The 56213-nt window shown below is 60.9% G+C and carries 58 protein-coding genes (2 of these 58 cut by a window edge); 39 read left to right on the top strand and 19 right to left on the bottom strand.

What is annotated here, in order from left to right:
- On the bottom strand, positions 1-1198 hold the 5' portion of the coding sequence (locus X771_RS153380) for a phospholipase D family protein (RefSeq protein WP_023687833.1). It extends 203 nt beyond the left edge of the window; the window shows 1198 of its 1401 coding nt (coding positions 1-1198); its start codon is at positions 1196-1198; the stop codon falls past the left edge of the window.
- A gap of 424 nt (positions 1199-1622) precedes the next feature.
- On the opposite strand from X771_RS153380, the gene X771_RS153385 reads away from it, so the two are divergent.
- The 6 genes from X771_RS153385 (at position 1623) to X771_RS153400 (ending at position 4416) form a co-directional block, all read left to right on the top strand.
- Positions 1623-2150, top strand: a complete 528-nt coding sequence (locus X771_RS153385) for a ferritin-like domain-containing protein (RefSeq protein ID WP_023668043.1) — start codon at positions 1623-1625, stop codon at positions 2148-2150.
- 64 nt (positions 2151-2214) lie between these two features.
- Entirely contained in the window at positions 2215-2370 is a 156-nt protein-coding gene (locus X771_RS0133820; protein WP_155921618.1) for a hypothetical protein, read from the top strand.
- Positions 2371-2390: 20 nt separating this feature from the next.
- Positions 2391-2579 carry a hypothetical protein gene (locus X771_RS0133815; protein ID WP_023807298.1) on the top strand — a complete coding sequence of 63 codons (189 nt, stop codon included), beginning with the start codon at positions 2391-2393 and terminating at the stop codon, positions 2577-2579.
- 68 nt (positions 2580-2647) lie between these two features.
- Positions 2648-3424 (top strand): exodeoxyribonuclease III, encoded by a 777-nt coding sequence (xth, locus tag X771_RS153390; RefSeq protein WP_023687832.1) that lies wholly within the window; start codon positions 2648-2650, stop codon positions 3422-3424.
- Positions 3421-4104: a hypothetical protein gene (locus X771_RS153395; RefSeq protein ID WP_023714643.1), complete on the top strand. Its 684-nt coding sequence runs from the start codon at positions 3421-3423 to the stop codon at positions 4102-4104. Before xth ends, X771_RS153395 begins: the two co-directional genes overlap by 4 nt.
- 15 nt (positions 4105-4119) lie before the next feature.
- Positions 4120-4416, top strand: a complete 297-nt coding sequence (locus X771_RS153400) for a SemiSWEET transporter (protein ID WP_023687830.1) — start codon at positions 4120-4122, stop codon at positions 4414-4416.
- 1 nt (position 4417) lies between these two features.
- On the opposite strand, the gene X771_RS153405 is transcribed toward X771_RS153400, so the two are convergent.
- The gene (locus tag X771_RS153405) at positions 4418-5017 is read right to left on the bottom strand and encodes a cupin (protein WP_023687829.1); all 600 of its coding nucleotides are present in this window, start codon (positions 5015-5017) and stop codon (positions 4418-4420) included.
- Between the two features lie 40 nt (positions 5018-5057).
- Complete coding sequence (locus tag X771_RS153410; protein ID WP_023687828.1) at positions 5058-5567, bottom strand: pyridoxamine 5'-phosphate oxidase family protein; 510 nt, start codon at positions 5565-5567, stop codon at positions 5058-5060.
- Between the two features lie 140 nt (positions 5568-5707).
- Between X771_RS153410 and X771_RS153415 the strand changes: the two genes are divergently transcribed.
- Positions 5708-5884 (top strand): hypothetical protein, encoded by a 177-nt coding sequence (locus tag X771_RS153415; RefSeq protein WP_155923824.1) that lies wholly within the window; start codon positions 5708-5710, stop codon positions 5882-5884.
- Positions 5885-6164: 280 nt separating this feature from the next.
- Here X771_RS153415 and X771_RS153420 read toward each other — a convergent pair whose 3' ends face one another.
- Entirely contained in the window at positions 6165-7082 is a 918-nt protein-coding gene (locus tag X771_RS153420) for a hypothetical protein (protein ID WP_023687826.1), read from the bottom strand.
- Between the two features lie 353 nt (positions 7083-7435).
- On the opposite strand from X771_RS153420, the gene X771_RS153425 reads away from it, so the two are divergent.
- From X771_RS153425 to X771_RS153435, 3 genes are read left to right on the top strand one after another with little or no spacing between them, the layout of a single operon-like run.
- Positions 7436-8608: a glycosyltransferase gene (locus X771_RS153425; RefSeq protein WP_023687825.1), complete on the top strand. Its 1173-nt coding sequence runs from the start codon at positions 7436-7438 to the stop codon at positions 8606-8608.
- A gap of 2 nt (positions 8609-8610) precedes the next feature.
- A complete protein-coding gene (glf, locus tag X771_RS153430) occupies positions 8611-9753 on the top strand; it encodes a UDP-galactopyranose mutase (RefSeq protein WP_023668033.1) in 1143 nt (380 codons plus the stop codon).
- A gap of 47 nt (positions 9754-9800) precedes the next feature.
- Complete coding sequence (locus X771_RS153435; RefSeq protein WP_023687824.1) at positions 9801-10322, top strand: ferritin-like domain-containing protein; 522 nt, start codon at positions 9801-9803, stop codon at positions 10320-10322.
- A gap of 70 nt (positions 10323-10392) precedes the next feature.
- Here the strand turns inward: X771_RS153435 and X771_RS153440 are convergent, their stop codons facing one another.
- Positions 10393-11550: a hypothetical protein gene (locus X771_RS153440; RefSeq protein ID WP_023687823.1), complete on the bottom strand. Its 1158-nt coding sequence runs from the start codon at positions 11548-11550 to the stop codon at positions 10393-10395.
- 300 nt (positions 11551-11850) lie between these two features.
- Between X771_RS153440 and X771_RS153445 the strand changes: the two genes are divergently transcribed.
- The 5 genes from X771_RS153445 (at position 11851) to cyoD (ending at position 16997) form a co-directional block, all read left to right on the top strand.
- Positions 11851-12741: an MBL fold metallo-hydrolase gene (locus tag X771_RS153445; RefSeq protein ID WP_023668030.1), complete on the top strand. Its 891-nt coding sequence runs from the start codon at positions 11851-11853 to the stop codon at positions 12739-12741.
- 197 nt (positions 12742-12938) lie between these two features.
- Positions 12939-13904, top strand: a complete 966-nt coding sequence (gene cyoA, locus X771_RS17890) for a ubiquinol oxidase subunit II (protein WP_084627195.1) — start codon at positions 12939-12941, stop codon at positions 13902-13904.
- A 2-nt stretch (positions 13905-13906) separates the two neighbouring features.
- Positions 13907-15907: a cytochrome o ubiquinol oxidase subunit I gene (gene cyoB / locus X771_RS153450; protein WP_023681135.1), complete on the top strand. Its 2001-nt coding sequence runs from the start codon at positions 13907-13909 to the stop codon at positions 15905-15907.
- Positions 15904-16590 (top strand): cytochrome (ubi)quinol oxidase subunit III, encoded by a 687-nt coding sequence (locus X771_RS153455; RefSeq protein ID WP_023681134.1) that lies wholly within the window; start codon positions 15904-15906, stop codon positions 16588-16590. Before cyoB ends, X771_RS153455 begins: the two co-directional genes overlap by 4 nt.
- Positions 16587-16997 carry a cytochrome o ubiquinol oxidase subunit IV gene (gene cyoD / locus X771_RS153460; RefSeq protein WP_023687822.1) on the top strand — a complete coding sequence of 137 codons (411 nt, stop codon included), beginning with the start codon at positions 16587-16589 and terminating at the stop codon, positions 16995-16997. Before X771_RS153455 ends, cyoD begins: the two co-directional genes overlap by 4 nt.
- A 73-nt stretch (positions 16998-17070) precedes the next feature.
- On the opposite strand, the gene X771_RS153465 is transcribed toward cyoD, so the two are convergent.
- Positions 17071-20400: a DEAD/DEAH box helicase gene (locus X771_RS153465; protein WP_023687821.1), complete on the bottom strand. Its 3330-nt coding sequence runs from the start codon at positions 20398-20400 to the stop codon at positions 17071-17073.
- 306 nt (positions 20401-20706) lie between these two features.
- Between X771_RS153465 and X771_RS153470 the strand changes: the two genes are divergently transcribed.
- The 3 genes from X771_RS153470 (at position 20707) to X771_RS1000000168070 (ending at position 22171) form a co-directional block, all read left to right on the top strand.
- Positions 20707-21546: a Crp/Fnr family transcriptional regulator gene (locus X771_RS153470; protein ID WP_245259912.1), complete on the top strand. Its 840-nt coding sequence runs from the start codon at positions 20707-20709 to the stop codon at positions 21544-21546.
- A gap of 19 nt (positions 21547-21565) precedes the next feature.
- Positions 21566-21802, top strand: coding sequence for a hypothetical protein (locus X771_RS153475; protein ID WP_023668023.1), 237 nt, complete (start codon positions 21566-21568; stop codon positions 21800-21802).
- Between the two features lie 192 nt (positions 21803-21994).
- Entirely contained in the window at positions 21995-22171 is a 177-nt protein-coding gene (locus X771_RS1000000168070) for a hypothetical protein (protein WP_023687819.1), read from the top strand.
- 186 nt (positions 22172-22357) lie between these two features.
- Here X771_RS1000000168070 and X771_RS153480 read toward each other — a convergent pair whose 3' ends face one another.
- The 4 genes from X771_RS153480 to X771_RS153495 all read right to left on the bottom strand — a co-directional run bounded on the left by X771_RS153480 (position 22358) and on the right by X771_RS153495 (position 24985).
- Positions 22358-22750, bottom strand: coding sequence for a response regulator (locus X771_RS153480; protein WP_023687818.1), 393 nt, complete (start codon positions 22748-22750; stop codon positions 22358-22360).
- Positions 22751-22992: 242 nt separating this feature from the next.
- Complete coding sequence (locus tag X771_RS153485; RefSeq protein ID WP_023687817.1) at positions 22993-23523, bottom strand: DUF1003 domain-containing protein; 531 nt, start codon at positions 23521-23523, stop codon at positions 22993-22995.
- 19 nt (positions 23524-23542) lie between these two features.
- Positions 23543-24601: an alpha/beta hydrolase gene (locus tag X771_RS153490; RefSeq protein WP_023687816.1), complete on the bottom strand. Its 1059-nt coding sequence runs from the start codon at positions 24599-24601 to the stop codon at positions 23543-23545.
- A 129-nt stretch (positions 24602-24730) separates the two neighbouring features.
- Complete coding sequence (locus X771_RS153495) at positions 24731-24985, bottom strand: hypothetical protein (RefSeq protein WP_023687815.1); 255 nt, start codon at positions 24983-24985, stop codon at positions 24731-24733.
- A 220-nt stretch (positions 24986-25205) separates the two neighbouring features.
- Between X771_RS153495 and X771_RS153500 the strand changes: the two genes are divergently transcribed.
- From X771_RS153500 to X771_RS153560, 13 genes are all read left to right on the top strand, one after another.
- A complete protein-coding gene (locus X771_RS153500) occupies positions 25206-28358 on the top strand; it encodes a GAF domain-containing protein (protein ID WP_023687814.1) in 3153 nt (1050 codons plus the stop codon).
- A gap of 367 nt (positions 28359-28725) precedes the next feature.
- Positions 28726-29694: a manganese catalase family protein gene (locus X771_RS153505; RefSeq protein ID WP_023681124.1), complete on the top strand. Its 969-nt coding sequence runs from the start codon at positions 28726-28728 to the stop codon at positions 29692-29694.
- 135 nt (positions 29695-29829) lie between these two features.
- Positions 29830-30879 (top strand): chemotaxis protein CheB, encoded by a 1050-nt coding sequence (locus tag X771_RS153510; protein WP_023687813.1) that lies wholly within the window; start codon positions 29830-29832, stop codon positions 30877-30879.
- A 272-nt stretch (positions 30880-31151) separates the two neighbouring features.
- Positions 31152-31934 (top strand): heme-binding protein, encoded by a 783-nt coding sequence (locus X771_RS153515; protein WP_031202575.1) that lies wholly within the window; start codon positions 31152-31154, stop codon positions 31932-31934.
- On the top strand, positions 31931-33808 hold the full coding sequence (locus X771_RS153520) for a methanol/ethanol family PQQ-dependent dehydrogenase (protein ID WP_023687811.1): 1878 nt from the start codon (positions 31931-31933) through the stop codon (positions 33806-33808). The genes X771_RS153515 and X771_RS153520 overlap by 4 nt, the downstream gene beginning before the upstream one ends.
- Before the next feature lie 58 nt (positions 33809-33866).
- Positions 33867-34658 (top strand): substrate-binding domain-containing protein, encoded by a 792-nt coding sequence (locus tag X771_RS153525; protein WP_245262565.1) that lies wholly within the window; start codon positions 33867-33869, stop codon positions 34656-34658.
- Entirely contained in the window at positions 34655-35188 is a 534-nt protein-coding gene (locus X771_RS153530; RefSeq protein WP_023687809.1) for a c-type cytochrome, read from the top strand. The genes X771_RS153525 and X771_RS153530 overlap by 4 nt, the downstream gene beginning before the upstream one ends.
- Positions 35185-36198, top strand: a complete 1014-nt coding sequence (coxB, locus tag X771_RS153535) for a cytochrome c oxidase subunit II (RefSeq protein WP_023668010.1) — start codon at positions 35185-35187, stop codon at positions 36196-36198. Before X771_RS153530 ends, coxB begins: the two co-directional genes overlap by 4 nt.
- Entirely contained in the window at positions 36195-38165 is a 1971-nt protein-coding gene (gene ctaD / locus X771_RS153540; protein WP_023681117.1) for a cytochrome c oxidase subunit I, read from the top strand. Before coxB ends, ctaD begins: the two co-directional genes overlap by 4 nt.
- Entirely contained in the window at positions 38162-38767 is a 606-nt protein-coding gene (locus tag X771_RS153545; protein WP_023687808.1) for a cytochrome c oxidase subunit III, read from the top strand. Before ctaD ends, X771_RS153545 begins: the two co-directional genes overlap by 4 nt.
- Entirely contained in the window at positions 38767-39108 is a 342-nt protein-coding gene (locus X771_RS153550) for a hypothetical protein (protein ID WP_023687807.1), read from the top strand. The genes X771_RS153545 and X771_RS153550 overlap by 1 nt, the downstream gene beginning before the upstream one ends.
- A complete protein-coding gene (locus X771_RS153555; RefSeq protein ID WP_023681114.1) occupies positions 39105-39983 on the top strand; it encodes a cytochrome c oxidase assembly protein in 879 nt (292 codons plus the stop codon). Before X771_RS153550 ends, X771_RS153555 begins: the two co-directional genes overlap by 4 nt.
- Positions 39964-40380 carry a c-type cytochrome gene (locus X771_RS153560; protein WP_023681113.1) on the top strand — a complete coding sequence of 139 codons (417 nt, stop codon included), beginning with the start codon at positions 39964-39966 and terminating at the stop codon, positions 40378-40380. The genes X771_RS153555 and X771_RS153560 overlap by 20 nt, the downstream gene beginning before the upstream one ends.
- 1 nt (position 40381) lies before the next feature.
- Here the strand turns inward: X771_RS153560 and X771_RS153565 are convergent, their stop codons facing one another.
- The 8 genes from X771_RS153565 to X771_RS153600 all read right to left on the bottom strand — a co-directional run bounded on the left by X771_RS153565 (position 40382) and on the right by X771_RS153600 (position 47010).
- Positions 40382-41188 (bottom strand): ABC transporter permease, encoded by an 807-nt coding sequence (locus tag X771_RS153565; RefSeq protein ID WP_023681112.1) that lies wholly within the window; start codon positions 41186-41188, stop codon positions 40382-40384.
- Positions 41185-41910: an ABC transporter ATP-binding protein gene (locus X771_RS153570; protein WP_023687806.1), complete on the bottom strand. Its 726-nt coding sequence runs from the start codon at positions 41908-41910 to the stop codon at positions 41185-41187. Before X771_RS153570 ends, X771_RS153565 begins: the two co-directional genes overlap by 4 nt.
- On the bottom strand, positions 41907-42857 hold the full coding sequence (locus X771_RS153575) for a PQQ-dependent catabolism-associated beta-propeller protein (protein ID WP_245262563.1): 951 nt from the start codon (positions 42855-42857) through the stop codon (positions 41907-41909). Before X771_RS153575 ends, X771_RS153570 begins: the two co-directional genes overlap by 4 nt.
- Positions 42857-44032, bottom strand: coding sequence for an ABC transporter substrate-binding protein (locus tag X771_RS153580; protein WP_023687804.1), 1176 nt, complete (start codon positions 44030-44032; stop codon positions 42857-42859). Before X771_RS153580 ends, X771_RS153575 begins: the two co-directional genes overlap by 1 nt.
- The gene (locus X771_RS153585; protein WP_023829136.1) at positions 44029-44700 is read right to left on the bottom strand and encodes an ATP-binding cassette domain-containing protein; all 672 of its coding nucleotides are present in this window, start codon (positions 44698-44700) and stop codon (positions 44029-44031) included. Before X771_RS153585 ends, X771_RS153580 begins: the two co-directional genes overlap by 4 nt.
- Positions 44700-45503 (bottom strand): ABC transporter permease, encoded by an 804-nt coding sequence (locus X771_RS153590; protein ID WP_245262561.1) that lies wholly within the window; start codon positions 45501-45503, stop codon positions 44700-44702. Before X771_RS153590 ends, X771_RS153585 begins: the two co-directional genes overlap by 1 nt.
- Positions 45478-46299 (bottom strand): ABC transporter substrate-binding protein, encoded by an 822-nt coding sequence (locus X771_RS153595; protein ID WP_245262596.1) that lies wholly within the window; start codon positions 46297-46299, stop codon positions 45478-45480. The genes X771_RS153590 and X771_RS153595 overlap by 26 nt, the downstream gene beginning before the upstream one ends.
- A 369-nt stretch (positions 46300-46668) precedes the next feature.
- Complete coding sequence (locus X771_RS153600; RefSeq protein ID WP_245260256.1) at positions 46669-47010, bottom strand: hypothetical protein; 342 nt, start codon at positions 47008-47010, stop codon at positions 46669-46671.
- Here X771_RS153600 and X771_RS153605 point away from each other — a divergent pair.
- The 3 genes from X771_RS153605 to X771_RS153615 all read left to right on the top strand — a co-directional run bounded on the left by X771_RS153605 (position 47009) and on the right by X771_RS153615 (position 50445).
- Entirely contained in the window at positions 47009-48136 is a 1128-nt protein-coding gene (locus tag X771_RS153605) for an NAD(P)/FAD-dependent oxidoreductase (RefSeq protein WP_245262559.1), read from the top strand. The two genes, X771_RS153600 and X771_RS153605, sit on opposite strands and share 2 nt — an antisense overlap.
- Before the next feature lie 1389 nt (positions 48137-49525).
- The gene (locus tag X771_RS153610) at positions 49526-50008 is read left to right on the top strand and encodes a DUF2269 domain-containing protein (RefSeq protein ID WP_023687798.1); all 483 of its coding nucleotides are present in this window, start codon (positions 49526-49528) and stop codon (positions 50006-50008) included.
- 110 nt (positions 50009-50118) lie between these two features.
- Positions 50119-50445 (top strand): low affinity iron permease family protein, encoded by a 327-nt coding sequence (locus tag X771_RS153615; RefSeq protein ID WP_023687797.1) that lies wholly within the window; start codon positions 50119-50121, stop codon positions 50443-50445.
- 215 nt (positions 50446-50660) lie between these two features.
- Here the strand turns inward: X771_RS153615 and X771_RS153620 are convergent, their stop codons facing one another.
- On the bottom strand, positions 50661-50936 hold the full coding sequence (locus X771_RS153620) for a hypothetical protein (RefSeq protein WP_023667991.1): 276 nt from the start codon (positions 50934-50936) through the stop codon (positions 50661-50663).
- A gap of 217 nt (positions 50937-51153) precedes the next feature.
- Here X771_RS153620 and X771_RS153625 point away from each other — a divergent pair, with 217 nt between their 5' ends.
- The 5 genes in view from X771_RS153625 to X771_RS153645 are tightly spaced (at most 2 nt apart) and all read left to right on the top strand, a layout consistent with a single transcriptional unit that may run on beyond the window.
- Positions 51154-52260, top strand: coding sequence for an SDR family NAD(P)-dependent oxidoreductase (locus X771_RS153625; protein WP_023681102.1), 1107 nt, complete (start codon positions 51154-51156; stop codon positions 52258-52260).
- On the top strand, positions 52257-53330 hold the full coding sequence (locus tag X771_RS153630) for a GDP-mannose 4,6-dehydratase (RefSeq protein ID WP_023681101.1): 1074 nt from the start codon (positions 52257-52259) through the stop codon (positions 53328-53330). Before X771_RS153625 ends, X771_RS153630 begins: the two co-directional genes overlap by 4 nt.
- Positions 53327-54619 carry a TIGR04295 family B12-binding domain-containing radical SAM protein gene (locus tag X771_RS153635; protein ID WP_023687796.1) on the top strand — a complete coding sequence of 431 codons (1293 nt, stop codon included), beginning with the start codon at positions 53327-53329 and terminating at the stop codon, positions 54617-54619. The genes X771_RS153630 and X771_RS153635 overlap by 4 nt, the downstream gene beginning before the upstream one ends.
- Positions 54604-55704 carry a glycosyltransferase family 4 protein gene (locus X771_RS153640; protein WP_023687795.1) on the top strand — a complete coding sequence of 367 codons (1101 nt, stop codon included), beginning with the start codon at positions 54604-54606 and terminating at the stop codon, positions 55702-55704. The genes X771_RS153635 and X771_RS153640 overlap by 16 nt, the downstream gene beginning before the upstream one ends.
- A 2-nt stretch (positions 55705-55706) precedes the next feature.
- Positions 55707-56213 carry the start of a glycosyltransferase gene (locus X771_RS153645; RefSeq protein WP_023681098.1) on the top strand. Its footprint extends 624 nt past the window's final position, so only the first 507 of its 1131 coding nucleotides appear in the window; the start codon lies at positions 55707-55709; its stop codon lies off the right edge, out of view.

The following is a 56213-nucleotide window of genomic DNA, read 5'->3' as shown; positions in this document are numbered from 1 at the left end:
ATTTCGGATCCTCAAACAGCACGCCCATTTCCGAGTTCAAGGACACTGACCGTGGATCGAAATTGAAGGAACCGACGAAGCCGATATTGTCGTCGACGGTGAAAGCTTTCGTATGCAGACTGGCGCCCTTGGAGCCAAACACCGAGATTGCGGAGCGCCGGTTGAACGGCTGAAGCTCGAAAATATTGACGCCATTCCTCAGCAGCCGCTTGCGATAGTTTGCGTAAGCGCCATGGACTGCGGCGACGTCCGTGGCGGCCAAGGAATTGGTCAGAACCGAAACGTCAACACCGGCGCCGACAAGGTCCAGCAAGATCGCTGTGCCCCTTTTGCCGGGGATGAAATAGGGCGACACAATTTCCAGACACCCGCGCGTAGATTGGATGATCGGACGCAGCTCTTTCATAAGCCAGCTGCGACGTCTCCAACCACGAACCTTCTCCGGCGGATCGGAAATGACCCGCACGCCATCCACCCAATGAACGTCGTTGCTGGCCGCAATAAACTCTGTGATCGAGCCCCGGTTGCCGATGCCGTTCAGGAATTTGGGATCGGGGCCGGTATCGCTTCCTTCAAGCCATTTGGCATGCTCATGCTCAGCCACTGATCCCAGGGTTTTGATTGGCTTGGCTTCATTGCAAGCCCAGAAGGCATCGAATATCGCCGCGGTTTGCCGTACCGCAGGCCCCAGGAGCAGCAGATCGAGGTCCCGGAAATTGGTTTCTGCCGCATCGAAATAGGCATCGCCAACATTCCGACCGCCGACAATGGCAAATTTGTCGTCGACGATCCAAGCCTTGTTGTGCATCCGTCGCGTCAATGCAAAGAGCCGCAACAGCACTTCCACACCACGCATGATCCGGCCGCGCCTGATACCGCTCGGATTGAACAACTTCAATTCGATGTTTGGATGGTTGTTCAGCGCCAGATATGCCGCATCATTTTTACGCGGATTGACGTCGTCAAGGAGCATGCGCACCCGAACACCGCGCTCAGCAGCTCGAAAAACCTCGCGAAGCAGCAAGCGGCCGGTGTGATCATCATGCCAAAGGTAGTACATCAGGTCGAGGCTGCGCTCAGCGCTCCTTGCGGCCAGCACGCGCAGAGCGAAAGCGTCATAATTGTCCGAGACAAGCAGCAAGCCGCTCTTGCCGGTTTTGATGTTGTCGTCTGCGGTTCGCGAAAGTGATACGTCCATAAAAATTGCCACCTTTGGACGGCGCTCGCTGCCATCCCGCTCAAATCATAGCTAGAACCATTCTGAGGTATTCTGGTTGCATACGCAGCGTCCAATCACCCCAATTCCTGGATGCAAGCAGGGCCAGCAATCAAGCGGCTGCAGAGCGGTCAGGAGGCTTGAGAGGCGTTGCCCCGACTGCTCTGCTGCCGCTGCGGTACTTGCGTCTCCTGCAGTCCCAGGCCCTCAGACCGCACGACCGTTGGCGGGAGCCCGATGGCGTGCGCCCCGCCGCGGCTCTTCGACGAGAATGACGTGGTCGTTGTTCTCAGTGAAGCGCAGGACCCTTTAAATTTAGATATCTCCATTATCCCGGAACCGGGTTCGGGTTTCCGAGTTAAGAAAATGCTCGCGACGGGCAATTTTCAACAGAGGAGACGGCACAATGCCCACTGCCAAGAAAGCCAATGGCAACAACAAGGACCTGGAGGACCTTTTCCTCGATGGCCTCAAAGACATCTACTATGCCGAGAAGAAAATTCTGAAAGCCTTGCCGAAGATGGCCAAAGGCGCATCCGAAGAGCAAGTTTCGGCAGCATTCGAGAAGCACCTCGCTGAAACCGAGGGGCAGGTCGAACGTCTGGAGGAGGTCTTCGAGATTCTCGGCGCTGCCGCGCGCGGCAAAACCTGCCCGGCGATCGACGGCATCCTGGAGGAAGGATCTGAAATCCTTCAGGAGTACAAGGGTTCGACTTCGCTCGATGCAGGGCTCGTCGGTGCCGCGCAAGCCGTGGAGCACTACGAGATCGCCAGGTATGGAACCCTGATCGCCTGGGCTACGACGCTCGGCAAGGACGACGTGGTTGCGCTCCTCAATGCGACACTTGAAGAGGAGAAGGCCACCGACGAGGCGTTGACTGCCCTCGGTGAAGCCGGCGTCAACGAACGAGCGGCAGAACGGAGAGCGGCTTGATTTGATCGCCTACCCAACCGCCTCGGCGACCCATGTGCCGAGGCGGTCCCGGGAGATGAAGGACATGATCACGCATATCTACAAAGGACTGGAATGTTTCCTGCTTGAGTGTTCGGCCGCGCTGGTCAGGCGCCGCGCGCTTGGCGGTTCGCGCAGCGATCCTCGGCAGCTGCGAGAAGAGCGCAGAGATGAGTTCAGGGCCCGCAAAGCCGCCGAATGAGCGCCAAGATGGAGAGTCGGATGGGCTTCTTTGGAAAATATTTCTCAGGACTGTTGAGCAAGAAATCGACTGACGGCAAGGGGAGCGGCGATATGCGGAAAGCTACCGGCGCGGGTCCGGCAATTGCCGCGCATTCCAAAGATGCAAAGACATCCGCTGCTTCCGGTCAAAGCACCAATGCTTCGAGCAAAAATGCAGATGGCCGATGACAAAAGGCAAGATTTGGCTACCGACTCTAGGTCGCATCGAAGCGGCGCAAAGACGTTAAATCGTCGAGATGACCCGCATCGCAACCTTCAACGTCAATGGCGTCAACGGCCGACTGCCAGTGCTTCTCAAGTGGCTTGGCGAAACCGGCTATGACATCGTCTGCCTTCAAGAACTGAAGACCTCTGACGAAAAATTTCCCGTCGATGCGATTAGAAACGCCGGCTATGGCGCAATCTGGCACGGACAGAAGTCCTACAATGGCGTGGCAATCCTCGCTCGCGGGATTGAGCCGCTGGAACGTCGTCGAGGTCTGCCGGGCGATCCCGACGATTCGCACAGCCGCTACATCGAGGCAGATGTGAATGGGTTTGTTGTCGGCTGCCTGTATTTGCCCAATGGCAATCCAGCGCCGGGGCCGAAGTTCGACTACAAACTTCGCTGGTTCCGACGTTTGATCACCTATGGCCAGGTGCTGCTCGGCGATAGCTCACCGACCATCCTGTGCGGCGACTATAACGTCGTTCCAGGCCCGATCGACGCGGCGGTGCCGGGGCGCTGGGTTGGCGATGCCGTTTACTTCCCCGAGAGCCGGAGCGCGTACGCCGAAATGCTTGCTCAGGGCTGGTTCGATGCGGTTCGTCGCATTCATCCAGAAAAAGGAATTTACACCTATTGGAACTTCTCCTACCGCGGCGGGTACGATCGGAGTTCCGGGCTCCGGATGGACCATCTCTTGCTGAGTTCATCCCTATTGGATCGCCTGAAGAATGCCGGAGTAGATGCCGAAACGCGTGCATGGGACAAGCCGAGCGATCATGCGCCAGCCTGGATAGAACTTGATTGAGCTTCCTCGGCAAGGAGCCTGAAGACCTGGTGGCGCTCCTTCGTGATTACATTTGGCCGCGCATGTCTATCGTCAACAATGAGGACTGCCGGCGCCAAGCGATCAAGGACGCAATGATGACAACCACTCAAAAGGAAGCTGAACTGATTGCGCGCCTTGCACGCCAGCATGGCGTCACTGATGGCGCTGTCATGGCTGTCCTTGAGGCGTTGCGGCGTGGTGGTGGAACCATGGCCCAGTTCAGCCACGTCGACTTCGGAGGAATGTCACAATGGTCCTCCGGCATGACGATGGTCGGCGACATGTTCGATGACAGCCTCAAGGCGAAGCTCAACACTATCGCGGCGGAGCTCTCGGCCTACCTGCGCGATCATCCCGCCAAGCCACAACGCGACGACACGAGCTATCGTTCTGCAGCTATGGCCCACGCCGGCTCATGGTGGCCTGAGGAGTTTGGGAGCCCGTCTGCCGCTGGTTCTCAAAACAATATGCGCTACGCAGCGTTTCCTGAGCAAAGCCGCCTGGTCATGGACGATCATGGAAAGATGGAGATTTATGACACAGGCGACCATCGCATATCCGGTGTTTCGCAGAGCCAGAGCACGGACTCCACCCTGACCTTTGTCAGCCAGCACGGCGTGGTCCGCGTATCTGATCTCAAGCGCGTATCTGCGACGTAGGTCAGGGCCGCTTCCATGCAGACAGTCACGCTCATCGGCTATCTCGCGACCGTCTGCTCGATGAGCAGTTTCACCCCGCAAGCCTGGAAAATCATCAGGACACGAGAGACAAGCGGCATCTCCGCACCGATGTATGCCATCACTGTGTTGGGCTTCGCCTTGTGGCTGGCCTTCGGCATCATGAAGGCAGAGTGGCCGATCATAATCACGAATGGCGTCTGTCTCCTGCTGTCAGCGTTCATTCTCACAATGACAGTCCTGCCGCAGGCTGAGAAAGATGCGGTTGCCAAGGCTTTCGACCCCGACGACTAGATTAGCGCTTCCAACTTTTCAGCAGCGGACCTTGGCTCCCATATGCAGGATCCTTGCGCGGACGCCCCACCCTGGGGATCGTTGCGAGCGCACCGCTATGCTGATCCTTGCTCCTACATTCGTCATAAGTCCCAAACGGAGGATACGCGCCGACAACCAAAAAATCATCGGATGCCAAGAGGCATTGGTGCCCGGTGCCTGCCGGGAGGACCGCGACGTCACCGGCCTTCAGCGACAGCGTTCGTCCTTTCTTGCCGCCAAACCGGACTTCAGCGTTTCCGCGCGCAATGCCCAGAACCTCGTGTATTTGCGAATGATAGTGAACATAATCATAGATGCCGTTTCGCCAGCTATCGCCCCATCCGTTTGCCTCGAAAAGCACCTCCATGACGGCTGCTGGATCAAGTCCTTCGGGCAATTCGACGGCGCCTCGATAAACGACGAGCGGCCATGCTGGATGATTGGGTACAAGTCCATCATCCTTGAACCAGAACTCATTCGACTTTCGCTGCCTCACAAATCCGGCGACAGCTTGCTTGCGCGGTCTTGCGAAACCGGTGACGTTCTCGATCACTTTCTTGCTGGTTTCCAAAATGCTCATCGACGCTGCCTCTAAAGCAGAGGTTAGTTTAGCCGCTCGCTCAGAGCTCGACCTTTGCGTTGTCGCCCACATTCGGCTTGGCGCCGGTAACGGCCGCAAACACCATCGTTGCGGTAGCCATGATTAGCCCCGGGCTGTCCCACAATTCGCCTTCGTCGGGTTTGACCGTTATCAGACGAATCTCGGGATCATCGGCATTATCCCACCAGGCTGCGTCAGTTTTCTCCCAGGTTTCGGTGATCTTTTCCCTATCATTTGTCACTGTGGCCGGGCCTGACATCGTGACGTATTTGTAGTGGCTGTTGTCACTCCAGGCCAATGTGACCTTTGGATAGGTCGACAGTTGCTCGCTCTTGGCGCTGTCGTCATTGACGAGGAAGTATATGGCGTTTTCTTCACGGACCACACGCGCAGATAGCGGACGGGCTCGATTGTACTCGCCGTCCCAGGTCACAAACATGCAGACGTCGATGTCCTCGGCGAGTTCCCAGATGCGGTCTGTTGCCTCGGCGGGCGTGAGGTCCGTCTGCTGCTCTCGGCGGTTAGCCATAAGCGTCCTCCTGCGGGTGAATATCCTCGCTTACAACTCACGTCCCGCCACGACGTTCCAACTCACTGGGTCCTTCGGCTTGCTAAAGCGGTGGAACTTTCGAAATTGCCGGAAGTTTGGATGGCAAACGCGAGGCCATGATGGCGGACAAGACGCTTCGAACATCAAAACGGACACCCGAGCAGGACGCTAAGGGTCAGTCGGAAAAAGACCACAAGGGCGGGGGGAGCGATGGCGTCGCCAGCGCCGATCCGCGGGTGATCTCCGGCAAAAAAGACGGCGACGCGACATTCCCTGTCGAGGGACCGAAGAAATAGCTATGAGCTCATTGGCAGGGCATCTGGCGGTGTCATCAATGCCACTGAGAAAATTGACGAACGGCTCAAGTCATTGCGCTAAAAGCGACAGAGTTAAGGCCGGCCTTCCCGACTTGCCTCCCGCCAGTGCGATCGCGGCAATCGTCGATCCGCATCGGCCATGTCGTGTCTCCTACTGCGTCGGATGACACTTTGCTACCGTCACCGACGCGGATCACCTTCAACCCTCCGGAGTTGCATGACGCGCATCGGCCTCAAGGCGCTAATGGCAGCCTGGAAATCACGCGACCTTTGAAAAGAGACCGACGTCGCATCTGGCTAAACCATAGCGCCATCGGTGATCGGTTGTGGCAACCCGGCTCTGGTAGAACAGTGAAAGCTGACTGCCATCGATCATCACCGTCGAGTGGCCGTTCTCGCCCGGTTGACCTGGCTCCAGCACCGGGCCGATCGAAACGTAAGGCCCGCTGACCTCGTCGGCGATGGCAAAAAACACCCGTTGCCGGTTTCCCCGAAGGCCATTCGGAAGAAAGCAAGTGGCGTTGAGAAGCACCCGGCCGTCCGGCAGCTCGATCAGTTGCGCGCCCTCAATGCCCCATTCGTAGTCGGGATCATCTCTGGTGTTATGGTGGGGAACATCGTTGTGGTCGAGGATTTTGCCGATCCGCTTCCACGGACCGAACCACGAGTCGGACTGGCTACGTGCCAGATAGATGTCGGGCTGAGGCACCCTCGTGAATTTTGGCATAGCCGAATAAACCAGGTAGCGCCCACCTCCAATGACTGCTGGATGTGGATCGTAAATGCCGTCCTCTTCCGTGTCCGGGATGGCCAGAATGGCCGGACTGAGGACTACCCAATGGAACCCGTCGTTGGAAACCGCATGCTCGCAACGGCCACCCGACTTCATGAATTCCGTCTGGATGAACATGTGGAAGACGCCGCACTCGTGGGTCACACCGGGAGCCGCAACACCAGTGCCGTTGATTGGAAGTTCGATCGGATCATGCTCGGCCCACGGCCCATAAAGATCGGGCGCCGTGGCATGCAAGATTCTCCACGTCTCGGTGGTGACCGTGCCGCTTGACCCGAAGACGTGCCAGACACGGCCATCGAAGACAGGACACGGGTCCTTGAGATCATCCACGCTTTGCGGATGAAACAGTGGAAAAACGTTGGTTTCAAAGTTGATGTTCATGTCAGCCCCGGAATTCGCCTCGGCAGTCGGAGACGCGCAGAGATACAGGCGAATCATTGATGTTAGGCACATTCTATAGCCAACGAGTTCAACGCAAATACGGCAATGCCGCTGTCCACCAGCATTCCTCGTTGAACCACGCTTTCAGTGGCGGCCGGGTTCCGACAGCCGCCCTTACCTCCGCAACCAGATCCCGCTTCGTGCGTGGACCAAGCGGGCGACTGGGCCTTCTTCATTTCAGTTGGAACAACTCACCTGATCGAAAGTTAGGAGCTGGAACTAAGTAGTTCTCTCCATTCGCGATTAACAAATGTTAATCGTAACATAAATAGTGTCACAGAGGGAGTATGTCAATGGAAGCGGCCTTTGGCGGGGTAACCGGCAGTCAATATGTTCGTCGCGAAAATATACTGGTTTGCTTCTCCCACTTACGATGGAATTTTGTTCACCAGCGTCCGCAGCATCTCCTCACTCTCGCATCCGCTCAGCAGAGAGTGGTCTACTTTGAAGAACCCGTTTTCGAAGAATTGCCGCAGCCGCTGATGCGGACGAGCGTGGCATCGGAAAACATTCTGATTGTCACACCAGTGCTGCCGCTTGGCACGTCGGCCGCGAAAGCAGATGCCGTCCAGCGGAGATTTGTGCAGCAGACCATCGCTTCTATGCCGCATAGCCGGCTGATCGCCTGGTACTACACCCCAATGGCTCTCCGCTTTACGGAATTCCTCGACCCAGACATATGCGTCTATGACTGCATGGACGAACTCTCTGCGTTCAGGAATGCGCCCCCCGAGCTGGGCCAGATGGAAAAGGCGCTTCTGCGCCGCGCGGATCTGGTTTTCACCGGTGGTCTAAGCTTGTTCGAGACCAAGCGTCACCTCCATCCCGCCATCTTTCCATTTCCGAGCAGCATCGATGTGAGGCACTTTCACACCGCAAGACGGCCAGGAAGGGACCCAGCCGACCAGGCGGGCATTCCTTCCCCGAGGGTTGGATATTTCGGCGTCATCGACGAGCGGCTTGACGTCGATCTCGTCGCGCTAGCGGCAAAGACAATGCCGGACGTGCATTTCGTCATGCTCGGTCCGGTCGTCAAGATCGACCCTGCAAGCCTGCCGCAAGCCGAAAACCTGCATTGGCTTGGCCCGAAAGCCTACTGCGATCTGCCCGACTATCTGCGCCATTGGGACGCCGGATGGATGCCGTTTGCCCTCAACGAGGCGACGCGTTTCATCAGCCCGACCAAGACGCCGGAATTTCTCGCGGCGGGTCTGCCGGTGATCTCGACGGCAATCGTCGACGTGGTGCGCAGTTACGGTGCTGCCGGGCTGGTGGAAATCGCCGACTGTGACGATCTGGAAGTCAAGCTGCGCTCCGTTCTTTCGCGACCGCGTCAGATGCTCCTGCAGCAAGTCGATGCCTACCTTGCGGACATGTCCTGGGAACGGACATGGAATGCCATGGCAGCTCACATTGAGCGCGCCTACCAACGCAAGAAGGTCGTGCCCCTTCGCAGGAGTGCATAGCCATGTTCGATTGGCTGATCGTCGGCGCGGGTTTCGCCGGCAGTGTGCTTGCCGAACGGATAGCGTCGCAGCGTCAGGAAAGCGTTTTGCTGATCGATCGCCGCAGCCATGTGGGAGGCAACGCCTACGACTGCTACAATGAAGCCGGCATCCTCATCCATCGCTACGGCCCGCACATCTTCCACACCAACAGCCAAACGATCGTGGACCACCTTTCGCAGTTCACGCAATGGCGGCCGTACGAGCACAGGGTGTTGGCGGCCGTGGACGGGCAACTGGTTCCCATCCCGATCAATCTCGACACCATCAACCGGCTTTACGGGCTAGACCTGACCTCGGCACAGCTGGAGGATTTCTTCGCGTCGCGACGCGAAACGGTGGAGGATGTCCGAACGGCTGAGGACGTCGTCGTCAGCACCGTGGGGCGCGAGCTCTATGAAAAATTCTTCCGCGGCTACACAAGAAAGCAATGGGGCGTCGATCCCAGTCAGCTGAGCAAATCCGTCACGGCACGAGTGCCGACCAGGACCAACCGTGACGACCGCTATTTCAGCGACAGCTTCCAGAAAATGCCGGCCGGCGGGTACACGCGGATGTTCGAACGCATGCTCGATCATCCAAACATCAAGATCATGCTGCAGACCGACTTCCGTGAAATTCGTGAGAAGATACCGTTCAGGCGCATGGTTTATACCGGCCCGATCGATGAATATTTCGGCTGGCAGCTCGGGCACCTTCCGTACCGTTCGCTTCGTTTCGAGCACGTTACACTGGATTGCGAGCAATTTCAGCCGGTTGCCGTGGTCAATTATCCCCAGACGGAAGATTACACGCGCATTACCGAGTACAAACATCTGACCGGCCAGCAGAGTTCGCGGACCAGCCTGACCTACGAATACCCCACGGACATCGGGGACCCGTACTATCCCGTGCCCCGGCCCGAAAACGAAGTGCTCTACAAGCGCTATGAAGCGCTCGCGGCAAGCTGCCCAGACGTCTGGTTTGTCGGTCGGCTTGCAACTTACCGCTATTACAACATGGACCAGGTAGTCGGACAGGCTCTGGCCACTTTCTCGCGCATCCAAAAAAGCCTCCCGGCCTGGGCGCGCACGGACGAGCCGTTGTTGGCCGAGCCGAGAAGATAGCTTCTTTCAAGACGGAAGATCGGGCGGGTATCAGAAGGAGAAACTCGATGGATACAAACTTCAACTCGGAAAGCCGTGAGATATTTATCGTCGGCTTGCGCAACGCGCACGCCATGGAAAATCAAGCGCTGTCGATCATGAAACCTCAGGTCGAGCGTATAGAGAACTATCCGGAGGTGGCCGATCGCTTGCGCCGGCACATTCAGGAAACCGAAGGCCAGATCACGAGACTCGAGTCCGTCCTGGAGGGCCTTGGTGAGGAGCACTCCACCCTCAAGGACACTGCCTTGTCGATGGTTGGCAGCGTAGCCGCCATTGGACATTCGATGGCCGGCGACGAGATCATCAAGAACAGCCTGGCGAATTTCGCATTCGAGAACTACGAGATTGCTGCCTACAATTCGCTGCTGGTACTGGCCGACGCTGGGGGCTTCCAAGATGCTGAAAGGGCCCTCAAGCAGAACCTGAACGAAGAGGAAGCCATGGCCAACTGGCTCAAGGAAAATCTGAGCGACGTTACCATGCGGTATGCCAGGCTCCGCGAGGCTGGGGCGACTGCAAAAAGCTGATGCACCGCACCGGCGCGGGCGGCGTTTCGAAACAGACGCCCGCCCGCCCCTCCCCCGTTTGTAGGCCCCTTCAAGGCGTCGTGTCCGCCACGAGAAGAGCTTGCTGACGGGCCAGTTCATCTGCTGTGGGTTTGCGCAGGTGTCGCCTGCCATCAGCCTGGATGACGGAAAACAAACCAACCTCGGCATGTCGCGAATTGTCCCAGCCCGGGTAGGCCGTTATCGGGTACAGGCAAATACCCTTGACCGGCGCTCCGAGACTGATTGCGGAACGCACCTCGTCGCAGACATAGTGGAGCCAAGCCGGCCCGCCGGATCCCTCGGAACCGGTCTCCGCAATGAACATCGGCTTACCGTAGCGATGAGCAACTTCTAGCAACATTTCCGACAGGGCGCGGTACTCGTGGTGTCCCATCGGAATCGTCGGCCCGTTTACGTACCATTGATTGTGCGGGTAAAAATTCAAGCCCACGACATCGACAACATCTTCGCTCCCGCCCAACTCAGGTTCGACGCGGCCCAGCAACATGTCGTAAGCTTCGAACTGCCCCTGTCGGGCGTTTTCGGCCCGGCGCCGTTCGCTGCGGGTCCGGTCACGAGGGGCGATATGGATAAGCGGCTCGGCCCAGACAAATCTGCAGGCGGGATCGATCTCCCGCATTGCACGAACACCCGCGATGGCGGCCTTCACGAGGTGCCGCTTGAACCATCCACGTTTGTTCGGCCCCACACGCGGGAAATAGCCGACCTCAACAGCCCATGCGAAAAAGGAGATTTCGTTGATGGGACACAACAGAGGCGATGTTCCGGTGATCGAACGGTGTACCTTGACGGCTTCTGCCGCGAACGAGGCATAGGCGTCGATGAAATGCGGCGAGCCCTGATCGACATGGTCCGGAGATCCGTAGTGAAAGATGTCCCAGATTACCTGAACACCTGCCGATCGGGCTGCCTCGACCATTGGCGCCCAACTTGACCAGTCATAGGTTCCGGGAGCGGTTTCGATCAAATGCCAACGCAGGCCGTCGCGGATGGTGCGAAGGCCGAGTTCGGCGCAGCTGCGGTAGTCGCCCAGGGCATGCAAATTATGCGAGGTCGCACGAATAAGATCGAGGCGAACGCCGTCCTTGCGCCGGTGCGAGGAGCATTCAAAGCCTGCCATGAAAAAACTGGCGAAGCGCGAAGCTTCCGGAACCGAGGCCTCCGTCTGGCGTCCCACTTCGCTCATTTTTCGAAGTCTCCTTTGGGCAATCGGCTTCGAACTCGGCCGCCTTGTCCGGACCGGGAACCGCGTTGGCGAAATACCGAATTCAGTCGGGCGCGCCCCATGTTCGTTGCTCAGTCCAGCTCGTCCTTGCGTGGCCGGGTAGTGCCGAACCCATTGGTAGAGCCTTTGTTCCGGTGGTGAACTGTCCGGGAGCCGCGTGGCAAATGAGGAACAAGGAGGCCCGTCCCAAGTTCGGGGCGATGTACCGCCGCCATCATCCACTCGAGCGGCTGCTCAGCAACAACAGAGGCATGGGATCACATGACCGTTCAGATTCGACTTTCCGAGATCGACCACGCCAGGCGCGAGGATCGTGGCGACGGCGCTTGGAGCATCGCACCGGACCTGGGTTACTTGCGGCTAGCAATCGTGAATGTCGTGTTCTTCGGCGCACCGGGCAGCGGAGATCGGAACTGGGTGCTGATCGATACCGGGTTGCCGACGTCTCGCAGCAGCATTCTAGCGGTCGCGGAAAAGCGGTTCGGCGTCAACGCACGGCCGGCTGCAATCATCCTGACCCATGGCCATTTCGACCATGTGGGAACGGTTCTAGAACTCGCAAATGGCTGGGACGTGCCTGTCTTCGCCCATCCACTCGAGCACCCCTATTTGGACGGAACCACATCCTATCCGCCACCGGATCCCTGGGTTGGGGGTGGACTGATGGCGCTGCTTTCACCGCTTTTTCCACGCGGGCCAATCGATCTTGGCAGCCGTTTGCAACCCTTGCCCGCCGATGGATCGATCCCCGGAATGCCCGGATGGCAATGGCTGCACACACCCGGACATGCCCCTGGGCATATCTCGCTCTGGCGCGAGCAAGACCGCTCGCTCATCGTAGGAGACGCTTTCATCACCACCGGTCAGGAGTCGGTCTATGAAGTCGCCATTCAGGATCTCGAGATGCACGGTCCGCCGCGCTATTTCACGCCAGACTGGGATGCAGCGGAAAGGTCCGTGAAGCATCTGGCTGCCTTGGGCCCCCAGATGGTCATCAGTGGACACGGTGCGGCTGCTGCGGGAGTGGGCATGCGTCAGGCTCTCGATAATCTGGCTGAGCGATTCAGGGTATTCGCCGTCCCGCCGAAATTGAAATTCGTGCGGGAGCCAGCGTCGCCGATAGCTAGGCCAATCGAGCCTCCATCGTTCTGAAATTATGGTCGGATTGGCGAACGCGGGACCATCGGACAGAGTAACTCGGTCCAGCGGAACAAACCCGGCCGGCGACAGTTGGGGCACTCGCTCAGGGGGCGACACCCTGCGAAGTGCCGCGAGGTTCCGCGCCATGGGTAGGCTCAGATGGAAACCCGATGAACGCATGCCCCTAGCACGCGTTCCCGCAAAGAGAGATTGCAGAACCGGTGTTGTTGCCATCCAGCCCTAAGTTGACACGCCAACTGCTCTGGATCCTCGGAGGCGCATTCTTGCCCGGTTGCGCGGGGGGAGTGCTCGATCCCCAAGGACCAATTGGCGTCGGCAATCGCACGATCCTTTTGAACTCGCTGGCGGTGATGCTGGTGATCGTTGTTCCCACGCTTGTTGCACTTCTGGCATTCGCCTGGAAGTTCCGCGCCTCGAACAGCAACGCCCGCTATAACCCGGAGTTCACCTATTCGGGACGCGTGGAGTTGATCGTCTGGTCGATCCCGACGCTCACCATCCTGTTCATTGGCGGTCTGATCTACTACGGATCGTATCAGCTCGATCCGCGCAAACCGATCCCTTCTAGCCAGCCGCCGCTCGACATTCAGGTGGTGGCGCTCGACTGGAAATGGCTGTTCCTCTATCCGGAGCAGGGCGTGGGCGCTGTCAATCAACTGGTTATCCCCGCCGGTGTTCCAGTGCGTTTCAAGTTGACCTCGGCCAGCGTGATGAACACGTTCTTCGTGCCCCAGCTTGGCAGCATGGTCTACGTCATGAACGGCATGCAGACCGAATTGCATCTGCAGGCCGACCGCGAGGGCAGCTTTTTCGGCCAGTCGGCGCACTTCAGCGGCGACGGCTTCTCGGATATGAATTTCAGTGTGAGCGCGGTTTCAGCCGATGCCTTCACCCGCTGGGCGTCATCGCTGCGTGGCGGGGGCGGCGTGCTCAACGCCAACGCCTATCGCGAACTCGCCCGGCAAAGCACTAATGTGGCGCCGGCTTCCTTCGGTCATGTCCAGCCTGGGCTGTTCGAAGCGGTCGTTCAGCAGACGCTCCCACCGGGTCCGGGGCCTGCTGAGAGCGCAGCCAGCGGCGAGCCACAGGTGAGCCCAAGGGCATTACCCGCGGCGGCGGCAACGATGACCCATCATCCACAAGGCGCAGAATGACGATGCTGGGCAAGCTCGACTGGTCGGCCGTTCCTTTCGATCAACCCATCCCCCTCGGTGCAGCCCTTGGCGTCTTTCTGGCAGCAGCCGCCGTGCTTGGCTGGATAACGGTGAAGGGCTACTGGCCATATCTGTGGAGCGAGTGGATAAGCTCGGTCGACCACAAGCGCATCGGCGTGATGTACATTGTGCTTGCGATGCTCATGCTTCTTCGTGGTTTTATCGATGCTATCATGATGCGCACACAACAGGTGCTGGCGATTCACGGGCCGGGCTACCTCCCGCCGGAGCATTACGACCAGATCTTTTCCGCGCACGGCACGATCATGATCTTCTTCGCCGCGATGCCGTTCATGATCGGCCTGATGAATTTCGTCGTGCCGCTGCAGCTTGGCGTACGCGATGTCGCTTTTCCGACGCTCAATTCCGTCAGCTTCTGGCTGACGGCTTCCGGAGCCCTGCTGGTCAACATCTCGCTTGTGGTCGGTGAGTTCGCGCGCACCGGCTGGCTGCCCTATGCCCCTTTGTCGGAAACCGCCTACTCGCCGGGCGTCGGTGTCGATTATTATCTGTGGGCGATCCAGATCTCCGGCGTCGGCACGCTGCTCACCGGTGTCAACCTGGTGACGACCATCCTCAAGATGCGAGCGCCGGGAATGGGCTATCTGCGAATGCCGATGTTCTGTTGGACCTCGCTCGCGTCCAACCTGCTCATTGTCGCAGCCTTCCCGATCCTTACCGCCACGCTCGCAATGCTGACGCTGGACCGGTATCTCGGCTTCCACTTCTTCACCAACGAAGCTGGTGGAAATCAGATGATGTTCGTCAACCTGATCTGGGCGTGGGGCCATCCCGAAGTATACATCCTGGTGCTTCCCGCCTTCGGAATCTTTTCCGAGATTTTCTCGACTTTTTCATCGAAGCCCCTGTTCGGATACCGTTCGATGGTCGCGGCCACGATGTTCATCTGCATCGTCTCGTTCATGGTCTGGCTGCATCACTTCTTCACCATGGGTGCCGGAGCGGACGTTAATGCCGCCTTCGGCATCGCCACGTCGGTCATTGCCGTGGGAACCGGTGTGAAAATCTACAACTGGCTCTTCACCATGTATGGCGGGCGCGTTCGTTTCGACACGCCGATGCTTTGGGCACTGGCTTTCGTGACCACCTTCACCGTCGGCGGCATGACTGGCGTCCTGCTTGCCGTCCCGCCGGCCGACTTCGTGCTACACAATTCCCTTTTCCTCGTCGCGCATTTCCATAACGTCATCATCTCGGGCGTGTTGTTTGGAGCATTCGCCGGCTTCACCTACTGGTTCCCCAAGGCGTTCGGTTTCCGTTTGCACGAAGGCTGGGGAAAAGCGGCATTTTGGGTCACCTTGGCCGGCTACATGCTGGTCTTCGTACCGCTCTATATCGTCGGTCTGCTCGGCATGACGCGGCGCCTGCAACATATCGATATGGACCTTTGGGCACCGTGGCTGGTGGTGGCCGCTTTCGGCGTGGTGGTGATGATCGCCGGCGCGGCGCTGCAGATCACACAGCTTTTCGTTTCGATCCGGCATCGCGACAAGTTTCGCGACGAAACCGGCGACCCGTGGGACGGGCGTTCGCTGGAGTGGTCGACATCTTCCCCTCCTCCTGTCTTCAATTATGCACGGCTGCCTCACGTGGAAGACGAAGAGCCCTACTGGAGCATCAAGCAACGAGGGATCGAACAGAGCTCGGACGAGGAAAAGGCATATGAGCCGATCGAGATGCCTCGCAACAGCCCGACTGGCTTCGTCACCGCCTTCTTCAGCACACTGATCGGCTTCGCGCTGATCTGGCATATATGGTGGCTGGCGATCGTCGGTTTCATCGGCGCCTACGCAACCTTCGTCGTATTCGCCTGGCGCGATCATGGAGACTACGAGATCCCTGTCGACGAGGTCGCCCGCATCGACCATGACCACAAGGCAGCCCAGTTTGCCCGGTTGCGCGGGTGGGAGCGCCCGGCATGAGCGATCACGCATTCTCCGGCGACATCAGCGCCGGCACCCAGGCACGGGACCCGTATCGGCTTAATCACACCGGTCGGCATGCGGTGCGCTCTGCGACGGGCCACGGAGAAGGCGGCCCGGCCTCAAAGTTCGTCACGGTGACCTACGGCTTCTGGATCTTTCTCCTGTCCGACATCATCATGTTCTCGGCATTTTTCGCCGCCTACGCCGTGCTCGCCAAGGCAACCGCCGGCGGACCGACAGGCAAGGATCTGTTCGAACCGACACGGGTTGCGGTCCAGACGGGCCTTCTGCTCACTTCGAGCTTCACCGGCGGCGTGGCAACACTCGCCACCCGTCGCAGATCAATGGCTGCCACGCAGTTCTGGCTTCTCGTCACGGGGTTGCTCGGGGCAGCGTTCCTGTTCCTGGAACTACAGGAGTTCGCGGCAATGATCGGCGAGCAGGCAGGCCCCTCGCGCAGCGCATTTCTTTCTGCCTTCTTTGCGCTCGTTGGCTGCCACGGTGCCCATGTCGGTCTCGGCCTGCTCTGGCTGGGAACGATGATGGCGCAGCTGTGGGTCAAGGGCTTTCGGCCCGACATCTTGCGGCGGCTCCACTGCTTCGGGCTCTTCTGGCACGCCCTCGACATCATCTGGGTTGCCATCTTCACCCTGGTCTATCTGCTGGGAGCATCGTCATGACCGAGTTCGAGAGCAAGACCGGCGAGTTGCAGGACCGCCGCGATTCAGCGCCGGGCGAGGAACACATAAGCGAGCACGAAACGGCTGGGGGCCTCTCGGGCTATGTGCTCGGCTTCGGGCTGGCCATCCTGCTCACGATCGCGTCATTCCTGGCGGCGCGAACCGATCTGATTTACCAGCCTGCGGTCATCTCGGCCTTGGTGGTGCTCGCTGTTGCGCAGATGGGCGTGCATCTTGTCTTCTTTCTGCACCTGACCACCGGGCCGGACAACACCAACAACATCCTGGCCCTGGCCTTCGGCGTGCTGATCGTCGCGCTGGTGGTTCTGGGCTCTATCTGGATCATGGCCCACCTGAATGAAAACATGGCTGCCATGACACCCCATCAAACCGGAACCATGCCTTGAACGCTGCCCTGCGAACGCACGGCCGCCCACAGTGCACCATTCGCACCGATGGCCCCAGGAGACAAAAGGCTCGTCAGATCTCGTGCTTTGGCTGGGCTGCGCGTAGGGCATCAAGCGCTAAGCGAACCGCATCGATGCCTGAGACGCTGGGCTGGATCGGCCTGAAAATCAGGCGGCCCTTCCGGTAGTCCAGGCCCAACGCCTTGCTGTTCCGCCATTGGGACGCCGACGGCTTGTACCGAGGGGTGATCGCGATAGCCTCGGGACCCACATCGACTTTGCCGACGCCCAATTCCGACGCTGCTATTCGCAACCTGGTAAATTCCAGCAAAAGGGCTACTTCGCCAGGCATGTCTCCAAAGCGGTCCTCGAGCTCTTCGCTGAATGTATCGAGGTCCGGCTCCGAACGGATGCGGGAGAGCCGCGCATAGAGGCCAACGCGCACCGTAGGCTCGTCGGCATAGCTCTCGGGAAAAGCCCCCTTTCCCGAGCCATTGATCTCGGCAAGTTGCTTGCCGAAGTCGGCCCCTCCGCCAGCCGCCGAGACCGCCCGCTCCAGCAAGTGCTCGTACAAGCCCACTCCGATCAGCTTCATATGCCCGGCCTGGTCTTCGCCGAAAAGATCTCCGGCGCCACGCAGGTCGAGGTCTCTTTGACTGATTGCCAGGCCGGAGCCGAGCCGATCGAGCGCAAGCATCGTCGAAAGCCGGGCCTTGGTGCCTTCGGCCAGTTCAACGCCAGGTTGGGTCAGAAGAAACGCTACGGCCTGCACCGCCCCCCTTCCGACCCGGCCCCGCAGCTGGTGCAACTGCGCCAGACCGAACCGGTCGGGGCGCCAAACGATGATGGTGTTGGCCCGCGGCACATCGAGGCCGCTCTCGATGATGTCGGTGCTCAACAAAATGTCGCCATCACCGTCGGCGAATCCGACCATGACTTCGTCCAGCTGTCTCCCCTTCATTTCACCATGCGCCGTCTTGACCCCGAGTTCCGGCACAAGTCTGTTCAGTTGGTCACAGGCCGGGGCAATATCCTCGATCCGCGGGACCACGAAAAAGCTCTGTCCACCCCGGTGGAATTCACGCAGAAGGGCCGCGCGCACCGATGCTGGATCGAACGCTGCCAAGATCGTGCGAACGGGACGTCTTTTGGCGGGCGGAGAGTTTAGAACGCTGACGTCCTGGATGCCCGACAACGCCGATTGCAGCGTCCGGGGTATCGGTGTGGCGCTCATGCTCAGCGTATGGAGGCGAGGCGTCATGGTCCGCAAGGCCCGCTTCAACTTGACCCCGAACCGGTGCTCCTCGTCGATCACCAGCAGTCCAAGATTGGCGAAGGTGACGCTCTTGGACGCCAGGGCCTGAGTACCCACAACGACCGTAACCTGGCCGCTCCGCAGACCCTCTTTTGCCGCTCTCGCCTCCGCAGCCCCGACCATCCTAGAAAGGTGGGCGACCTGCAGGCCGGTTCCTGCGAAGCGGCGGCTGAACGTCTCATAGTGCTGTCGTGCCAACACTGTTGTCGGTGCTATGATAGCAACCTGTTTCCCGCAGAGAGCGGCGGCGGCGCAAGCACGCAGGGCGACCTCTGTCTTGCCGAAGCCGACATCGCCGCAGACGAGCCGGTTCATTGTTCTTCCCGACGAAAGATCATCGAGCACAGCGCGGATGGCGGCCGCTTGGTCGGGCGTCTCCGTATAGGGAAATCTCGCCGCAAAACGGGCCAACTCCGTGCGGGAGGGCTTCATGATCTTGGCAGGCTGGCTGGACCTGATTTTGGCAAGACTCAAGAGGCGTTTGGCCAGCCTGTCGATCTCGCGCAACGCAGCTTCGCGTCGCTTCGGCCAGCCCTCGCCGTTGAGGCGATCAAGGGACACTGCCTCCGGTTCCGAGCCGTAGCGCCATATTCGTCCAAAGTCGTCGACCGGAACCAGCAAGGAAGCCCCGCCATGATATTCCAGTCTGACGACATCCTGTTGCTGGCCAGCCAACTCGACCTGTTCGACCGCGGCGAGCACGCCCAGGCCATGGTCTTCATGGACGACGACATCGCCAATGCGCAACTCGGGTTCGAGTATGCCCGTGGTCGCGCTCCCGTTCGCCTTCAACGCGGGACCAAACAGGTCGGATGCGGCCACCACGGCGATATTGGATTGCGCGTCGACATACCCTTCGTCGAGGACGAATTCAGCCTTGAGAAGAGAGCCCCTTGCGGCCGAAAGGATTTGCGGCAAGTCGGCCGCTTCCTCTGCCCGCCGGCCTAGTCTCCTATCGAGCAGGCGATCTGCTCGCTGCAATTCAGAGGCATCGCCGGTGAACACTACTCTGACTCCGGCGCTCGTCTGCCTTGTGACGAATTCCGCGAAATCATGCCCGGGTCGGGCCTGGCGGAAGAATTTGGGAACTCCCACGGCAGAAACGGCAAGTCTCACGCAGCAGCGGTTAAGCAGAGCAGCGTCCCACTCTTCACGGGATAGGTAAAATCGTCCCGGCAAAGGTTTTTTCGTTCCGGCTGCCTCCTGCCTGGCACGACGTGCATCCTCGACCAGATCCAGAACTCTGCCGAGCGGCTGCCCGTCGGTCCCTTCAAGGAAGGAGATCGAGGCGCTGGAAGCCGCATCGAAGACGGACGGCATAGCGCCATACGATGCGACCAGGCGCTCTTCCATCGACGTCGCGCGCATCGCTGTCAGCTCAGGATGCTCACCAGCTTTAAAGATCAGCTCGGATGCCGGTCCGACCGTAACCGAGTCTCGAACCTGATCGCTGAGCTGACTGAGCGGGTCGTAGGTCTTGAGCTGGCGGATGCAGGCATCGGGACCAACGATGACGCGAACGGGGCCATCCGCGCCAGCAGGGAAAATATCGATGAGATCGCCCCGAAAGGCTATCTCACCCGGTTCGTCGACCCTCTCGTCGACGACATAGCCAATGGCTTCGGACCTGGTTCTGAAATCGTCACGGTCGAGCTTTTGTCCCACCTCCAGAATTGTGAAACCGCCAGCGATGACCGGAGCAGGCGGCACCCGCTGCAGAATGGCTTCGAGCGACATCACAGCGATGCGCGGGCGATCCGGCTTCGTTGCGATCTCACGCAACGCACGAAGCCTTCGCCCCATATTGGCGCGTGTGGGCCACACCCTGTCGTAGGGCAGGCAATCCCAGGACGGCAGCAAGATGATATCCGCGTCAGGCAGGAACTGACGCAAGGCGCCGGCGATCTCCTCGGCACTGCGTTCCGAGGGAGCTATATGGATGATGTGCTTGTCCCGACTGGTCTCCAGGCCACGGGCCAGCGCTACCGCGATTGCTGAGGATGGCGGTCCGCCGTGCCCTATCGCAGACCCGCTGTCATCCGTGTGATCGATTTGTTCGACATCCGTCCGCGAAATATGCCTGTTCACTGAAATCTCACCTTGCCACTGAGACAACGTCAGCGGAGCCACCCCGTTCCTGGTGGCGCATCAAAGAGTTCCAGGACGGGCTGCGGGTGCAGCCCTCGAAAGGGCGGAGCGAAGGGTCAAAGCTGCGCCGTGATCGGCGAACTCCTGGGGCTGGCTGCCCAGCGGGACAATTTCTAACCGAGCCTATGTCATAGGTTAATGCATTGCTGCCTGCCTCACCTATGGCTGTCCTAAAAAACTGTGCTTCGATCATTCCGGGATCTTCAACCACCCTCGACGCTGGCAGAACGCTCCAGGCATGGGACCATGCCGCACGGCGGCGCCTTCTGCCGCCGCGCATATGTCCCCATGCCAATCGGAACTTTTGGCGCGGATAATAGTTCGATCACCAACATCAGCCAGGTAGTCAATTTGTTCCCCACCTCATCCTCGGATGTACTCATTCGCAAGCTTCAGACCATCTCGGATCTTCGAGAGGCCGATATCGGCGTTCTGAAAGGCATTCCGATCCAGGAGAAGGAATATTCGGCCAACCACGATCTGGTGCGTGAGGGCGACCGTCCTGTTTACTCGTTTATCGTTCTTGATGGCTTGGTCGGTTCCACCAAACATACGGGCGAAGGAAAGCGACAAATCACATCATTCTTCGTCGCCGGCGACATTCCTGATCTGCATGGGCTGCATCTGTCCGTCATGGATTGTAACTTCTCGACCCTTACGCCGGCCCGAGTAGGTTTCATGCGGCATGACACTCTGCGTGCCGTTTGCGACCAGCACCCTCGCATCGCCACCGCTTTTTGGCGGTCGACGTTGATAGATGCCGCGATTTATAGGGAGTGGGTCATCAATGTGGGAAGGCGCGAGGCATACACCCGCATGGCTCACATCCTGTGCGAACTGATTTTTCGCTTGCGCTCCATGGGGCGCATTGAGGATCACGTGGCGGATATTCCCATTACACAGGCGGCCCTTGGCGATGCACTGGGTTTGTCCACGGTCCACGTCAACCGGATGCTCCAGGAACTACGACGCAGAGGCCTCATTGCCACCTCGGGATCAAAAGTTCACGCACTGGACTGGGCTGGCCTCACTCACGCAGGAGATTTCGACACGACCTACCTGCACCAAAGGAACCCCGCAGATTAGCAGTGACGGAAGCTCTCCGATGGCACGATTTTTCTTCGACAGCGGCGATGGCGATCTCATCTTCGAGGACGAAATAGGTGTCGAATGCGCTGGCCTCGAGGAGGTCCGCCGCGCGGGATTCGAGGGCCTTGTCGACCTCACGAGAGAGTCACTGAAGAGCGTCGACGGGCAGCAATTGTTTATCGAAGTGCGCGATGAAAATGGCGCCAAGATTTTGCGGCTGAGCCTCTCGCTTCGGGTAAAATCGAACGTATAAATTTGCACTCTACGCGCAGCGTTAGGCGAGCGGACTGGGACTGCAAACATCCACTGGCATGTCGTGTCTCAAAACCAAGGCCACTTTTGAGCGACATGCATTAACCCATAGATTGTGCCTCGATTTGTGTACAGGACGGGGAACCATCAAAGAGCCGCCGAGTTCGTCCAACGGACAAGCTCGGAATCTAACATGGAAGAAATCGGCAAGGCACAACAAAAAGTCATAGCCCGCCTCATACGGGAGTGGATTTCATCGGACGCCAATCGTCGCCAGCTTCGCCAGTTGCTGGATCTGCCGACAGACGCGGACATGCCTAGCGAGCATCGGTCATTGCTTGACGAACTCGACCGAAAGCTCAACCAATGAGCGCCCCTGCTTTCGGGAGGGCTCCCGAGTGGATGCGAGCCGGTGGCGAGGGGAAAGGAGCTGAGGTCGACATCTGGTTGAGGCCGCCGACATTTGACCCAAGCAGACGCGAACGCTTTACGCCGGACGGCGCCGATTGGCCGAAGAAGAATGTTCGGTGGTGTTCGCGGAGCCGCGGTCCGATTCCTAGAGGTGAGTTTCTGCACCTTGCTGCGCGTTTAAAAGTTGAGAAACGGCAGTTATGATCTGCGGCAGAAAAAAGGGCTTGGTGATCATTATGCTGTTGGGCACGCCTTCCGCTCCCCAGTGTACCGCGCTGTCGCCGCTGATATAGACAACCGGGATGGTCGAGTTGGACCTTCGCAAGTGCCGAGCGACCTCCCACCCCGACTGTCCTGCTCCCAGACGGATGTCCGTGAGCACGGCCTTGAACTTGGTCGGATCGGGGTCGAAAGCCGCCAGCGCCTCGGCGGCACTCCGAGTGCCGACGACCTGGAAGCCGGCCTCCTCCAAAGCTGACTCGAGGTCGAGCAGGATCATTGTCTCATCTTCGACGATCAGAACAGCACCTTCGCTCATCCGGAATCTCCCCAAGCCGCCACCGCTAATACGAGTTCGGCGTCAACTTGGTTCCATCTGACACGCAGCAGCCTGTCGGCTATCGAAGCTCTACGCTGCCTCGATTGCGCGGCGGACTTGTGACGTCGGGAAGCCGCCCTGGAGAACGCCGACGCCGCCTTAGCTGCGTCGACAGCCTTGGACAACGAGGCTGATTACAGGCTGTAGCCGACGCTGAACCGTTGCCGACGAGGTCGCTTTGATCAAGCGTTCTCCTGATCTCCAGAAGCTTGCTGGATCTGCGTCATCACCTTTTGGGGATCGACATTCTCGGCGAGTTCCGGCAGCTCTTTGTCGGCCGGGGTCGAGATATTCAGACGTGCCGTCAAGGCAGCCACCATCTCGATCAGCCGCGTGGTTTCATGTTCGTTTAGAAGGCTGATCTGCAAATCCAGTTCGGCTCGGCGCTCGCTGTGGGCGGCCATTCTGTTCTGATTGATCAGCACAAAGGTAGACAGGAAGATTGCCTCAACCGAGGCGACCATGGCCAGGATCACGAAAGTCGGGTCCCAGGCTGGGACGGCTGGTATCTCGCCAAGGTTTGCGAGGACCCAGACGACAAGAATTGCAAGGTGCAGATAGACGAAAGTCATGCTTCCCGCGAAGCGCGAAACAGCGCCGGCGACCCACGCTTGAACGCCTTGGTGCTCTTCTTGCTGCCGCCTGTGCTCGACCAGGGCCTGTATGTTCTGGTGGAGCACCGACTGCATGTCGGCTGGACGTTGGTCGCTCATTGAAAGCCCCGTTTGGCGATCATTCCGTGCAAGCGGCGTCGCTTATCGCCGGTGGCTCCCGCGAGGCCGGATCTGCCTTGAACTCGACGGCACGAGACTTGGGCCGCTGCCGACGGCCCGCTTGGAACAAGGCGTGCCGTCCTGCAATAGTGTGCACCATGCCGACCACTGCCTGCGGGGCGCTCTGATGAACCATATGGCCGGCGCCCGGAACCACCTCAAGGAGAGACCCACCGACTTCCGCGTGCAAGCGTCGTGCATCGCGTTGCGCGTCGAACAAACGATCCCCGGATCCCGCCATGATGCCGGTGGGCACGGCAATGTCCCTATAGTTGGCCTTTCCCAACAGGGACGCGGCCAGCATCGATGCTGTCTCCAGAGAAACCGCCCGCAGTTGGGAAGGGCGGCTGGCGACATCTTTGGCGAGTGCGGCGAACTCGCCGGCGACGATGGCGGGATTAAAGATCTTCTCCATTGCCCAGTGCCAAGCAAGCCTTACAAGCGGCGGCAGCAAGGTGTGACGAAACGCGGTGCCGATCACAGGCAATGCAGGGAGTGCGGCCAGTGCAAGATCCAGCCGCGGTGGCGGATAGTAGTAGCCCGAGACCAGCACGGTGCCGGCGACCGATTGAGAATGCCTGCGCGCCAATTCGAGGGCGATCCAAGCTCCCCAGGAATGTCCAAGCACGAGGTATTTCTCTATACCCAGCCCGCAGGCGGCGGCATGTATAAGGTCGGCTTGGTCGCGAGCGGACCAACGCCGGCCGCGCGGCCGTGAGCTTCGCCCAAAACCGGGACGATCAAATGCAATCACCCGGTAGGTCTTTGCCGCCTCATCGAAGATGCCGCTCGACTTGAAATCCTCCGCCATGGATCCGTTGCCATGCAAGAGAAGGAGCGGCATGCCGGTTCCGGCTTCGATAAAATGCAGCCGCACACCATCGATCTCCATCACACGTCCGCACGCCCGGCCGGCAATCGCACGTTTGGCGCGGATGGCGTTGTATGCCGCCAGCGCCGCCAATGAGGCCGCGAGCAACCCGGTCGTGAGTTTCGGTCCATCTCTGTCGAACGCCATGCCCGTGCCTGTTGGAAACTATCTGCCGACCCAACTCTCGGGGCGAAAGCTTGTTCCGCCAGACAAGACGCGCTGTACAACCGGCTCAAGCGGCTTGGAAAGTAGGCCTTCTCCATGGAGTTGGGACCGTTAAGCCTGGGCAGCGCTGCTGCCTCCCATTTTCCAATCACCCTGCCAACGTGCGCGCACGGCAATCATCAGCATGGCCGCTTCCGTCATCCCGGTCTGGAAAAGTCTGACCAGCTCTCTCGCGATGGATTCTGCCGCGGTAGTGTCCGACGAAATCTCAAATTCCAGACACAGCGCGTCGAAAACCGACCGAAGCGTTTTCAGGTCGTCTGGATAGAGAGCGTCCGTATTCGTAAGAATGGGTCGGTCAAGCATCAAACGTCTCCAAACGAGTGAAGTGCGGTTCGGGCACCCAGCCAGCGGGAGCTCGTCAAGTGCCCGCTGGTTTCCCCTTTATCCGCCACAGCGCGCCAACCTGTCATTAACCTATGACCGGTGCGGCGTGTTCGGCTGACCGGCCCGCCAAAGAAACTGCCGTCCTGCGGGGAACTCTTGGCCGCAGACTGCATTTAAGTCCGGGCAAAACGGGGGCGAAATGGGGGCCACTTCAAGCAATCCGCGATCTGAACTGCAGCGCTTCGAGCTTTTGGCAGCGCTGGGCGACCGTATCCGCGAGATTACGGATCCCGCAGAACTGGCCTACGCAGCCGCGGAACTGCTGGGGAACCATTTTGGCATCAGCCGAGCCGGATACGGCACGATCGATCTAGAGAAAGAAACGATCACCATCGACAGGGACTGGAACGCGCCAGGCATCAAAAGCCTGGCTGGGACGCTGAATTTCAGGAACTACGGCACGTATGTCGAGGATTTGAAGCGAGGCGAAACCGTTGTCTTTGAAAACGCCGAGACAGATCCGCGAACCAGCGGCCATGCGGAGGCACTCAAAGCCATCAGCGCCCAATCCGTCATCAACATGCCCGTCACCGAGCATGGCGGGCTGGTGGCGCTGTTATACCTGAACCACTCCGCGCCCAGACGCTGGGCGACGGAGGAAGTAGCCCTCATTTCGGCAGTCGCTGACCGGACGCGTACGGCGATAGAACGCCTTCGCGCCGAACTGGCCCTGCGTGAGAACGCCGAACGCCTTGCTTTTCTCGACCGCCTCGGCAGGGAGATAGCCCTCGCGGCCGACGCCGATGCTGTCATGCAGATCACCACTCGGCTCCTCGGCGAACATCTTGGCGTCTCGATTTGCGCCTATGCCGACATGGAGCAGGACCAAGACCATTTCACCATCCGCGGCGATTGGAGCGCACCTGGCTCGCCCAGCATCAGGGGATATTACAGTCTTGCCGATTTCGGTCGCCTGGCTGTCACCAACCTCAGCGCCAACAAGCCGCTTATCATCAACAACAACCTTGAGGAAATTGCTCCCGAGGAAGCGAAGACCTTTCAGGATATCGGGATAACGGCAACCATCTGTATGCCTTTGGTCAAACAAGGCCGACTGACTGCCCTGATGGCCATCCACGACAAGCAGCGCCGCGTCTGGTCGCAACGCGAACTGTCCTTGCTGACCGAGGTGACGGAGCGGTCCTGGGCTCACATCGAGCGCGTTCGCTCGGAACAGGCGGCACGGGCCAGCGAGGAGAGGCTGAGGCTTGCCACCGACGCGGCCGCTATTGGCACCTGGGATTACGATCCCATCAGCGGAGTGCTGCGTTGGGACGACCGGTGCAAAGCCCTTTTTGGTTTGCCGCCGGACGCGGAGGTGACATATGAAAGCGCCTTCCTGGCGGGCCTCCACCCGGAAGATCGCGCACGGGCCGACGAGGCCGTACGCCAGTCGCTCGCGCCGGGCACCCCCTCCCGCTACGACATCGAATACCGGACGATCGGCCTTCGGGATGGCAAGGAGCGCTGGATTGCCGCAACGGGGGAAGCGCTTTTCCAGTCCGGCCGTGCGATCCGCTTCATCGGCACCGTGGTTGATGTCACCGCGCGAAAGCGGGTGGAGCATCAGCTTCAGTTGATGAACGCTACGGCGGCAGCCGTGGCGGCCGAGCTTGACGTGGAGCGAATTGTCCAGACGGTAACCGATGCCGGCGTCGTGCTGTCGGGCGCACAATTTGGAGCTTTCTTCTACAATGTGATCGACGACAAGGGCGACAGCTATGTGCTCTACGCCCTTTCGGGGGCACCTCGTTCTGCTTTCGAAAACTTTCCCATGCCGCGCAACACCGCGGTGTTCGAGCCCACTTTCCGCGGCACAAGCGTGGTGCGTTCCGACGATATCCTCACCGATCCGCGTTACGGCAAGAACTGGCCCCGCAAGGGAATGCCGGAGGGCCATCTGCCGGTGCGTTCCTATCTCGCCGTGCCGGTCGTCTCGCGTTCGGGCGAGGTCCTGGGCGGCCTCTTCCTTGGTCATTCAGAGACCGGCGTGTTCGCCGAACAGCAAGAAGCGGCCTTGCTGGGGCTTGCCGGCCATGCCGCGACGGCCATCGACAACTCCCGGCTGTTCAAGGCGCTGCAGACACTCAACGGCACGCTCGAACAACGTGTCAAAGATGAAGTTGCGGAACGCGCCAGAGCAGAAGAGCACCTGCGCCAAGCCCAGAAGATGGAAGCTGTCGGACAGCTCACCGGTGGCATCGCGCACGACTTCAACAATATGCTGGCCGTCATCATCGGCGGCCTGAACCTTGTGCAGCGCAAGCTCAGAAACGGCGATACCAACGTCCACCAATTCGTAACCGGCGCGATCGATGGAGCACAACGTGCCGCAGAACTTACCAGGCGACTGCTCGCCTTTTCCCGCCAGCAACCACTGGCGCCGAAGCGGCTGAATCCAAATCGCCTCGTCTCCGGTATGAGCGAATTGCTGAACCGGACGCTTGGCGAGACCATCCAGATCGAGACCGTGCTCGCTGCGGGCCTATGGCATGTCGAGGCCGACGCAGGGCAATTGGAAAGCGCGCTGCTCAACCTTTGCGTCAACGCAAGGGATGCCATGCCTGCTGGCGGCAAGCTGACGATCGAGACATCAAACGCCCACGTCGACGATCGCTATGCCAGGGAGAACGCGATCCCCTCCGGCCAGTATGTGATGATAGCGGTCACCGATACAGGAACGGGCATGACTGCTGATGTTGTCGCAAGAGCCTTCGATCCGTTCTTCACCACCAAGGGGGTCGGCAAAGGCACCGGGCTGGGACTCAGCCAAGTCTATGGGTTTGTTCGCCAGTCCGGCGGCAGTGTGAAGATCTATTCCGAGCAGGGCATCGGAACCACCTTGAAAATATATTTGCCGCGCTCGCACCATGGCGTGCTCGACAGCCAAATCGACGTCGTGGCAGGCGAGCACCCCGGCTGTGCAGACGAGATCATCATGGTTGTCGAGGATGAAGATCGCGTCCGGCTGATGGCCGCGGAAGCGCTGCGGGAACTGGGCTACTCCGTGCTGGAAATGCAAGGTCCACGCGAAGCGCTGGTGGCCGTCGAAAGCGGGCAAGTGCCGTCGCTTCTGTTCACCGACGTGGTGATGCCGGAGATGTCGGGCCGGGAGCTGGTGGATCAGGTCAAGACAATGCACCCGTCGCTAAAAGTGCTCTACACCACCGGCTACACACGAAATGCGATTGTCCACAACGGCACGCTCGATTTCGGAACCGAACTTTTGACCAAGCCCTACACGATCGACGAATTGGCAGAGAAAGTCCGGAAGGTGCTGGATCGAAAGTGAACGGGCAACAGCCCGCGACGCTCGCCGTGTGACCGAACCCGGCGTTTGCCGCGTAAGGTGTGCGGCGAAACGGGCCGAAGGTGTCGACACCGACATCGTATTAATATGGCCCGGCTTCACTTTTCCGAGCCAGTATCCCTCCAGATTTTGTCTACCTCTTGCCCATCCGCGGCCTTGCTCATTGCTGTGATGGCGCAGCACGATCGAAATCTCGTTGCCGCCGGTCACCGGTCGGAGAAATAAATGCCGCCTCTGGCTCGCTGCGATGCTCAACACTGAAGTTACCGTAAAAATGCTCGCTGGCCGATGGCCGGATGGAACAATCAACTTGCCGGGATGTTCGGATGATCTAACCGGAGAGATGTCCATGTTCATGCACAACAAGCGCCTGCAATACACCGTTCGCGTCTCGGAGCCGAATCCTCGCCTGGCCTGCATGATCATGGAACAGTTCGGCGGCGCCGATGGCGAGCTTGCAGCGGCCATGCGCTATTTCACGCAAGGGCTTGGCGAGGACGATCTTGGCCGTCGCGACATGTTGCTCGATATTGCGACCGAAGAACTCAGCCATCTCGAAGTGGTGGGATCAATCGTCACCATGCTCAACAAGGGGCTCAAGGCACAGCTGGCCGAGGGCCAAATGAAGGAAGCCGACCTTTACCTGATGATCGGCGCCAGCGGCACAACAGCCAAGGAATCAATTCTGTTCGGCGGCGCTCCCGCGCTGTGCGACTCAGCCGGCGTTCCCTGGACCGCGGCCTATGTCGACTCGCGCGGTGAACCTACGGTGGATTTGCGGTCGAATATCGCCGCCGAAGCCCGCGCCAAGATCGTTTACGAACGCCTCATCAACATCACCGACGACCCGGGAATCAAGGACGCGCTCGGCTTCCTGATGACCCGCGAGATCGCGCACCAGAAGTCGTTTGAGAAAGCACTCTACGCGATCGAAAACAATTTCCCTTCCGGCAAGCTCCCAGGCGTAGAGAAGTACGCCAGCATGTATGTCAACACCTCTCAAGGCGACGGCGATGTCGCTGGCCCATGGAATTCCGGCGAAGAGTGGGATCGGATCGATGACCTTGAAGAGGTGATGCCCGTCGACGGCGGAGACGGCCTGGCAACTGTCAAGCTGGGGGCCAAAGACATGAAGGTGGTGGCCAGGATGGCCGACCGTACGCTTTCCGATCCGGCTTCCGATCCGACAACAGGCGCTGATCTAGGAGCAGGCCCGGGAGCTGGCCGTACCAAGAACGCCGATTTCGGCGGCGCGGCAAGCATTCAGGAGGCCCCGGCCGTGGCAGAGGCTGCCGTCAAACGCGCACGTAGGCGTTAGCACAGAGCCGACGCGGGCATCTATGTTCCGCGATGCGGCCGGAAGCTAACACCGACGAAGGCAGGGCATCCGACCAGCAACGGACTGGCCGGAGCGCTCGCATCGACATCTGTGCTGAATGTGGGTGAAGCAACCATGGCCACCGCCGCACCACGACCAGATTCGGAGCGTGCGGACCAGCCGGATAAGGTCCGTCCCGACGGTTGCGAGAACCGGTGCATCGTGACAATCGGAGCATCGGCCGGCGGCGTCGACGCGCTGAAGAGACTTGTCCGCGATCTTTCGCCGGACATCCCGGCGGCTCTCCTCGTCGTACAGCACGTTGGTCCCACGAGTTACCTCGGCGACATTCTCGGTCGCGCTGCCAACATGCCCGTTGCAAATGCCTCCAACGGCATGAAGGTTAAAAACGGGCACATCTTCGTTGCACCGCCGGGAGCTCACCTTCTGTTACACCACGATCATATGCTGCTGCGGCGCGGGCCGCGCGAGAACCTGGCGCGCCCCGCCATCGACCCCCTGTTTCGATCGGCGGCCTGCAGCTTTGGCGGCAGCGTGATCGGCGTCGTGCTCACAGGCAGCCTCTCCGACGGCACCGCCGGCCTGCACGCAATCAAGATGTGCGGAGGCGTCAGCGTAGTCCAGGACCCCGGCGACGCTGCAGTACCCGACATGCCGCTGAGCGCCTTGCAGAATGTGGAAATCGACCATTGCGTCCCTCTGTCCGAAATGGCTGGCCTGTTGCACAGGCTTGCTTCCGAAATCGCAGGACCGACACCAGAAATCCCGTCCGGCATCCGCCTTGAGGCAGCGATTGCAGCTCAGGAGCACAGCACAATGGAATTGACCGAAGGCCAGCTTGGCGCCCCCTCGACATTTGTCTGCCCCGAATGTCATGGCCCCCTATGGGAGATCGAAGACGGGCCGATTACCCGTTACCGCTGCCACACCGGACATGCGTTCGGGGCAGACGTTTTGATGCAGGCCCAGGCTGACGATGCGGAACAGGCTCTTTGGAGCCTTCTAAGAGCGCACCAGCAGCGGGCTGAGTTGGCGAAACGTACGGCAAAACGCGAAGCCGCGCGGGAAAGACACAGCCTGGCCAGTCAAATGGCTGCGCGCGCCGCGGAATACGAAGCCGACGCGAAACTTATTGAAGAGATCATCCATCGTCGAACGCCGTGACATGCAACAGCGTTTGTCAGGGCGGGTACGTCTGCGCTGTCCCGATCGCATTTTCCTGGATCAGCCGGGTTGCCTCACCGCTTGGCATGTGGCCACGGGTGTCCAGGTCCCATGCTTTGATTGAACACCTGCACCCAAATCCAACTGCATGAATTTTATGCAAAGCAGGAACATAGAAGCATTACGCGAGTTAGGCACTGACGCACTGGACGTATCCTCGCATTCTGCGGTCTGCCGGGGTGGTCCTTGTTATGTAAACGAATGCCAGGACAATGTATCGCTCGCAGCTTTTCGTACCTCTTTTTGGCCTGCTGTTGCTGATGGGTGGCCTGTTCCACGGGCACGAGGCCATGGCGCAGGAACCCTGTCCGGCCGACCACGACAAGCTGCTTGCAGCCCTCAAAGCCAACGTGAAGGCAAGCGGCGGACCAGCCAATGGCGGCTTTGAAACCAACGAATGGGCAGCCATCGTTGCCCGTGACGGCACTGTCTGCGCGATTGCGTTCAGCGGCCCCACCCCCGACTCGCAATGGCCGGGAAGTCGGCTCATAGCAGCGGAGAAAGCCAACACGGCCAACGGTCTCAGCCTGGCTCAGATGGCCCTCTCGACGGCCAATCTCTATGCGGGGGTGCAGCCCGGGGGACCGCTATTTGGCCTGCAGGAGACCAATCCTGTCAACCAGGCCGCGGCCTATACGGGCGATCCCAAAACGTTCGGAAGCGGCGGCGACCCGCTCGTCGGCAAGCCGATCGGAGGCGTCGTGGTGTTTGGCGGCGGGCTTGCCCTCTACGACGGCAAGAGCATTGTCGGCGGCCTCGGCGTTTCAGGCGATTCCTCATGCGCCGATCACAATGTCGCCTGGCGTATCCGCGCGGCGCTCGGCTTCGACAAGGTCCCGGCAGGCGTCAATCCAAATCGCAAGGATGCCATTGTCTACGATCTGGACCCCGGCGGCAAAAGCGCTTCGGGCTGGGGCCATCCGCTTTGTGCCGGAACGGAGGCCGACATCGCGGCCGAACTCGGCGCCGGCGTGGGAGGCTCGATCAATAAATGAAAGCTATGCCGCAGTTGGCATTGACGCGCGTTGACGTAGAACGACATACCCGCAAATTGGCAGCCGGGAATTCGTTTTGCGCTATCCTTCTGGTGACGCTGCTCGCCTGCCTGCCGCTTTTGGGCGCTGCGTCCGAGCCCCCTAAAACACCAGCGATCGTACCGCCAGCCGCAGCTTCGCCACCCGATGACGGCCAATGGACGATGCCGGCCAAGAACTACGCGTCGACGCGCTTCAGCGAACTCTCCGAGATCAATGAAGGCAACGTCAAGAACCTGCAGGTCGCGTTCACGTTCTCGACAGGCGTGAACAAGGGCCAGGAAGCAGCGCCGCTGGTCGTCGGCAACACCATGTATATCGTGACGCCCTTTCCCAACTTCGTCTATGCGCTCGATCTCTCCAAGCCCGGCGCCCCGATGAAGTGGAAGTACGAACCCAATCCCGAGCCGGCGGCACAGGGAGTGGCCTGCTGCGACGTCGTCAACCGAGGGGTGGCATTCGCCGACGGGCGCATCTTTTTCAATACGCTGGACGGCCACACGATTGCCCTTGATGCGAACACGGGCAAGCCGATCTGGAACACTCATGTCGGCAACATCAACATCGGCGAGACCATCACCATGGCGCCGCTTGTGGTGAAGGGCAAAGTGCTGGTCGGCAATTCCGGCGGCGAGATGGGCGTTCGCGGCTGGGTAAAGGCGCTCGACGCCGGCGACGGTCATGTCGTCTGGATCGCCTATAGCACCGGGCCGGACAAGGACGTGCTGATCGGATCGGACTTCAAGCCGCACTACGACATGGACAAAGGCAAGGATCTTGGCGTCACGACGTGGCCGCCGGAAGCCTGGAAGATCGGCGGCGGCAACATGTGGGGCTGGATTTCCTATGATCCCGATCTGAACCTGATCTTCCACGGCACCGGCAATCCCGGACCATGGAATCCGGATTTGCGGCCGGGCGACAACAAGTGGACGTCTGGCATTTTCGCGCGCGATCCCGACACCGGCGCGGCGAAATGGTTCTATCAGTGGAGCCCGCATGACCTCCACGATTATGACGGCATCAACGAGCAGATCCTGCTCGACATGACCTGGCAGGGCAAGCCGCGCAAGGTGCTGATCCGGCCGGAGCGCAACGGCTATCTCTACATCCTCGACCGGACAACCGGCGAGGTGCTGTCGGCAAAACCGTTTGGTCCGGTCAACTCCAGCAAAGGTGTGGATCTGAAAACCGGTCGGCTGATCGTAAACCCGGACAAGAAGACCGGCACCGGCAAGGTCGTTCGCGATATCTGTCCGACGGCGTCGGGCCTCAAGGACTGGCAGCCTTCCGCGTTCTCGCCGAAGACCGGCCTGCTCTACATCCCGCACAACAATCTGTGCATGGATGAAGAAGGCGTCGAGGTGAACTACATCGCCGGCACGCCCTATGTGGGCATGAACGTCCGCGTGATACCAGGGCCCGGCGGTAATCGCGGCGCCTTCACCGCCTGGGACATCGCCGCGGAGAAACCCGCCTGGAGCCTCAAGGAGAATTTCCCGGTGTGGAGCGGCGCGGTGGTGACCGCCGGCGACGTTGTCTTCTATGGCACGATGGAAGGCTGGTTCAAGGCGGTCAGCGCCAAGACCGGAGACCTGCTTTGGCAGTTCAAGACCTCGTCCGGGATCATCGGCCAGCCCATCACCTATCGCGGTCCCGACGGGCACCAATATGTCGCCATCCTCTCAGGCGTCGGCGGCTGGGCCGGCGCAATTGTATCGGGCGATCTTGATCCGCGTGACGCCACCGCCGCGCTCGGTTTCGTCAATGCCATGAAGGATCTGAAGAACGCGACAACCTTGGGAGGCACGCTTTATGTGTTCCGGCTGCCTTGATGAATTGTACTTGACCGTAGGTCCGGCGCGAAAGGCGTGTCAACGACTGGCGATCGGCATGGCCGCCATCGCCTTCGTGTTCTTGACGGCCACAGCCGACGCACGTGAGCTGAGGGTCTGCGCCGATCCGAACAACATGCCGTTCTCCAACGCGGCCGGTCAGGGCTTCGAGAACAGGATCGCCGAAATCGTTGCGTCCGATCTCGGCGCGAAGCTGACCTATACCTGGTGGGCGCAGCGCCGCGGCTTCATCCGAAACACGCTGAAGGCCGGTCTATGCGATCTCGTGCCGGGCACGCCGAGCAACCTCGAAATGCTGCGCACCACCACGCCCTACTACCGATCGTCCTATGTCTTCGTCACCCGCAGGGACGGCCCCGACGTAGCATCGTTCAATGATCCGCGGCTGCGCGACATGCGGATCGGTGTTCAGCTCATCGGCGACGATGGCGCCAATTCGCCTCCGGTCCAGGCGCTTGGCCGCCGCGGTATCGTCGGGCACCTCGTCGGCTATCCGGTGTATGGCGATTATTCCGCCCCCAACCCGCCGGCGCGCATCGTCGAAGCGGTGGCGAGTGGCGAGATCGACCTTGCCGTGGTCTGGGGCCCCCTCGCCGGCTACTTCGCCGCCAGGCAGAAGGTGCCGCTCCGCATCACGCCGGTTTTGCCCCGCATCGACGGACCGCAACTGCCGATGATCTACGACATCTCGATGGGCGTCCGCCGCGAAGACGATGCGCTGCGCGGCGATGTCAATGGTGCCCTGTCCAGGCACAAGGTCGAGATAGATGCCTTGCTGTCACAGTATGGCGTGCCGCGCCTCGATGCCCCGGGGAGCCCGGTGCGATGAGAGCCGTTGTGGCCATGCTCCTGTTTCCAGTCCTGGCGCTCGCTGCCTGCCAGCGCGAGGAACGTGACACGCGCCCGCAATCGGCGCTCGGATCGGGCGAGCAGCCGACGCCTGTGACCACGCTGGAGCCCGGCGGACAGCGCCCCCCCGCCAGCGATAACAAGGCGGCGAGCTTCGAGGCCAACGCCTTCCATATGAGCGAAGGGAAACGGCTTTTCGGCTGGTTCAACTGTTCGGGATGCCACGCCAATGGCGGCGGCGGCATGGGGCCGGCCCTGATGGACCAGAAGTGGCTCTATGGCAGCTCGATCGAAAGCATCCATGCCACGATCCGCGACGGTCGGCCAAACGGCATGCCGAGCTTCCGCGACAAGATTCCCGACGACCAGATCTGGGAGCTTTCGGCTTTCGTGCGCTCGCTGAGCGGCAACGCGCCGTCTTCCGCCGCGCCGCAACGCAATGACGACATGATGGCGCATCCGTCGGAAAACCGCATGCCCGACGCGGCCACGCTGGGGAAGTCGCCGTGAAACGTCTCGTCTCGATGGCGTTCGCCACCGCCGGCGCTCTGTTGCTCCAGGGATGCGCGGGCTGGCAATCCGCCCTCGACCCGAAAGGTCCCGCGGCGAGCGAACTGGCATGGCTGATCTGGTTCTTCACCGCGCTCTGCGCCGTGGTGTGGGTGCTGGTGATGATCGCCCTCGTCGTGCCCTTGATGATGCGGTCGCGCGCGCAGGCGGAGCCGCTCGCGATCAAGGCCGGCGCCGACGACCGGAAGCTGCGCGCGGTGATGACCGCCGTCGGGTTGACCGCCATTGTCCTGATCGGACTGACCTTGCTGAGCTTCTTCGCCAACAGGACGCTCGCCGCGATCGGCTCGGATGCCGCACTGACCATTCGGGTCACCGGCCATCAATGGTGGTGGGAGGTGCGCTATGAGGATGCCACGCCAAGCCGCATCCTGACCACGGCGAACGAGATCCATATCCCCGCCGGGGAGCCGGTGCGGCTTCTTCTGACCTCGACCGACGTCATCCATTCCTTCTGGATCCCGAGCCTTTCGGGCAAGCTCGACCTCATTCCCGGCCACATGAACGTGCTCGACCTCAAGGCAGACAAGCCTGGTGTTTACCGAGGTCAATGCGCCGAGTTCTGCGGGGCGCAGCACGCAAACATGGGTACCTTCATCATCGCCGAGCCGCGTGCGAAGTTCGACGCTTGGTGGAACGACCAGTTGCAGCCGGCAGCTACTCCGACGGGGGACGAGGCCAAGGCCGGCCAGGATCTGTTTCTGAAGCGCCCTTGCGTGATGTGTCACAGAATAGGCGGCACGCCTGCCGGAGGAACGGTCGCCCCCGACCTCACCCATATAGCCAGCCGGCAGACGCTTGCCGCCGGGACATTGACGATGAGCCGCGGCAACCTCGCCGCCTGGATAGCCGACCCACAGGGCATCAAGCCCGGATCCCACATGCCGGTGGTGGAACTCAGCGGCGACGAACTCAACGCCATGGTCGCCTATCTCGAGGCGCTTAAATGAGCAGCGCGGATCTCACAAGCGAACGCGACCTGCCGCGCGAAACGCCCGCCACAGGCGACGTCGCACCCGAGCATGACGGACCGCGCGACACCGGCATGGACGATGCCAGCCTGGATCGCTGGCTGGCGCGGACATGGCGCACGCCCCCCGGCATCATCGGCGCGCTGTCGAGCGTCGACCACAAGGTCGTCGCACGGCGCTATCTGATCACCGCCTTCGTGTTTCTGTGCCTGGGCGGGCTCAACGCTGTCGCCATGCGCATCCAGCTCTCAGGGCCGCAGCGCGGTCTGATCGGCCCGGACCTCTACAACCAGCTGTTCACGATGCATGGTGTGACCATGATGTTCCTGTTCGCCGTGCCCATCGTGCAGGCGACAGGCATCTATCTCGTCCCGCTGATGGTCGGCAGCCGCAACATCGCCTTTCCCCGCCTGAATGCGTTCAGCTACTGGATCTATGTTTCGGGCGGCATATTCGCCTGGGTGTCTTTCGCGCTCAACATGGCGCCCGACGTCGGCTGGTTTGCTTATGTGCCGCTGTCAGGCCCCGAATTCGCGCCGGGCAAGCGGGCCGACGTCTGGGCCCAGATGATCACTTATACAGAAGTATCCTCCCTGGCCGTCGCGGTGGCAACCATCGTCACCGTGTTCAAGCAGCGAGCCCCCGGCATGTCGCTGGACAGGATTCCGCTCTACGTCTGGGCAATGCTGGTTACCTCCTTCGTCGTCGTCTTCGCCATGCCCGCGGTGATGATCACCTCGACCTTCCTGATCCTCGACCGGCTGGTCGGCACACATATCTTCAACCCGGCCGAGGGCGGCGACGCACTGCTCTTCCAGCATCTGTTCTGGTTCTTTGGCCATCCCGAGGTCTACATCATCTTCCTGCCGGCGACGGGCATGGTCTCGGCGATCATCCCGGTCTTCGCCCGGCGTCCCGTGTTCGGGCATCTCGGGCTGGTCCTGTCGCTGATCGCCGTCGGCTTCCTTTCGTTCGGCCTCTGGGTCCATCACATGTTCGCGACGGGACTACCCAAGCTCGGCGCCAGCTTCTTCACCGCGTCGAGCATGCTGATCGCCATCCCCAATGGCGTTCAGATCTTCTGCTGGCTGGCGACCTTGTGGGACGGCAGGCCGGTGATCCGCACGCCGCTGCTGTTCGTGTTCGGCTTCTTTTTCATCTTCGTCATCGGCGGCCTCACCGGCGTCATGCTCGCTTCGGTGCCGCTGGACCTCCAGGTGCACGACACCTATTTCGTCGTCGCCCATTTCCATTACGTGCTGATCGGCGGTTCGGTCTTCCCGCTGCTGGGCGCGGCCTATTTCTGGTTCCCCAAGATCAGCGGCCGCATGATGAGCGAGCGTCTCGGGCGCTGGCATTTCTGGCTGGCTTTCATCGGCTTCAACGCGGCTTTTTTCCCAATGCATCTCGTCGGGCTCTGGGGCATGCCACGAAGGGTCTACACCTATCCGGCCGAGCTTGGCTGGGGCAACATCAACCTGTTCATCAGCGCCGGCGCGGTGCTCTTTTTCCTCAGCTTCGTACTGTTCACGTTCAATCTTGTACACGGCGCGTTGAAGGGCGCACTGGCCGGAAACAATCCCTGGGATGCCGGTACGCTCGAATGGGCGACGTCTTCGCCGCCGCCAAGCTATAATTTCGCGCGGATACCGATTGTCACACATGTCGAGCCGCTCTGGGCCGAACGCGAGGCGCTGCCTGTGGCGACCGGACTCCGCGTCGATGTCCGTGAGCTGTTGATCTCAACCGTGGCGGAAGCCCACCCCGACATTCGCGAGAAATCGGCGACACCGTCGATCTGGCCGCTGCTGGCGGCAATCGCCGTCGGCGGTACGTTTGTCTATTCGATCTTCACGCCCTGGGCGATCGTCTGGGGCGCTGCGCCGATTGCCATCACCTTGATCGGCTGGTTCTGGCCCAAGGACGACCCGGAGGATGAGGGATGAGTGAGCGTCCCAACTTGGATCTTTCCGCCCTCCCGACCTTTGGACATGGCCCCCGCAGTCCGACCTGGTGGGGAACGCTCGGCTTCATGGCACTGGAGGGGATGGGCTTCGCGCTGGCCGCGGGCGCTTATCTCTATCTCGCGACCTTGTGGCCCAACTGGCGTCTAAGCGCCCCGCACCCCAACCATTGGCCCGGAACGATCGTCACCATCCTGTTCATTATCAGCGTGGTGCCGAATCACATCCTCCACGGCCATGCCAAGCAATGCGCGATCGTGCCGGTGCGGATCGGGCTGGTGGTGATGTCGCTGCTCGGTCTGGCCCCGCTTGTCGTGCGCTGGTTCGAATTCCCGGCGCTGAACATCTACTGGGACACGAACGCCTATGGTTCGATGCTCTGGGTGCTGCTCGGGCTGCACACCACACACCTGATCACCGATGTCGGCGACACCATCGTTTTGACGGTGCTGATGTTCACACGCCATGGCTATAGCGGCCGGCGCTTCGGCGATGTCGGCGACAATGTCTTCTATTGGGATTTCGTGGTGCTGACCTGGATCCCGATCTATCTGCTCATCTACTGGATGCCGAGGCTAGGCTGATGCGTGCGTTGAAAATGGGAACGTCCTGGGCTGGTCTTCTGTCGGGGCCGATGGCTTGGGCAATCTCGACGCAGCTGAACTACGCACTCGTACCATGGCAGTGTAACCGCCAGGTGCCGGTGGTGCTTCCCGTGGCACTGGTGCTCGCCGTGCTTTCGCTGCTCGGCGGTGCCTTGTCATGGCGGGCGAAGCGGCAGGGCGGCGCCGCCTTCAAGCCTGAGCGCACGCGCAGCACCGAGCAGTTCGTCGCCGATCTCGGCATGCTTGCGGCATTGCTGTTTGCCCTCGTCATCATCATGCAAGGCAGCGCGGCTCTCATTCTCGACGAGTGCCTGCGATGAGCTTCGACGCGTTCTTCTCGACCTCGATCTGCTACGGCGCCGGCGCGCCCGAGGCCGGATGGACGCTCGCATTTCCCATCACGTTTCCGCTGGCCGCGATTGCCTTCCTTTATGCCATCGGAGCGACTCGGTTGTGGCGCCGCAGCAGCCGAGGCCGTCCCGAGCGGATGCGGCAGGCGTTGTTGTTCGCCGCCGGTTGGGGCGTGCTGACGGCAGCACTGGTCAGCCCCATCCATGCGCTCGGCGAGCGGGTGTTTGCCGCCCATATGATCGAGCATGAACTGCTGATGGCGGTGGCGGCGCCTCTCCTTGTCGCCGCGTGCCCAGGCGCAGTCCTGCTCTGGTCCTTGCCGGCCTCACTTCGCCGCGGAACGGGCAAGCTCACGCGCGCAAAGACGCTGCAATCGGTTTGGGCCCTGGTGATCCGCCCCCTCAACGCGACGATCATTCACGGCGTCGCCATCTGGATCTGGCACATTCCGGCGTTGTTCCAGGCAGCGCTCCAGCAGGGCTTTCTCCATTATGCCCAGCATGCGAGCTTCCTCGGCACAGCCTTGCTGTTCTGGTGGGCGCTCCTACCGCGCCCCGGTCGACAGCAAACCTATGGCAACTCCGTCATGCATCTTTTCTTCACCTCGCTTCATACCGGCCTGCTCGGTGTCCTGCTGCTGATGTCGCCCAAACTCTGGTATCCGGAGAATGGCGCCGGCGCGGCATTGTGGGGAATGACCGCGATCGAGGACCAGCAGCTCGCCGGATTGGTAATGTGGGTTCCGGCAGGCTTGATCTATGGCGGCGCCGCCTTGCTGCTCGCCGGCCTGTGGATAAGCAGCAGCGCAACCAGGGAGGCAACACATGCGCTCCGACCTGGGTAGGCTGATCGGGGGCGCCCTTGCCGCAATCCTGCTGCTGGCTGCGGCTGTCGCAGCGGCGACTTTGTGGTCCGACAGGCGCGAGCGCGTCCGGCACGAGTCGGATGCGGCGACCGGCGGCGTAGGCGCCCGCGCCATTCCAATCATGACGGCGAATGGCTGCTCCGGCTGCCATACGATACCCGGCGTGCCGGGCGCGCAAGGCCAGGTCGGACCCCGCCTAGACGGTGGCCTTGCCGACAGGGTCTTTATCGGTGGCCTGCTGGCAAACAATCCGGAGAACATGATCCGCTGGATACGCTCGGCGAGGGAAGTCAATCCGCACACGGCCATGCCGTCGACGAGGATCACCGAGCAACAGGCGCGGGACATCGCCGCTTATCTCTATGCTTTGAGGTAAATCAGCCCTCGCCGCCGCGCCGAGACCACAAGCCGCGGCCGGGATCGTAGCCGATGACCGCCGCGAGGAAGAAGGCGATGAGGCAGCCAAGGACCACAATCGCGGCGACAGGATCGAACCGCAGATAGAGCGCGAAGCGTATCAGCTCGACCGCCGAGCTGAACGGGTTCCAGGCGGCGATTGTTGCCAGCACCGGTCCCGCCTCGGCAAGCCGCCACAGCGGATAGAGCGCCGTCGAGGCAAAGAACACCGGAAAGATGACGAAATTCATGACACCGGCAAAGTTCTCCATCTGTGTCGAAACCGAGGAGACAAGCAGGCCGAACGCGCCAAGCATCAGGCCCGCCAGCACGAGCGCCGGAAATACCGCGACGTAGCCGAGAACGGGCGGCCGCACATCCCAGAAACGCGCGATCAACAGAAACAAATAGACCAGCGGCACGCCGACGATCACGCTGGCCAGCAGGCGCGCCGCAAGCAGGTACCAGCGCGGCAATGGTGCGGTCAGCAACAAGCGCATGCTGCCCATCTCGCGATCGTAGACCATTGCCAGCGAACTCGCCATGGCATGGAAGAGCAGCATCATGGCCGCTAGCCCGGGCACCACATACACGTCATAGAGAACATAGGTCTGGTAGGGTGGCGTGATCGACAGACCGAGAACGGAGCGGAAGCCAGCGGCAAAGATTGCCAGCCAGACCAGCGGCCGTACCATCGCCGAGAGCAGCCGGCCGCGTTGCCGCAACGTGCGCAGCATCTCCCTGCGCAGGATGCCGTTGAGCGCGCGCACCGCGTGAGACGTTTTCATTCGGACTCCGTCAGCGACGCGAAGGCCTCGCCCGTGCTCGCTACACCGAGATCGGTAGCCAGGCGATCGGCGCGGCCGGCCCACCGCATTGTGCCTCGATGCAGCACCACCACATCGTCATCCGCCGTTAGTTCTTCCAGAAAATGTGTTGCCCACAGGACGGCAATGCCGCGCTCGCGGCAAAGCTCCCGCACGTGCCGCTCGAGCGCGCGGCGGCCCGGCACGTCGAGCCCGGTGGTCGGCTCATCCAGCAGCAAAAGGCGTGGGCTATGCATCAGAGCGCGTGCTATCTCGACACGGCGACGCTGCCCCCCGGAAAGCGCTCGGGCAGGATCGTCGATCCTGTCCAGCACGTCCAGCCGGCCGAGTTCGTGGATGGAGCGCTCCTTGCTCAAGGCCTGGCTAAGCCCATGCAAGGCCGCGTGGTAACGCAGGTTCTCGCCGGCCGTCAGATCGAGATCGAGGGTCGGCAACTGGAAGACGACCCCCATCTGCGCCAACGCGGCGGACGGGTTGACATCCATCGCCTGGTCGAAGACATGCACCGAGCCGGAGCGGGCGTGATAAAGACCGGTGATCAGCGAGAACAACGTCGTCTTGCCGGCGCCATTGCGGCCTAGCAAGATGCACATCCTGCCTTGGGCCACAGAGAAAGAGACGCCGTCGAGAACCCGCCGGTTTCCGAAACTATGGCCCAGATTCTCGACCGACAAGGCGTTCATGGCCCGATCACGACGCCCCACGGCCCCCGCCCTACCGGCAGCGATTTCACCACCTCCTGGTTTTCCAGGTCGATAAACGAAATATCGCCGGAATTCCCGTTTGCGCTGACCAGGCGCTTCTGGTCGCCGGAGAGCGCAACGTGCCAGGGTCGTTGACCAACAAGGTAGAGCCGACGGACCGTCAACATTTTCACATCGACTTCCGCAATCCTGTTAGCGGGGCCGAGCGCCACATAGACGGTCGTGCCATCGCGGGACGTCGCCATGCCGACCGCCTGCACACCCTCGCGTCGTATACCCGGCACCTCGAACTCGACTTTGCCGGTCTGCGCGCGCGTTGCCGTGTCGAAGACGGTGACAGTGCCCCGGATCTCCGAGGACACCCAGAATTGCTTACCGTCCGGCGAGAATAAAGCCGCGCGCGGCCGGGTATCGACCAGCAGATTGTCGACGAGTTCAAGCGTGCCTGCGTCGATCAGATGCACCATGCTGGTGGTCTCCGAAGTGCAGGCGACATAGCGGCCGTCGGCGCTGGCCGCCATTCCTTCCGGTTCGACGCCGACATCCACGGTGCCGATGACCTTGGCCGCGGCGATGTCCACCACCGACACCAGATTGTCATTCTCGTTGGCGACGAACAGCCGCTTGCCATCGGGATGGACTGCGAAGAATTCCGGATCGGCTCCCGAGGGCAATTCGCCGACGACCCGCCGCTGCGCGACGTCGACCACGTCGATGCGGTTGTCGTCGCCTTCCGCGACGAAAAGCATCTTGTTATCGATCGACAGCGCCAGCCCGCGCGGACGGCGGCCGACATCGATCGTCGCCAGCAAAGTCATTGTCACGCCGTCGACGACCGCGACGGTATTATCCTGCTCGTTGGAAACGTAGATGGTCTCGGCGGCGGCGGGAGCAGCAAGAGCGAACGCCGCCAACAACAGCGTCATCAGAACTTGCATGTGCTCTCCTCCAGGTCGATGCCCAGCGTGTCGAGCGGCGTGCGCTGATGCAGGAAGCCCGGTTGCGGTGAGCTGGAAATCAAGAGGCGAGGCCCGGCGATCAAAATGGGCTGGCGCATCTGTCCGTCCCAGGGACGGAAACTAAGCCCCTGCCCTTTGAAGCCAGCGAGAAGAAACGCGTCGCCGCGTATGTATCTGCCGATTGCCGCAGGATCGAGACTGTGCAGGCGCGTCGCCGCTTCGCCGATACTGCGCACAGCGAGCCAGGCCGCGTAGTCGCCGGGCAACATCCAGCGCCCTGCCTGCCTGTGGAAACGGTCCTGCAGTTGCGTGGCGCCCCATTCCTCGCTGACAGCGCTCCAGCCTGTGGCGACCAGCCCTTGCGTGCCGGCGACGATTCTAGGCAGCGCGGTGCGGCCCTCCAGATAGGCGCCGAATTCATCCGCCTCGTCGGCGACCACGAGCACATCATAGTCGCTGACCTGCGTGACCGCTGGTATTTCGGTCTGCAGCGTGACATGCCCGGTATCGGCACGTCCGTTGGCGGGCCTGAATGTCCACGGCTGGTCGGTCGTGATCTCGGCTCCGAAGCGAGCCGCCGCCCGTCGAAAGGCCGCCGCCATCGCCTCATCCTGCGGATGCGGCCCCACAAGCAGGAACCAACGCTGCCAGCGTTTCCAGGCGAGATATTGCGCCAGCCCGTCGGCGAGCATGGCGCGGCTCGGGATCGTGTGCAGCACGTTCTGACGGCAGTCCTGCTGGCGAAGCACGTCGTCCGGCGCCCGGCTGTTGAGCAACGTCATCTGCTCGGCACCGGGCGCGGCACTGGCCTGTAGAAGCTGACTGGCGTCGAGATCGGCGACGACAAAGGCGATGCCGGCATCGGCGAATTGTCTTACCGCGTCGTCCGGCGTTTCGGTTGGTTTCAATATTCTTTCCTCCAGCCGAAATTTCTGCCCAAGAAACCGGCCGGTGCTTTCGTCGTCGGCAATGCCGAGCCGTGCGCCTTGCAGGCCGTCATCGGTGACGGTTTCATCAAGGGGTCCAAGGGGCAGAGCCGGTTTGCGCTCCTGGCCGATATACCCGATCACCATCGTCTGTTGCTCGGTGGCGCCAGGGCCGGTGATCAGCAAAAGAAAGAGAAGGCCCAGCAACAGTCTCATTGTGTCGCCCCCAGCCCAAACCGCGACGATCCCGCTTCATCGCCACCAGAGATTGCGACATCGCGCACGATGCGCGCAGGCGATCCCTCCAGAACAATAACCCGATCCCCCAGCGACGAGGCATATGCGAGATCATGCGTAACCAGCAGCGTGGTAGTCCGCCGACTGGCGAAACAATCCTGCAGCAGGCGGCGCATGGCTTGCGCGGTCGCCTCGTCGAGTGAAGCGAATGGCTCGTCGAGGAGCAGGAGCGCAGGCTCCACGGCGAGCGCCCGGGCAAGCGCTACGCGCCGCGCCATGCCGCCCGAGAGTCGCTGCGGATAGCTCTTCTCATTGCCTTTCAGGCCGACAGCGGCAAGCCACCGGGCCGCATCGGGCGCGCGATCCGGGATGGCCATCTCTACATTGCGCAAGGCGGTGAGCCAGGGCAGCAGCCTCGGTGTCTGGAACAGCATGCCTATCGGAAGCGGTCGTCCGCTCACGCTGCCGCGAAATTCGCGGTCGACGCCCGAAACGATCGACAGCAGCGTCGACTTGCCGACACCGGAAGGGCCGGTCAGGACGCAGACCTGTCCGTCGGCTATATCAAGCGACAGCGCGCGAAAGATCGTCCGGCGCTGTCCGTCGTCACCGGGGAAAGTCTTGTCCTCGATCCTGATCCTCAGCATCAGCGTCGCCAGGCGAACAGACGACGTTCCAACGGCACAAGCAGTCCATACTCTATGGCAAGCATCACAACGCCGAAGCTGATCGCATAGGCAAGGATGTGGGTGACGTCGAAGTTCTGAAAATAGACCTGTAGCTGGAACCCGACGCCGTTGGAGCGGCCGAGCAGTTCGGCGAGCAACACGATCTTCCACGTTAGTGCCAGCCCGCTGCGCAGGGTGACGAGAAAGAACGGCGCCAATTGCGGCAGCACGACATGCTGCAGCTTTGCAGCACGCCCGAAGCGATAGAGCTCAGCCATTTCGGCAAAGTCCTTGTCCAGCCGGCTGGCGCCTTCACGAATAGTCACCACGACATTGGGGATCTTGTTGAGCGCGACCGCAAGGACAAGCGCAGTCTCGGCAAGACCAAGCCAGATATAAATTAGAATGACCGTGATCAGCGCCGGCATGTTGAGGAGTAACACGATCCAAGGCCTCATCCATATGTCGGCTCTGTGCGAGCGGCCTGCCGCGTAGCCAAGGGCCGCGCCGACGACTATTGCCGACCCGAGGCTTGCCACGACGCGCGCAAGCGAGATGCCCAAATGGTATGGCAGCTCGCCCCGAACCGCTTCGTGCAGGAGAACCGAAACAACCTGGACCGGACCAGGAAACAGCCGATCGGCGGCGATTGATGATGCAATCTGCCAGACGAGCACCATGGTCAGCAATGCCGCAGTGGATTGACAACGCTGCATTGTGATGGGGAACGCTGGGACATCAGTCATTGGCGCGAGCTCAAGCCGGTATGGCCCGGAAGACACCAGGATCGAGGCTCGTCGCCTTGCCGACCAGATCCTCGCCGCCCAATTCGGCCAGGATTGCAAACAACCGGGCCGCGCCATCACGTTCGTCTTTGCCGAACCGACGAGGGATTCCGGCTCGATAGGCGGCGCGTAACGCCGCCTGTAGGTGAGGATCGTCCGTGCCCAATTGGGGCGCGAGCACCCGCCATTCGTCGTCCGAAGACTCGAGCAGCGACTTCGCTGCCGCGGTCGCGCTCGTGAATCGCGCGAGGGCTATCGGGTTGGCCCGCGCCCAGCTTTCATGGAAGACGTAGCCGAGCATCGGCAAGTCCACGGATACGCCAAGCCCCTGCAGGATTTGCGCGACACTGAGCAGAGGCCTTGCCCCCTCCGACTCGAGACGGGCGGCGAAATTCCAGAACGTCAGCAGTGCATCCAGTCGCCCCGCCAGAAATTCCTGCTCCAACAAGGGCGGCGCGCCGAACACTGGCTCCACCTCTTCAGCAAGATCGCGCTTCACCTGACGGAGGCCGAGCGCGCGCAACAGGATCCAGCTTTTGTCCAGCGGACCACCTGCGATCCCCAGCCTTTTGCCCTTGAGGTCCGCAAGAGTTCGAATGGGCGAGCCTTGCGGCAGTTCCAGCGCGCCGACGGCACGAGAATAGGGATAGAAGACCAGATCGGCGCCTTCGCTGCGCTGGCGCATGACCCAAACCCAATCCGAAACGATGACGTCGACGCTGCCCGCCAGCAATGCGGTCTTACCGGCTTCGGTACCGGCAAGCCGCTGAGCCTCGATTGATACGCCGTGCACGGTGTCCAACGCATGTCGCCGCATGACGTCAACTTCCCACGCGGCGGTGCCAAATCCCAGCACGCCAAATCGCACGAGCGGCGATGGCTGTGGCGCGGCTTCTGCGGGAGCACCCAATAGCCAGCAACAAATACCCGCAAGAGCGGCCCGCCGTGAGATGTGACCCTGATCATGCCGGGTCAGCCATTCGCCTGGAAGGGTAGCAGTCAGCACGGGCGCACCGGGTGTGAAGGAACTTTCCTAACGCCGTGGCGGCAGGAATGTTCCTCGATGGTGCATGGAACCAACGGGAAAGCACCTAAGGTCCGTTTTTCAGCTCGTATGGCAGTCCGGGGTCTTGTTCAGGCGAACAGAAGAAGGTGTCAGGGGCTACGGTCCGCTCTTGGCATCATCGACCTCCAACGCGTCCATTACAGGTGCCCGATCGCTCTTTTCGGAGCTCGGGCTCTGCACCCCGGACCCGGCGTTCTTGATCGCTTGCACGATAGCATCTTCGATGTTTCCGAGTTCGTCCTCCCTTACTTCACGCCCATAACCAGCCACCTCGGCATCTTGCTCGAATTGCTGAGCGAGCACCGCGACGCTGACTTCCTCTCGACCAGGAAGTGTGCCGACATTCTCCTGTAGCCAGTTTTGAAAAAACTCTCTGGTCGCGCTCATCTCAGACCACCCTTTCGCCAAACTAAGCGCGACGGTGAGCCGAAGTTCCATGATGCGTTCACTTTCCCAGTGGCGCTGTACTCGCAGCGTTGGGAGCCACGAGGTTTTTGCAGGCTTGATGAGGCAGTGGCCTTTCTCTTCACGACTGGTTGGAGTTCACTCTTATTGCGCAGTGTGCATCCTGATTGCGTCCATTTCGACCCTGTGGAACAAGCTCGTTGAGTTGAAGTTAGGCCCGATGCCAAGCTTTTCGGGCGCACAAGTTTTTGACGTTGCCATCGTCGGCGGCGGCCCCGCGGGGCTCGCTGCAGCCATGTATTTAGCCAGGTTTCTGCGTTCGGTGATCTTGCTCGACGCGGGGCATGCGCGTGCCAAGCTCATCCCAAAATCCCGTAACTGTCCCGGCTTCCCCGACGGCATCAGCGGGGAAGAACTGCTCGGCCGCCTACGAGCCCAGGCACAGCTATACGGCGCGAGCCTTGTCCATGGTTGCGTAGGCCACGCCGAAAAACGCGAGGGGTTTTTTGTTCTGACGACCACCTGCGGGATTGTCCAAGCAAGGCGCGTGATTCTGGCAACGGGCATTGTGGACAAGGCACCTCCCATCGAAAGACTGGAGGAGGCGATCGCAACCGGCATTGTCAGACTGTGCCCGGTTTGCGATGCATATGAGGCCCGGGGTAGCCGCATCGGCGTTGTTGGTCCGGAGCATCTCGCCGTCAGGGAGGCTCTGTTCCTGAAGGGATATGGCAGTCAGGTCGCCTTGCTCGCCAATAACCAGGATGATGTTTCCGAAGCTGCCCGCGGCGCCGCCTTGGCAGGCGGAGTTGAAATCTGGGACGCTGTCGATGACCTGATCCCTCGACGAACCGGGTTCGATGTCGTCATGGCCGAGGGCGCCCCGATGCGCAACATCGATGTGGTGTACCCTTCAATGGGCAGCGACGTACGCTCCGAACTCGCGGTTGCTCTGGGGGCTAACTGTGACGCAGAAGGCTATGTCCTGGTCAACCGACACCTTGAGACTTCAACGCCAGGACTCTATGCCATTGGCGACGTGGCCGAGGGGCTCAATCAAATTGCTGTTGCGTTCGGAGACGCCGCCAAGGCTGCAACTCACATTCATAACGACCTCCGCGATTGCGCCGAGCCGGCGACGAACTTCCGGCGAAGTTGACCTGCAGATGCGAACGCACCGTACCGGCTCACCTTTGGCTGCGTTGATGCCCGGAACCTGTTCCACCCGGCGTGAGACTACCGGCTTCGGCTTTGCTAGAGTTCTCCCAGGCGCAGCCGCTGGGTTGATGGACGGGCACGCGCTGGCGAACGGCTGGAGGAAGGAATGAAAATTCTCGTCACCGGCGCGTCAGGTCTGATTGGAGCCGCGCTTTGCGCGCGCCTGGCCGGCGAGAGTCATGAAGTGGTTCGCGTGCTTCACCACGCAGACACTGGCGTCCACCCGGAGATCCAAACCGTTTCCCTGGATATGGCGCGGGCCTTGCGACCTCAGGACTGGACCCCCTATCTCGCCGGTGTGGACGCCGTCGTAAACTGTGCCGGCGTCCTGCAGGATAGTGCCCGGGAAAACACCCGGCATGTCCATTCTACCGGCGCCTCGGCTCTCTTCACCGCGTGTGAGCACGCAGGTGTGAATAAGGTGATCCACTTTTCTGCCATCGGGGTCGATCGCCAGCAGCCGTCCGCCTTTTCCGCCAGCAAGGTCGCCGGCGATGAAGCACTGATGGCACGTAGCCTTGACTGGGTCATCCTGCGCCCCTCCGTAGTGCTGGGAAGGCCGGCCTTCGGCGCAAGTGCACTTTTTCGCGGCCTCGCGGCGTTGCCGCTCTTGCCGTTGATGCCCGACACGGGCCGTCTCCAAGTCGTCCAACTCGATGACGTCATCTCCACCGTCCTGTTCTTCCTCAAACCCGGTAGCCCATCGCACCTCACGCTGGACCTCGCTGGGCCAGAGGCACTTCCGATGAGCGAGGTCGTGGGTCGCTATCGCCGCTGGTTCGGATGGAGCAGTGCTCGGGAGTTCATCTTGCCCAATTGGGCCGCAGCTATCTTGTACAGGTTCGGGGATGCCGCGGCTCAGCTGGGCTGGCGCCCGCCGATGCGCAGCAATGCAGCAAAAGAGATTGCCCGTGGCGCTGTCGGCGATCCCCAGCCGTGGATGACGGCGACCGGCATTCAACCATCAAGTCTTACATCTGCACTGCGTTTAAATCCAGATCGGAAGAGCACACGTCTGAACTCCNATCATTTCCCTCACCGCCGGCTGGCGCAGCGGAGTTGACTTGCTGATTGGCACTGCTGCCGGCCCCTTGGCCGAACCGGCGGTAGTCGCCGGCGCGCTGGCTGACATCGCAGTCGGGGCGCTTGTCGCCTGGCGCCCAACCAGCCGGCTTGGTCTTTTCGGCGCAATCGCGGTATCGCTTTTCTATGCGACCGCTGGGAGCATTCTGCGGCCGGATCTTTGGCTTGAGCCACTCGGGCCGCTGATCAAAATCCTCCCGATCCTCGTTCTGCATTTTGCAGCGCTGGCCATTCTGGAGGAACGCTGATGATGTACTTCGTGCTTAAATACCTGCACGTGATCGGCGCTGCTGTGCTGCTCGGAACTGGTGCCGGCATTGCTTTTTTCATGCTTTTGGCACACCGGACCGGGAATGCCGCGACGATCGCAGCCATCGCCCGAATTGTCGTGCTGGCTGATTTCCTGTTCACGGCTACGGCCGTTGTCGCACAACCTCTGACCGGACTGGGCCTCGCTAGGGTTGCGGGGTATTCGCTGTCCGAAGGATGGATCGTTCTCTCGATCCTGCTCTACATCTTAACGGGCCTGTTCTGGCTGCCTGTCGTGTGGATGCAGATCGAGATGCGAAATCTAGCCACACAGGCCGCACTCTCCAACCAACCTCCTCCCGAGCGCTACCATCAGCTGTTCAGACGCTGGTTTGTCTTCGGCTTCCCAGCTTTCGGCGCCGTGCTCGCCATTTTCTGGCTGATGATTGCGCGCCCGGCAATCGAGTGGTCATCGTTGTAGCTGCGATCGGCAAGCACTGCGCCGTGAATTCATCCGTCGCGCCTAGCTGGCTCGTGCCGGCGCGATGCACTGCGGTCGGGAACCACGGTCACTGCCGCGAGTTCTTTCGCATGGCCAATCATCCCGTCACCGGCGTGCTTACTTCAATCGGCACATTAACCTCCCGCCCCGCGGCATTCCTGATCCTGTTGGTCTACGCAATCCTTTGGATGATCTTCGAGCGACAAACCCTGGACTGGCATGGAGCGGCTACCTTGTTTACGTGGGCCATGACGCTGTTCATCCAGCGTGCCGAGCACCGCGACACTCAGGCCATTCACGCCAAACTGGATGAGATCCTGCGATCAGACCACAATGCCTCGAACATCACGCGGATCGACGATGAAGAGCCCGAGGAAATCGAAAAACACCGCCACCGCAAGCAGCAGGACGACTGATGAGCGGCGTTTTGGTTTCACGGCAGGACGAGTAGCGGGTTTCCAGCTTTTGACGCCTATCCAGCCCCGCCGCCTCCTGCGCTCAGGCCCAGGCCTTCGATCCTTGCTGCGACTGTGGTTCAGCGACCGAAGGATCGGAGCCCTCTATTGTTCCACCGCATCCAGAAAAATTTGCCCGAGAACCAGGTCAGGCAAATCGGCCGGCTCGAAGTGCGTCATTCGCCCTTCTGGTTGCGCTCGACGAACTTGTTGAAACGGCTGGTTTGTCCGTCACCAGTCTTGGACTGATAAAGAAAGGCCAGATCGTTCTCGTCGAATATGCGGAAGAACTCGTCCCATTCGACCGGCTCGAATGCTTCCTCGGGTTTGCCGAAGTCGATCCGCAGGATGCCGCCCGCGCCTTTGGTGCGAACCACTGCCGGCCGTCCATCCCGCTCCTCCGCCCATTTGCGGATTTCGTCGTGATTGGTGGTCGTTTGCGACTGGGACATTGAAATCTCCTTTGATCATCGGCGTTGCCAACATCGGGCACCGTCGGGGCTGCCGGCGTCCTAACAGCACAAGGGCGGCAATGTTCCGGCACGGCGCGGCGAGCGCGATGTGGCTGCTTCCGAACGAAGCCGGCCAAAGGAACTTTGTTGAAGCCAAGGGAACAAACCTTTTGCCGAAAAGTTCGGGTCGCCAAGATTACCTGTCTGAGGAGTGGTCGTGAAACGGATATTGGTTACAGGGGGCTGCGGCTTCATTGGCCGGCATGTCGCCCAGGAACTCATCGAGCAGGATTATTCGGTTCGCATTTTGGATGTGCTGCTGGAGCAGGTGCACGCAGGCGAAACAGTCGCCCTTCCCGCCGGGGCCGAGCTGATCAAGGGCGACATTCGGGACCGGGAGGCGGTCGCCAAGGCGCTGGAAGGCGTTGACGCGGTCATTCATCTAGCCGCGGAAGTCGGCGTCGGACAGTCGATGTACGAGATCGCGCGCTATGTCGGCACCAACGATCTCGGCACCGCGACGCTGCTTGAGGCGCTGATCAAACACCCGGTCGAGCGCATTGTCGTCGCCTCATCGATGAGTGTCTATGGCGAGGGCCTCTATGCTACATCGGACGGCCGGCGCATCGACAATGCCCGGCGCAAGGCGAGCGACATCAAAAACGGACAGTGGAATCCGCTGTCGCCGGAAGGCGAACCCCTCTCCCCCCTGCCGACGGACGAGGAAAAGCCGGTCGATCTCGCCTCTATCTATGCACTGACGAAATACGCCCAGGAACGTGCCGTGCTGATCTTCGGCGAAGCCTATGGCATCGATGCGGTCGCGCTGCGCCTGTTCAACGTCTTCGGCGCCGGCCAGGCGTTATCGAACCCCTATACCGGCGTGTTGGCCAATTTTGCTTCGCGTCTCGCCAACGGCCAACGTCCAATGATCTTCGAGGATGGCGAACAGAAACGCGATTTCGTCCATGTGGATGACGTCGCCCGCGCCTTTCGTCTTGCGCTGCAGCAACGCCAGGCAAGGGGTCACGTCATCAACATCGGCAGCGGCCGAGCCTATGCTATCAGCGACGTCGCGCGGGTACTTGCCGAGGCCATGGGAACGCCGGACCGCTCGCCAGAGTTGCTCGGCAAGGCGCGCTCCGGGGATATCCGCAACTGCTTCGCCGATATTTCCAAGGCCCGTGAGCTGCTCGGTTTCGAGCCGAGGCAACAACTGGAGAATTCGCTCGCCGATTTCGTTTCCTGGGTGCGCAACTCGTCCGCCATCGACCGCGGCGCCGACATGAAACGCGAGCTTGAAGAACGTGGGCTGGTGTCATGAATACGCGCAATCGACGCGACGCGCCCGTCGCCATTGTCGGCGGCAGCGGCTTCATAGGATCGAACCTGGCCGACAGCCTGTTGTCGGATGGCGAGCCGGTGCTGGTGATCGACAATCTCAGCCGCCCCGGCGTCGAACAGAACCTTGAATGGCTGGCGCAGAAACACGGAAGCCGCCTCATGGTCGAAACGATTGACGTGCGCGACGCCAACGCGCTTGCGCCCGTTCTGAAGAGTTCCAAGGCGATCTTCCACCTGGCCGCGCAAACCGCCGTCACAACGAGCCTGGTCCAACCGGACGAGGATTTCGACATCAACCTTCGAGGAACGTTCAATGTCCTCGAGGCGGCGCGGCTGAGCAGTGAGTTTGTTCCGGTGGTCTTCGCCAGCACCAACAAGGTCTATGGCAGCCTGCCCGACGTCGCGGTGCGCGAGGACGGCGATCGTTACCTGCCTTGCGACGGCATCATCCAAGCGAATGGCATCGACGAGACCCACGGCCTGGATTTCTGCACGCCCTATGGCTGCTCCAAAGGCGCGGCGGACCAATATGTGCTCGACTATGCCAAATCCTACGGCATGCCCACGGCGGTGCTGCGGATGAGCTGCATCTACGGGCCGCGCCAGTTCGGAACCGAGGATCAAGGCTGGGTCGCGCACTTCCTGCTGAGTGCGCTGACGGGACGTCCAATCACCATTTACGGCGACGGCAGACAAGTGCGCGATATACTGCATGTCTCCGATGCGGTCGCCGCCTACAGGGCCACGCTCGATCGTATCGAGACGACCAAAGGCCAGGCATTCAATCTTGGCGGCGGCCCCGATAATGCGATCAGCCTGCGCATGCTGTTGAGCGAGATCCGTAGCTTGACCGGCCGTGAGCTTTCGATCCGCCATGATGACGAACGCACCGGCGATCAGCCCTTCTTCGTCGCCGACACCCGCAAGATCAAAGCGATGCTTGGCTGGAAAGCTCGTGTTTCATGGCGCGAAGGCATTCGCGATCTCGCAGACTGGCTGCAACAACACCGGCTCCAGCCTCGCCCCGAAGTCGTGAGGTACGTCGCATGAAAATCGCCCTGGTAAACCCGTTCTGGACCTATGACGACAGCATCTATTTCGGCTGCCGCCAACCACATCTCCCGCTGGAACTCGGCTATTCGAAATCCCTCCTCGAAACAGCCAGCCATGAGGTGTTGATGCTGGATGGGCAATTGCAGAAGCTCGACAACTCGGACCTCTCCGAGCGTGTGGCTGATTTCGCGCCTGCAATGACGGTCGTCACTACCGCCCCGACTTATCTGTTCTGGCGCTGCGCACCACCCGAGTTGCGCGTGCCGGCCGATTTCCTCAACCGTCTCGCCGGGCGCGGTGGACGCACAGTCGCGGTCGGGCCGCATGGCTCGGCTACGCCCGCGCCAACCTTGCGCAAGCTTGGCGTCGACATTGTTGTGCGCGGCGAATGCGAGGAAATCGTCGCGGAACTTGCCCGGCGCGACGACTGGAGCGCGGTCCCCTCGACCGCTTACCTGCGCGACGCCAAGGTGGTTTTGAACGGCGGCGTCCACGCCAGCTCGTTTGTCGATCATCCGCCACTCCAATGGCCATCAGACTGGATCGCAGCCCATTCGCATCACCATCACAGGTTCGATGACAAGCAGGTTGGGTTCGGCGCGGAGGTCGAAGCATCGCGCGGCTGCCCCTACAATTGCAGCTTCTGCGCCAAGATCGATTTCCGCGATGCCTATCGCCGCCGAAACCACGAGGCTGTCATAGCGGAAATCGATGGGCTGATTGCCCAGGGGGTCGGCTACATTTATTTCATCGATGAAATCTTCCTGCCGCAAAAAGCGCTGCTGGAAGCGTTGATCCATCGCGACGTGAAGTTCGGTGTGCAGACCCGCATCGACCTTTGGAAGCCCGAGCTGCTGGAACTGCTCGGTGCGGCTGGCTGTGTCTCCATCGAGGCCGGCCTCGAAAGCCTGACCGTGGAAGGTCGTGCGATGCTGGCGAAACGCTGCCGGCTCGGTACCGAGGAACTTGCCGCGCTGCTCGTCAATGCCAGGCGTCACGTTCCGTTCGTACAGGCCAATCTGATCGGCGTCGTCGAGGATGACCCTGCCCTTGTGGACTACTGGCGAACGCACCTGATCGACAACGGCGTGTGGGCCAATGAACCCGTACCGCTTTATCCATATCCGAGTTCGCCAAGCTATCGCGAGCTTTGGGGCGAACCCGACGACCTCGCCTGGGAGCGCGCCCATGATCACTATCTCGCATCATTCCAGAAGTTCAGCGACATCCAGGAAAGGCGCCCGCGTCCGCTGGCGGAACTGGAGGCGACATGTTGCGGACACTGACGCCGCGCTCGCGGCGCATCCTGATGACGGTCGACGCCGTGGGCGGCGTGTGGCGCTATGCGCTCGACCTGGCCAGGGAACTTGTCAACGGCGGCGATAGCGTGGTGCTTGCCGGCCTCGGTCCGCCACCGTCCAGGCAGCAGGCCGACGAGGCGGAGGCTTTCGCGAAGCTGATCTGGCTGAACACGCCCCCGGATTGGATGACCCGCAACGGCGGTGATCTCGACGCGCTGCCGCGGGAGTTGCATGCGCCCATGCGCGACCACGCCATCGACCTTGTCCATTTCAACGCGCCTTCGCAGGCGGCGGGATTCGACGCGCCATGCCCGGTCGTGGTGGTCTCCCATTCCTGCGTGACGACCTGGTTCCATGCGGTCAGAGGACAGGCGGCCGATGGGGCATGGGCCTGGCAGAAGGAGCGCAACAGACGCGGCATGGATCGGGCCGACGCGGTCATCGCGCCGAGCCGCAGCCATGCCGACATGCTAGAGACCTGCTACGGCCCGATCGCGCGCTTGCGTGTGGTCACAAATGGTGCCCGTCCTCTGCCGAAGGCCGAAAAGCATCAACCGCTCGTCTTCGCCGCTGCCCGCTGGTGGGACGAGGGCAAAAATGCGGCGGTGGTCGATCAGGCGGCGTCCCTGACGCGATGGCCTCTGTTTGCCGCCGGTTCGACGAACGGCCCAAACGGCGAGCATGTCAGCTTCAGCCATGCTGTTCCTCTGGGAGCAGTGCCGTCCGATGAGGTGCGTTCGTTGATGGCTCGCGCGGGTATTTTCGTATCGCCATCGCTCTACGAGCCATTCGGCCTGGCCGCGCTGGAAGCCGCCATGTCGGCTACGCCCCTGGTGCTTTCCGATATCGCCACCTATCGCGAACTATGGGACGGGGCCGCGATATTCTTTGACGCGCGCGATCCGCACGATCTCGCTGCCTGCCTCAACCGTCTCTCCAGCGATGCCGAGCTCCGGCGAGAGCTTGGCCAGGCAGCCATCCGACGCAGCCGCAGGTTTAGGCTGACAAAGCAGACAGCGGCTATGCGCGGCGTCTACGACAAAGCGGCCTTAGCGATGGCGGAGCGCTGATCATGCGCTTTGTGTTTTACACCCACTCGGTCGTTTCCGACTGGAACCATGGCAATGCCCATTTCCTGCGCGGCGTCATGCGAGAGCTGGTCCAGCGCCGGCATCAGACTATTGCGCTGGAGCCGGCGAATGGCTGGAGCCGGTCGAATCTGCTGGCTGAGAAGGGGTCGTTCGCCATCGAACGCTTCCGCAAGGATTTTCCCGAACTGATGCCGGTGACCTACGACGCCGGATTTGATCACGAAGCCTGGATTGCCGAGGCCGACGTTGTGATCGTTCATGAGTGGACGGATCCGGAGCTTGTCGCACGTATTGGCCGTGCCCGGGCCGCCGGCGGCAACTTCATCCTTCTTTTTCACGACACCCACCACCGGGCCGTGTCTGCGACCGAGGCACTCTCGGCGCTCCGGCTGGAGCACTATGACGGCGTTCTCGCCTTTGGCGAAACCTTGCGCGAGAGCTATCTGCGCGCCGGCTGGGGCAAGCGCGTCTTCACTTGGCATGAAGCG

The sequence above is a fragment of the Mesorhizobium sp. LSJC269B00 genome (genome assembly GCF_000502815.1).
GTDB lineage: Bacteria > Pseudomonadota > Alphaproteobacteria > Rhizobiales > Rhizobiaceae > Mesorhizobium.
This window is presented reverse-complemented; position numbering and strand designations above follow the sequence as displayed.

Coding starts and splice junctions, on each gene's coding strand:
- X771_RS153570 (WP_023687806.1), bottom strand. CDS start 41,910: ATGAACGCCTTGTCGGTCGAGAATCTGGGCCATAGTTTCGGAAACCGG.
- X771_RS153485 (WP_023687817.1), bottom strand. CDS start 23,523: ATGAGCGACCAACGTCCAGCCGACATGCAGTCGGTGCTCCACCAGAAC.
- X771_RS153610 (WP_023687798.1), top strand. CDS start 49,526: ATGATGTACTTCGTGCTTAAATACCTGCACGTGATCGGCGCTGCTGTG.
- X771_RS153640 (WP_023687795.1), top strand. CDS start 54,604: ATGTTGCGGACACTGACGCCGCGCTCGCGGCGCATCCTGATGACGGTC.
- glf (WP_023668033.1), top strand. CDS start 8,611: ATGTTCGATTGGCTGATCGTCGGCGCGGGTTTCGCCGGCAGTGTGCTT.
- X771_RS153525 (WP_245262565.1), top strand. CDS start 33,867: ATGGCCGCCATCGCCTTCGTGTTCTTGACGGCCACAGCCGACGCACGT.
- X771_RS153555 (WP_023681114.1), top strand. CDS start 39,105: ATGAGCTTCGACGCGTTCTTCTCGACCTCGATCTGCTACGGCGCCGGC.
- X771_RS153550 (WP_023687807.1), top strand. CDS start 38,767: ATGCGTGCGTTGAAAATGGGAACGTCCTGGGCTGGTCTTCTGTCGGGG.
- X771_RS153415 (WP_155923824.1), top strand. CDS start 5,708: ATGGCGGACAAGACGCTTCGAACATCAAAACGGACACCCGAGCAGGAC.
- X771_RS153495 (WP_023687815.1), bottom strand. CDS start 24,985: ATGCTTGACCGACCCATTCTTACGAATACGGACGCTCTCTATCCAGAC.
- X771_RS153440 (WP_023687823.1), bottom strand. CDS start 11,550: ATGAGCGAAGTGGGACGCCAGACGGAGGCCTCGGTTCCGGAAGCTTCG.
- X771_RS153560 (WP_023681113.1), top strand. CDS start 39,964: ATGCGCTCCGACCTGGGTAGGCTGATCGGGGGCGCCCTTGCCGCAATC.
- X771_RS153530 (WP_023687809.1), top strand. CDS start 34,655: ATGAGAGCCGTTGTGGCCATGCTCCTGTTTCCAGTCCTGGCGCTCGCT.
- X771_RS153400 (WP_023687830.1), top strand. CDS start 4,120: ATGCAGACAGTCACGCTCATCGGCTATCTCGCGACCGTCTGCTCGATG.
- xth (WP_023687832.1), top strand. CDS start 2,648: ATGACCCGCATCGCAACCTTCAACGTCAATGGCGTCAACGGCCGACTG.
- X771_RS153510 (WP_023687813.1), top strand. CDS start 29,830: ATGGCCACCGCCGCACCACGACCAGATTCGGAGCGTGCGGACCAGCCG.
- X771_RS153635 (WP_023687796.1), top strand. CDS start 53,327: ATGAAAATCGCCCTGGTAAACCCGTTCTGGACCTATGACGACAGCATC.
- X771_RS153420 (WP_023687826.1), bottom strand. CDS start 7,082: ATGAACATCAACTTTGAAACCAACGTTTTTCCACTGTTTCATCCGCAA.
- X771_RS153425 (WP_023687825.1), top strand. CDS start 7,436: ATGGAAGCGGCCTTTGGCGGGGTAACCGGCAGTCAATATGTTCGTCGC.
- X771_RS153435 (WP_023687824.1), top strand. CDS start 9,801: ATGGATACAAACTTCAACTCGGAAAGCCGTGAGATATTTATCGTCGGC.
- X771_RS153585 (WP_023829136.1), bottom strand. CDS start 44,700: ATGCTGAGGATCAGGATCGAGGACAAGACTTTCCCCGGTGACGACGGA.
- X771_RS153620 (WP_023667991.1), bottom strand. CDS start 50,936: ATGTCCCAGTCGCAAACGACCACCAATCACGACGAAATCCGCAAATGG.
- X771_RS153575 (WP_245262563.1), bottom strand. CDS start 42,857: ATGACGCTGTTGTTGGCGGCGTTCGCTCTTGCTGCTCCCGCCGCCGCC.
- X771_RS153580 (WP_023687804.1), bottom strand. CDS start 44,032: ATGAGACTGTTGCTGGGCCTTCTCTTTCTTTTGCTGATCACCGGCCCT.
- cyoB (WP_023681135.1), top strand. CDS start 13,907: ATGCTGGGCAAGCTCGACTGGTCGGCCGTTCCTTTCGATCAACCCATC.
- X771_RS0133815 (WP_023807298.1), top strand. CDS start 2,391: ATGGGCTTCTTTGGAAAATATTTCTCAGGACTGTTGAGCAAGAAATCG.
- X771_RS1000000168070 (WP_023687819.1), top strand. CDS start 21,995: ATGGAAGAAATCGGCAAGGCACAACAAAAAGTCATAGCCCGCCTCATA.
- X771_RS153445 (WP_023668030.1), top strand. CDS start 11,851: ATGACCGTTCAGATTCGACTTTCCGAGATCGACCACGCCAGGCGCGAG.
- X771_RS153605 (WP_245262559.1), top strand. CDS start 47,009: ATGATGCGTTCACTTTCCCAGTGGCGCTGTACTCGCAGCGTTGGGAGC.
- X771_RS153545 (WP_023687808.1), top strand. CDS start 38,162: ATGAGTGAGCGTCCCAACTTGGATCTTTCCGCCCTCCCGACCTTTGGA.
- ctaD (WP_023681117.1), top strand. CDS start 36,195: ATGAGCAGCGCGGATCTCACAAGCGAACGCGACCTGCCGCGCGAAACG.
- X771_RS153405 (WP_023687829.1), bottom strand. CDS start 5,017: ATGAGCATTTTGGAAACCAGCAAGAAAGTGATCGAGAACGTCACCGGT.
- cyoD (WP_023687822.1), top strand. CDS start 16,587: ATGACCGAGTTCGAGAGCAAGACCGGCGAGTTGCAGGACCGCCGCGAT.
- X771_RS153455 (WP_023681134.1), top strand. CDS start 15,904: ATGAGCGATCACGCATTCTCCGGCGACATCAGCGCCGGCACCCAGGCA.
- X771_RS0133820 (WP_155921618.1), top strand. CDS start 2,215: ATGATCACGCATATCTACAAAGGACTGGAATGTTTCCTGCTTGAGTGT.
- X771_RS153470 (WP_245259912.1), top strand. CDS start 20,707: ATGCCGCACGGCGGCGCCTTCTGCCGCCGCGCATATGTCCCCATGCCA.
- X771_RS153475 (WP_023668023.1), top strand. CDS start 21,566: ATGGCACGATTTTTCTTCGACAGCGGCGATGGCGATCTCATCTTCGAG.
- X771_RS153385 (WP_023668043.1), top strand. CDS start 1,623: ATGCCCACTGCCAAGAAAGCCAATGGCAACAACAAGGACCTGGAGGAC.
- X771_RS153600 (WP_245260256.1), bottom strand. CDS start 47,010: ATGGAACTTCGGCTCACCGTCGCGCTTAGTTTGGCGAAAGGGTGGTCT.
- X771_RS153410 (WP_023687828.1), bottom strand. CDS start 5,567: ATGGCTAACCGCCGAGAGCAGCAGACGGACCTCACGCCCGCCGAGGCA.
- X771_RS153505 (WP_023681124.1), top strand. CDS start 28,726: ATGTTCATGCACAACAAGCGCCTGCAATACACCGTTCGCGTCTCGGAG.
- X771_RS153565 (WP_023681112.1), bottom strand. CDS start 41,188: ATGAAAACGTCTCACGCGGTGCGCGCGCTCAACGGCATCCTGCGCAGG.
- X771_RS153630 (WP_023681101.1), top strand. CDS start 52,257: ATGAATACGCGCAATCGACGCGACGCGCCCGTCGCCATTGTCGGCGGC.
- X771_RS153490 (WP_023687816.1), bottom strand. CDS start 24,601: ATGGCGTTCGACAGAGATGGACCGAAACTCACGACCGGGTTGCTCGCG.
- X771_RS153480 (WP_023687818.1), bottom strand. CDS start 22,750: ATGAGCGAAGGTGCTGTTCTGATCGTCGAAGATGAGACAATGATCCTG.
- X771_RS153515 (WP_031202575.1), top strand. CDS start 31,152: ATGTATCGCTCGCAGCTTTTCGTACCTCTTTTTGGCCTGCTGTTGCTG.
- X771_RS153520 (WP_023687811.1), top strand. CDS start 31,931: ATGAAAGCTATGCCGCAGTTGGCATTGACGCGCGTTGACGTAGAACGA.
- X771_RS153500 (WP_023687814.1), top strand. CDS start 25,206: ATGGGGGCCACTTCAAGCAATCCGCGATCTGAACTGCAGCGCTTCGAG.
- X771_RS153615 (WP_023687797.1), top strand. CDS start 50,119: ATGGCCAATCATCCCGTCACCGGCGTGCTTACTTCAATCGGCACATTA.